Source organism: Paenibacillus sp. sgz302115, assembly GCF_056120445.1.
The window spans coordinates 173,015-230,685 of record NZ_JBVYOK010000008.1 but is presented as its reverse complement, the minus strand read 5'-3'; the positions used below and the strand labels follow the sequence as shown (position 1 = coordinate 230,685).

The 57,671-nt window shown below is 51.0% G+C and carries 37 protein-coding genes (2 of these 37 running past the window's edge); 6 read left to right on the top strand and 31 right to left on the bottom strand.

Features of this window, described 5'->3' with window-relative positions; all coding sequences use genetic code 11:
* The 6 genes from AC0LWN_RS17465 to AC0LWN_RS17440 form a co-directional block, all read right to left on the bottom strand.
* A protein-coding gene (locus AC0LWN_RS17465) for a carbohydrate ABC transporter permease (RefSeq protein WP_474667435.1) crosses the window boundary here: on the bottom strand, nt 1-541 show its 5' portion. Its footprint begins 407 nt before the window's first position; 541 of the gene's 948 nt are visible here — the first part of the coding sequence; its start codon is at nt 539-541; its stop codon lies off the left edge, out of view.
* 16 nt (nt 542-557) lie between these two features.
* The gene (locus AC0LWN_RS17460) at nt 558-1,532 is read right to left on the bottom strand and encodes an ABC transporter permease (protein WP_474667433.1); all 975 of its coding nucleotides are present in this window, start codon (nt 1,530-1,532) and stop codon (nt 558-560) included.
* A gap of 96 nt (nt 1,533-1,628) precedes the next feature.
* Nucleotides 1,629-3,335: a type 2 periplasmic-binding domain-containing protein gene (locus AC0LWN_RS17455; protein ID WP_474667431.1), complete on the bottom strand. Its 1,707-nt coding sequence runs from the start codon at nt 3,333-3,335 to the stop codon at nt 1,629-1,631.
* Between the two features lie 102 nt (nt 3,336-3,437).
* Nucleotides 3,438-5,177, bottom strand: a complete 1,740-nt coding sequence (locus tag AC0LWN_RS17450) for a sensor histidine kinase (protein WP_474667429.1) — start codon at nt 5,175-5,177, stop codon at nt 3,438-3,440.
* Nucleotides 5,178-5,193: 16 nt separating this feature from the next.
* Nucleotides 5,194-6,756 (bottom strand): response regulator transcription factor, encoded by a 1,563-nt coding sequence (locus tag AC0LWN_RS17445; RefSeq protein WP_474667427.1) that lies wholly within the window; start codon nt 6,754-6,756, stop codon nt 5,194-5,196.
* 108 nt (nt 6,757-6,864) lie between these two features.
* Complete coding sequence (locus tag AC0LWN_RS17440; RefSeq protein ID WP_474667425.1) at nt 6,865-8,679, bottom strand: family 43 glycosylhydrolase; 1,815 nt, start codon at nt 8,677-8,679, stop codon at nt 6,865-6,867.
* Nucleotides 8,680-8,862: 183 nt separating this feature from the next.
* Between AC0LWN_RS17440 and AC0LWN_RS17435 the strand changes: the two genes are divergently transcribed.
* On the top strand, nt 8,863-9,651 hold the full coding sequence (locus AC0LWN_RS17435; protein WP_474667423.1) for a helix-turn-helix transcriptional regulator: 789 nt from the start codon (nt 8,863-8,865) through the stop codon (nt 9,649-9,651).
* A gap of 24 nt (nt 9,652-9,675) precedes the next feature.
* Here the strand turns inward: AC0LWN_RS17435 and AC0LWN_RS17430 are convergent, their stop codons facing one another.
* Complete coding sequence (locus AC0LWN_RS17430) at nt 9,676-11,652, bottom strand: glycoside hydrolase family 31 protein (protein WP_474667421.1); 1,977 nt, start codon at nt 11,650-11,652, stop codon at nt 9,676-9,678.
* 128 nt (nt 11,653-11,780) lie between these two features.
* Between AC0LWN_RS17430 and AC0LWN_RS17425 the strand changes: the two genes are divergently transcribed.
* Nucleotides 11,781-12,659, top strand: a complete 879-nt coding sequence (locus AC0LWN_RS17425) for an AraC family transcriptional regulator (RefSeq protein ID WP_474667419.1) — start codon at nt 11,781-11,783, stop codon at nt 12,657-12,659.
* Between the two features lie 23 nt (nt 12,660-12,682).
* Here the strand turns inward: AC0LWN_RS17425 and AC0LWN_RS17420 are convergent, their stop codons facing one another.
* From AC0LWN_RS17420 to AC0LWN_RS17360, 13 genes are all read right to left on the bottom strand, one after another.
* On the bottom strand, nt 12,683-14,206 hold the full coding sequence (locus AC0LWN_RS17420; protein WP_474667417.1) for a glycoside hydrolase family 43 protein: 1,524 nt from the start codon (nt 14,204-14,206) through the stop codon (nt 12,683-12,685).
* A gap of 19 nt (nt 14,207-14,225) precedes the next feature.
* The gene (locus AC0LWN_RS17415; RefSeq protein ID WP_474667415.1) at nt 14,226-15,662 is read right to left on the bottom strand and encodes a glycoside hydrolase family 43 protein; all 1,437 of its coding nucleotides are present in this window, start codon (nt 15,660-15,662) and stop codon (nt 14,226-14,228) included.
* Between the two features lie 45 nt (nt 15,663-15,707).
* Entirely contained in the window at nt 15,708-16,727 is a 1,020-nt protein-coding gene (locus AC0LWN_RS17410; RefSeq protein ID WP_474667494.1) for an endo-1,4-beta-xylanase, read from the bottom strand.
* Nucleotides 16,728-16,824: 97 nt separating this feature from the next.
* Entirely contained in the window at nt 16,825-18,342 is a 1,518-nt protein-coding gene (locus AC0LWN_RS17405; protein ID WP_474667413.1) for a response regulator transcription factor, read from the bottom strand.
* Complete coding sequence (locus AC0LWN_RS17400) at nt 18,335-20,143, bottom strand: sensor histidine kinase (RefSeq protein ID WP_474667411.1); 1,809 nt, start codon at nt 20,141-20,143, stop codon at nt 18,335-18,337. Before AC0LWN_RS17400 ends, AC0LWN_RS17405 begins: the two co-directional genes overlap by 8 nt.
* A gap of 24 nt (nt 20,144-20,167) precedes the next feature.
* A complete protein-coding gene (locus tag AC0LWN_RS17395) occupies nt 20,168-21,691 on the bottom strand; it encodes a response regulator transcription factor (protein WP_474667409.1) in 1,524 nt (507 codons plus the stop codon).
* Between the two features lie 127 nt (nt 21,692-21,818).
* Nucleotides 21,819-22,730, bottom strand: a complete 912-nt coding sequence (locus AC0LWN_RS17390; RefSeq protein ID WP_474667407.1) for a carbohydrate ABC transporter permease — start codon at nt 22,728-22,730, stop codon at nt 21,819-21,821.
* A gap of 14 nt (nt 22,731-22,744) precedes the next feature.
* A complete protein-coding gene (locus AC0LWN_RS17385; protein WP_474667405.1) occupies nt 22,745-23,731 on the bottom strand; it encodes an ABC transporter permease in 987 nt (328 codons plus the stop codon).
* A 99-nt stretch (nt 23,732-23,830) separates the two neighbouring features.
* Nucleotides 23,831-25,516 (bottom strand): type 2 periplasmic-binding domain-containing protein, encoded by a 1,686-nt coding sequence (locus AC0LWN_RS17380; RefSeq protein WP_474667403.1) that lies wholly within the window; start codon nt 25,514-25,516, stop codon nt 23,831-23,833.
* Nucleotides 25,517-25,926: 410 nt separating this feature from the next.
* Entirely contained in the window at nt 25,927-28,173 is a 2,247-nt protein-coding gene (locus AC0LWN_RS17375) for a glycoside hydrolase family 95 protein (RefSeq protein ID WP_474667401.1), read from the bottom strand.
* Between the two features lie 56 nt (nt 28,174-28,229).
* Nucleotides 28,230-29,249: a zinc-binding alcohol dehydrogenase family protein gene (locus AC0LWN_RS17370; RefSeq protein ID WP_474667399.1), complete on the bottom strand. Its 1,020-nt coding sequence runs from the start codon at nt 29,247-29,249 to the stop codon at nt 28,230-28,232.
* Nucleotides 29,249-30,208, bottom strand: a complete 960-nt coding sequence (locus AC0LWN_RS17365) for an aldo/keto reductase (protein WP_474667397.1) — start codon at nt 30,206-30,208, stop codon at nt 29,249-29,251. Before AC0LWN_RS17365 ends, AC0LWN_RS17370 begins: the two co-directional genes overlap by 1 nt.
* Before the next feature lie 20 nt (nt 30,209-30,228).
* Nucleotides 30,229-31,065, bottom strand: coding sequence for an amidohydrolase family protein (locus AC0LWN_RS17360; protein ID WP_474667395.1), 837 nt, complete (start codon nt 31,063-31,065; stop codon nt 30,229-30,231).
* Between the two features lie 131 nt (nt 31,066-31,196).
* Between AC0LWN_RS17360 and AC0LWN_RS17355 the strand changes: the two genes are divergently transcribed.
* A complete protein-coding gene (locus AC0LWN_RS17355) occupies nt 31,197-32,066 on the top strand; it encodes a helix-turn-helix domain-containing protein (protein ID WP_474667393.1) in 870 nt (289 codons plus the stop codon).
* Nucleotides 32,067-32,100: 34 nt separating this feature from the next.
* Here AC0LWN_RS17355 and AC0LWN_RS17350 read toward each other — a convergent pair whose 3' ends face one another.
* On the bottom strand, nt 32,101-34,524 hold the full coding sequence (locus AC0LWN_RS17350; RefSeq protein WP_474667391.1) for a glycoside hydrolase family 31 protein: 2,424 nt from the start codon (nt 34,522-34,524) through the stop codon (nt 32,101-32,103).
* A 118-nt stretch (nt 34,525-34,642) separates the two neighbouring features.
* On the opposite strand from AC0LWN_RS17350, the gene AC0LWN_RS17345 reads away from it, so the two are divergent.
* Complete coding sequence (locus AC0LWN_RS17345) at nt 34,643-35,539, top strand: AraC family transcriptional regulator (RefSeq protein WP_474667389.1); 897 nt, start codon at nt 34,643-34,645, stop codon at nt 35,537-35,539.
* A 101-nt stretch (nt 35,540-35,640) separates the two neighbouring features.
* Here AC0LWN_RS17345 and AC0LWN_RS17340 read toward each other — a convergent pair whose 3' ends face one another.
* Entirely contained in the window at nt 35,641-37,068 is a 1,428-nt protein-coding gene (locus AC0LWN_RS17340; RefSeq protein ID WP_474667387.1) for a family 43 glycosylhydrolase, read from the bottom strand.
* A 285-nt stretch (nt 37,069-37,353) separates the two neighbouring features.
* On the opposite strand from AC0LWN_RS17340, the gene AC0LWN_RS17335 reads away from it, so the two are divergent.
* Nucleotides 37,354-38,466 carry a family 8 glycosyl hydrolase gene (locus AC0LWN_RS17335; RefSeq protein WP_474667385.1) on the top strand — a complete coding sequence of 371 codons (1,113 nt, stop codon included), beginning with the start codon at nt 37,354-37,356 and terminating at the stop codon, nt 38,464-38,466.
* A 171-nt stretch (nt 38,467-38,637) separates the two neighbouring features.
* On the opposite strand, the gene AC0LWN_RS17330 is transcribed toward AC0LWN_RS17335, so the two are convergent.
* From AC0LWN_RS17330 to AC0LWN_RS17310, 5 genes are all read right to left on the bottom strand, one after another.
* Nucleotides 38,638-40,272 carry a response regulator transcription factor gene (locus tag AC0LWN_RS17330; protein ID WP_474667383.1) on the bottom strand — a complete coding sequence of 545 codons (1,635 nt, stop codon included), beginning with the start codon at nt 40,270-40,272 and terminating at the stop codon, nt 38,638-38,640.
* On the bottom strand, nt 40,244-42,010 hold the full coding sequence (locus AC0LWN_RS17325; protein WP_474667381.1) for a sensor histidine kinase: 1,767 nt from the start codon (nt 42,008-42,010) through the stop codon (nt 40,244-40,246). The genes AC0LWN_RS17330 and AC0LWN_RS17325 overlap by 29 nt, the downstream gene beginning before the upstream one ends.
* 84 nt (nt 42,011-42,094) lie before the next feature.
* A complete protein-coding gene (locus AC0LWN_RS17320) occupies nt 42,095-42,973 on the bottom strand; it encodes a carbohydrate ABC transporter permease (protein WP_474667492.1) in 879 nt (292 codons plus the stop codon).
* A gap of 55 nt (nt 42,974-43,028) precedes the next feature.
* Nucleotides 43,029-43,928: an ABC transporter permease gene (locus AC0LWN_RS17315; protein ID WP_474667379.1), complete on the bottom strand. Its 900-nt coding sequence runs from the start codon at nt 43,926-43,928 to the stop codon at nt 43,029-43,031.
* Nucleotides 43,929-43,995: 67 nt separating this feature from the next.
* Entirely contained in the window at nt 43,996-45,723 is a 1,728-nt protein-coding gene (locus tag AC0LWN_RS17310; RefSeq protein ID WP_474667377.1) for an extracellular solute-binding protein, read from the bottom strand.
* Nucleotides 45,724-46,161: 438 nt separating this feature from the next.
* Here AC0LWN_RS17310 and AC0LWN_RS17305 point away from each other — a divergent pair, with 438 nt between their 5' ends.
* Entirely contained in the window at nt 46,162-53,112 is a 6,951-nt protein-coding gene (locus tag AC0LWN_RS17305; protein ID WP_474667375.1) for a glycosyl hydrolase, read from the top strand.
* Between the two features lie 115 nt (nt 53,113-53,227).
* Here the strand turns inward: AC0LWN_RS17305 and AC0LWN_RS17300 are convergent, their stop codons facing one another.
* The 4 genes from AC0LWN_RS17300 to AC0LWN_RS17285 all read right to left on the bottom strand — a co-directional run.
* The gene (locus tag AC0LWN_RS17300; protein ID WP_474667373.1) at nt 53,228-53,971 is read right to left on the bottom strand and encodes a response regulator transcription factor; all 744 of its coding nucleotides are present in this window, start codon (nt 53,969-53,971) and stop codon (nt 53,228-53,230) included.
* Nucleotides 53,968-55,713: a sensor histidine kinase gene (locus AC0LWN_RS17295; RefSeq protein ID WP_474667371.1), complete on the bottom strand. Its 1,746-nt coding sequence runs from the start codon at nt 55,711-55,713 to the stop codon at nt 53,968-53,970. The genes AC0LWN_RS17300 and AC0LWN_RS17295 overlap by 4 nt, the downstream gene beginning before the upstream one ends.
* 104 nt (nt 55,714-55,817) lie before the next feature.
* Nucleotides 55,818-57,419, bottom strand: a complete 1,602-nt coding sequence (locus AC0LWN_RS17290; protein ID WP_474667369.1) for an extracellular solute-binding protein — start codon at nt 57,417-57,419, stop codon at nt 55,818-55,820.
* 63 nt (nt 57,420-57,482) lie between these two features.
* Nucleotides 57,483-57,671, bottom strand: partial view of a carbohydrate ABC transporter permease gene (locus tag AC0LWN_RS17285; RefSeq protein ID WP_474667367.1) — the 3' portion only. It continues 693 nt past the right edge of the window; 189 of the gene's 882 nt are visible here — the last part of the coding sequence; its start codon lies beyond the right edge, outside the window; its stop codon occupies nt 57,483-57,485.

Below are 57,671 nucleotides of genomic sequence, written 5' to 3'. Positions count from 1 at the left end.
CCGGAAGATTTTCAATAAAGGAACGAATAATGATCAGGTTGAATACGCCAATCATTCCCGGAAGAATGTATACCCAGAAGCTGCCCACCAGCCCCATATCCCTCATCAGCAAATAGTTGGGAATCAGGCCGCCGTTAAAGTACATCGTCATGATAAAGGCAATCGTGATAAATTTGCGCAGCACGTAGTCCTGTCTGCTAAGCGTATAGGCCAGCATGGCCGAGCAGAAGACGGTGACTACCGTCCCGATGGCGGTCCGCAGAACTGAAATGAATGTCGCATGAAAAATCGTCGCTTCCCTGAAAATGTAGTTGTAATTCGCGAGCGTCCACTCTCTCGGAAGCAGATATATCCCGCCTTTTATCGAATCTTGTGCGTTATTAAGAGAAACCGCAAGTACATTCACAAACGGATAGAGTGTAATCACCATCAGAACGATCATGAAGATGTAATTGCAAATGACAAACAAGCGGTCGCCGGTGGAAGAGCTTATTTTATACTTGCTATTGAATTTTTTCTTTTTGGCCGCTACGGTTTCCATGCCTGCTCCTCCTTTTCTAGTACAGCCTGGCTTCGCCCATGCGTTTCGCGGCATTGTTCGCAAAGAACAACAGGATGAAGCTGACCACAGTCTTGAACATGCCCGCTGCTATGGAAAGAGAGAAATTGCTCTGGGCAATCCCGTATTTCAACACGAAGATATCAATGTTCTCGGAATAGTCCACATTCATGCCGTTGCCGAGCAAGTACTGGGGCTCAAATCCCGATTCCAGCAGATATCCGATATTCATAATCAGCAGTACAATCACAACAGATTTAATGCCAGGCAGCGTCACATAGATCATCTTCTTGAAGCGGTTCGCGCCGTCGATCTCTGCAGCTTCATACTGCGTGGGGTCAATGGTTGTCATGGCTGCCAAATACACAATCGTATTCCAGCCGATATCCTTCCAGACGGAGCTGGCTCCGAATATCGTCCAGAAGTATTCAGGAATGCCCAAGAACAATATTTCATTGCCGCGATCAATAAATCCCAGCCCCACCAGCAGCTGATTGATCGTTCCATCCGGTGACAAGGTCGTTTGAATAATGCTTGCTGCGACTACCCAGGAGATAAAGTGCGGCAAATAGCTGACGGTTTGTACCACACGTTTGAAGGCGATATTTCGAATTTCATTGAGCAGCAAAGCGAGTGTAATCGCTGTAACAAAACCAAAAATCAGATTGATTGAGCTCATAGCCAGCGTATTGCGAAGCACCCGGAGAAACCGGTCATCCCCGAACAAAAATTTGAAATGCTCAAACCCGATCCAGGTCTGCTCCATAAATTTCCTGGCTGGCTTATAATCCTGAAATGCAATGCTCCAGCCCCATAACGGCAAATATTTAAATACAATCAGCCATATTAAAAAAGGGACGGACATCATAGCCAACGCTCGCTGCTGTACCAGCTTTCTGAAGAATCGTTTGATCCGATTCGGATCTTTATTCACCGTTGACTGGGATATGGTCAAAACGGTATTTTCTTCCATATGCATTCTCTCCTTCCAACCCAGGCGGGTAAAGCGAAAATCAGGAAAAGGCCAGCCTCCAGCCGGGTACAGCCTGGCCTTTCCCGTGATCTCTATTTACTGGTTCGCCAGTTCAACCTTGGCCTTCACTTGTTCCGTGGTCCATTTCTCATAACCGGCGGTATCCAGCTTGCTGAATTCCTTGATATATTGGTCCCAGATCGAATCGAACTTATCCGGGGTTGCCAGGACCAGCTTCGGAAAATACTTCTTGGTAATTTCATCCTTGCTGGCTTCCCAGAGCTGTTCCGGCGAGTTCTGCTCCTTGGTAAAACCCCAGGCCGGGAAGTATGGACGGGGAACAGGTTCAGCATACAACTGGCTGTAGGTTTTCACCCCATATTTATCCAGAATGGCTTTGTCCTTCTCCGTCAGCGTCATTTGGAAGACCTCAGGCTGGCTGGCGACGTTGCGGGCATTCCCGTTAGCCAGTGTGGAGGTGGCGTTGTACATCGGCCAGTTCCAGCTATAATACTTGAAGCCGTATTTCTCTCTGAACGGTTCATCAATCTTGTCGATCTGCTCCTGGGTACGATAGTAGCGTCCCTGTTCATTCACTTCATAGGTTTCGCCTTTGATTCCCCATGAGAGCAGCGTCTGATTCTCTTCCGTCAGCATATTGTCGAAGTATTGGATAATCCGAACCGGGTCCTTGGCGCTGACCGTGATTCCGATCCCGCGGTTGGTAACCAGTCCGCCCGGAGGGTCGAGATAAGCATCCGGGGTATTTTCATCAAAGGTAATCGGCAGCGGGAAGTACTTATATCCGTCCAGTGAAGGATCTTTTCTTGCCGCATCCTTCAGCACATTAAGTGCATTATCAACCTGCCAACGGTAATCAAAGAACCCGAGTACCTTGTGGGAGGTTAATTTGGCAATATACTGGTCATAGTTGTCAACAAAGGACGCTTTGTCGAACAGACCGTTTGCATTAAGATCATTGAGCACCTTCAGCCACTTCTTGGTAGCGTCCGTACCGGCATATGTCTTGGCTTCCCAGGTCTTGGTATCCACAGTAACGTTGCCGTCATTCGGGTAGCCCATAAGATGCATAGGCGGATTGGAGGTCGCAAAGAATCTCCAGTCATGCGTCAGGGAGATCAAGCCGGTCAGATTTTCATCCTTATGCTTCTCCCGGTAATTCTTAATCAGCTCGACATATTGATCCAAGGTCTTGATCTTGGGATATCCGGCTTCCTCCAGCACACGGCGCTGCACCCAGAAGGCCGCTCCCGCTTCCGGCTCCGGAATAAAATCGTTCACTTGCGCGGCAATCGGCAGGAAATAAATCTTGCCGTCCTTGGACCGCATCTGATTCAGCGATTTCCCATATACGCGCTTGATATTCGGACCGTATTGTTCAATCAAATCATCGAGTGGTATAAAAGCTCCGGCATTCAATACTTCTTCTATCGCTGCATCCGGGATCAGCACATCAGGATAATCGTTGGCGGCAATCATCGTTCCAATCTTCGTATTCAAGTCACCCACGACGAACTCCAGCTTGAAATTCACGCCGGTCTGATCCTCCAGGAGCTTGCCGATGGTTGTTTCATTGGTATTGCCATCCTTCGAGCCGGCGACCCCGTTGAAAATTTTAAAGGTTACTTTCTCCTGCTTGGTTTCCGTTCCCGCAGCCTCAGTGCCTTTAGGCTCTGTTCCCGTGTTCTCCTTGGTGTTTTTGGTTCCAGAGCAAGCGGTAACCACGGATAACGATAAAATTGCTGTAAGACAGAGAAGCCAAATCTTTTTGGTTTTGCCCATTGCATTTACTCCCCCTTTTACATTTATGGTGTGTTGCCTTTTCAGTATAAAAGCGTTTTCAATTCATCGTTACCCATGAAATTATGGTTTCTCCTTTGAAAACTATGGCTTCGACGGAATTTTCAGCTCGATCAGCGTTCCTTCACCGGGTTTGCTATGCACATGGAAGGAAATCCGGCCTCCATACAGCATTTTGGCCCTGTAAATTACATTCTGTATCCCGATTCGGTCACCGATTATCTCTTCCATATCAAGGTAAGTATACAGTTTCTCGACCTGCTCCCCGCTCATGCCAAGCCCGTTGTCCCTGACCGAAAAAACAACAAATTCCTCCTCCAGCCCGATCCGTATCTCAATCCCTCCGCCCTTTTTCAGCGGTTCAATCCCATGAATGCTGGCATTCTCCACAAAGGGAAGGAAGACCATCTTAGGGATTACGCAGGCATAGGCTTCGGGCTTCACATCTATATGGTAATTCAGCTTATCTTCAAAACGGTATTTCTGGATATCCAGAAAACACAGAATAAAGCCCAATTCCTCCTCCACGGTTACCCATTCCTTATTCCAGGTCAGTGAGCTGCGCAGAATCATTGCCATGCTTTGAATCATTTTGGCCGTCTCATTCTCATGCTTGAGCAGGCTCCGCATCCGTATCGTTTCCAGCGCATTGAACAGGAAGTGGGGATTAATCTGGCTTTGCAGCGCATTCAGCTGCGCCTTCCTTCGCTCCAGCTCAAGTGACTTTTTCTGGATTGCTGTAATATACACATCGTTAATCAAGGTCTTGATCTGCATAATCATACTGTTAAACTCCAGTGTCAGTTGACCGATCTCGTCGCGGGTCTCCCCATGCATGATCATCTGAAAATTTTGTGCTTTGACTTTTTTCATATGCTTCAGGATTTGGATAATCCGTACGTTAATGGATCGGGTAATAATCAGTATGATTACTGTGGGGATAACCATCATCATGCAGGCGGACCACAGGATGAAATGGCGGGACTTCAGCACCTCCTTGATGATCTCATTCTCATTGATGGTACCCACGATCCTCCAGCCATGAAGATACCCAATGCTGCCGTATTCTTTTTCAAATTGAATGACCTTATCCGATTTCAGGGAGCTATACAGCTGTTTGGTATTTGCCTGCCAGTCGATTGTACGGTTAGTTGTATATTCAATCCGATCCCCGGGACCCAGCAGGTACATATCCCCCTGCACATTCAGATTCGCGAAAATTTCAATGATATTAATAGTTTTAAAATCAATCTTCACCAGCTTCTCTCTAACCATACGGTCTGCAAAGTAATCCATTCTCCGAAGCAGTGAAAAAGACTGGAACCTGCCTTCCGTGTCTTCTATACGAACGAATACAGGCTGCGAGGACGCATCCTTCAAAAGCTTATACCAGGCTTCTTCACGGACCTCACCCGATAAAATTCCGATATTTCCCGAATTCAGCAGTGTGGGATTGTCTACATAGATGGTTTTGTTCTGCAGCGATGAGGAGAAAGGGGAGTAATTATTCAAGATGGATCTTAAATACATATCATAGGCTTCCACATAGTCTTCCGTCTGAGCGAAATCCTTGTTGAGCACTTCATTGGTTTTGTAATCCGCATAGAAAAAGGAGGACAGCCCTACAGCCTGATCAACCATTAACCGGAACTCATTCTTGATTTGCTCCACAGCACGGTCAATATCCTTGATTCTTTGTTCCCTCACATTCCCGGTGATAATATTGTAAAAAATGGCATTGGTCAAAATAATAGGCGCAAAGACACCGATGAAATACACCAGAAACATTTTGTTCCTGAGCCTTATGTTATTTAACAGATTCATAGAATCTCTCCTCGCGTTAACGGTTGCTGATGCGGCCTCTATATTCTGTGGGAGTCATCCTTTCGAGCTTTTCAAATTGGGTTACGAAATAATCAGCATTTTTGAAGCCTACCTGCTCCGCAATTTCATAGATCCGCAAGTCGGTCACTCTCAGCAGCTTCTTGGCTTCAGTAATGCGCAGCTTCAGCAAATAGTCGTTGAAATACATCCCGTAATTTTTTCTGAACACTTGCCCCAGATAAGCGGAATTCATATAGAACTGATTAGCAATACTCTTCAGATTGAGATTTTCGTGAAAATTTTTATCCACATAGGACTTGATTTTATAAATTCCGCCGCCTCCATAGCTTTGATATAACCTTTGAATCAAATCAGCGGACTCCCGTGCAAAGGTTTCGAACAACGTCCGAAGCTCCCCCCATGTGATGTTATGATCCTGCCAGTTCATAATAGGGATAAGACTCGCCAACCGCTTCTCATTGCCTTCCAGGCTTCGGATCGTATTCAGCACATTGTGGACACATTGAATGGTGACTGCTTTTATGGCTTCCTGTGAGACAACCTTCTCTTGAAACTCCGCAAACAGCCGGTCGATAGCCGATATTAGCCCATACTCGTTGTTCTCTTCAATCGCCTCGATAATTGTCCGGTACACCTCGTCACTGATATGGACGTATTTGAGATCCATGCCGGCAATATCCGAATATAACAATATGGACTGGGTGTGTCTGAGATATTTATATTGCACAGTCTCCTTGGCACTGGTATAAGAATGCTTCAATAACCTTAAGGAGTTTACCGCCAGGCCAGCATAGGCCTGAATGTTTAATGAAAAGCGCTTATCGAGCTGGCGCAGACAATCTACTATAAAGCTGCGGATATCTCCATCATGCTCCTTTAAATAGAGATCAGGCACGATAAAGCCGAATGCCCGGCGGTGCTCGTACACAATCGAAGTCTCAGCACAAAGCAGCTGAATGGCTTGCTGAATCCCTTCTTTCAAGTCTGCCTTGACAGGCATGGGCCGGTCTCCCCAGGGGAACACATTATTGACTTCCAGCAGCACATAAGTAAACGCCTTGGCCCCCGCCCATTGCTTTTCCCATACTTCAAGAAGGCCGTTCTTGGGTTCACCACGGATGAGGGCTTCGACCAGCTTCTCTCCCTCATGAATACTGAGCCGGTCCTTTAGCTGCTTCTGCGCAGAAAACTTGTCACGAAATTTATGAAGCGCTTTCAAAATCTCATTCTCATTAATCGGCTTAAGCACATAATCGAGTACGCCATACCGAACCGCCTGCTGCGCGTAACGAAAATCATTGTAGCCGCTGATGATGATAAATCCAGTGTCAAGCTGCTCCTCCGTCACGGCCTGAATCAGCCCGATTCCGTCCAGACTCGGCATGCGGATATCAGTGATGACCAGATGCGGCCTCTTCTTGCGGATTAAGTCCAGCGCGTCTTCTCCATTGTCCGCCTCATCTACAACCTGAAAGCCGCTGCTCTCCCAATCAATCATTTCAATTAATCCCTTACGGACAAACAATTCATCATCGACAATAATGATTCCGTACATCATGATTCACTCCCTTTCATCTTAACAAAGGAAACCCCCGGCCTATGTGAACGGTCAAGGGTTCCAACTGCTATTTCTATGATTGAAGATTCGATTACGCTAATCTGCGGTTTAACCTACGGTCACTTCTATGAATACCTTTTTCAGCTCCTGGTTCAGATCCTTATCCTCTGTCAAATCCAGAACCGGAACACCATCAATATCAAAATGCACGCGGCGCAAACCGGAGCTTCTCGGTCCGTCAATTCCCGGTCTTGCGTGGTAGGCGTTCCAAATGATCCCATCCTCGTCCGTCACATAGGAGTTGTGGCCCGGCCCATATTCCCCCGGCACACTTCTGGAGGTCAGCAGCGGATAATTCCCTTTGGTCCAACTGCTGATATCCAGCAAATCCGCGCCCTTCTCGGCTGTCAAAAGACCCACGACATAGGTTGCATCCACCGCCGCGCTGGCAAAGGTCAAGAATAATTTGTCACCCGAATAGAGGGCGAACGGCCCTTCATCCACAAAGGTGTGATTATTGGCCCAGCCATAATCGGGCTTGGTCAGCAGCACCGGATCACTCGTCAGTCTCCACGGCTCTTGCGGGTCGATTGTCGCGATATAAATCCAGGCTCCAAGATCGACAGGCAGGAACTCGCGCTCCGACCATGCGGCGTAATGCTCTCCGTTCCATTGAATGATGGTCATATCGAGAGAAATGGTCTTGCCTGCTTCACACAGATACGTACCGTCTTTCTTCACTACACGCATGGGCATCGACCAATCGGCGGCACATACCGGATTTCCGCCTTCCCTCAGCTTCATGACATGCGACTCTTCACACAGAAATTCACCCGGTGTTGCTGCATGAAAAATATACAGCTCCTCCTCAATGATATGAAATTCCGGCGCCCACAATAGCCCGCCAATCTGCTCATAAGTATTCGAATCCAGGATCAATACTTCCTCGGCATTTACCAGTCCGGGGATCGTATCGGCTTCCCGCATATATAACGTGTGATTCTGGTCTGCATCGTTGGTGGCAATGAAATAATACTTCTCTTTCCATTTCGCAATACAAGGGTCCGCCCGGTGCAGCGCCATCGGAAACGGGTAATGCTCCTGATGGACTTCACCGGAAATTCTGTAGGTTCCCGCCTTGTTCCAATTGATCTCGTCCGTATTCCAATTCACCCTTTTCACGGATTGGGTGCCGTCGCTGTACAGAGCCGTAGCCCGGATGGCTGTCAAATCCTCTTCCGATGCCGCTGCCACGCGGTCCGGGACTTCAATCGCAATGTTAGTCGGAACTGTAAGCTTACAATAGAGCCTGTGGAATATTTCCTTCTGTACCTGGATGAAGTTACGCGGCAGTATCCCTTCAATATCAGCAAGCACTGTATCCAGGGCAGGAGGCTGGGCCGATTCCGGTGCCGAGATATCCTTCAAGCTCATAATATCGGTAATAAAATTCTGATAACCGTTCCCCAGCTCATCGTTCCAGCGGATCAGGTAGCTTTTCCGGTCAGCATCATACTCACAGGAGACATCGCTTACAAAGGTATCTGCCTTAAGATCCAGCAGTCCAATTTCGTTGTATTGCAGCAAATTGGCGGAAGAGAACAGCAGCACCTTTCCCTTGCTCTGTGCATCGGCTTCGCCCTCTGCCTCTGTACGAACAGCGATCACTCCGAAATTCCCCTCGGCAGTGTGGAACAAGTACGGGTTCTTCAAGCTTTTGGCCCGGAGTGAACCATCCTCATTCACTGTCGCCTTGGCGAATAAAACCCCTGAATTATGGTTCAATTCCTGAAAAAAAAGCCCGTCCTTGCTGTAAGCCAAATGCATGCTGTACGCCAGCTTCGGAGCATATACCATGTCCTCCTGCGGCAGCCGGGTATAGCAAAGGATATAATTCCGCTCTTCGTTTGGTTGTGGTATCATGAAACAAATGACCCTCCTTCATATTGATGATTTCTAATAACCAGAAACTCATAAATCAATGATAGAATCCAGAAATCTTCCCAAATACCCTTTATTTACAGTATAAATTATAGAGAGCTACTGAATTCCAAACAATGATATTTCCTGTCCATTAGTTGATGTATCCGAAGAAAGGAGGAGCCCATGCCCACAATTCACTACGTAGAATATGATGCTGCTCATCCAAGCGATTTTGTGTACAGCATACCCGAAGGACTGGATGCCTGGCTTCTGGTGCTCACACAAACTGCGGCGTTGTTTGAAGTTAACGGAGACTTGAAGGAGTATCCCGCACACTCTGTTGTTCTCTATCCGCCTAAGCACAACATTTATTACCGCGCTTGTTCCAATAAATACGTTAACGATTGGGTCCGGTTCGATGCGGACGAATCCTATATTACAGAAAATGCTTTGCCTTTTGGTGTTCCATTCTCGCTGCCGGACCCCGGCTATTGCCATCAGTTGTTTCAATTGTTGACCCTGGAGAATACTTTTCAGAATGACTATCGGGAGCTTTCCATCGACTACCTGTTCAGAATCATCTTTAACAAGCTGTGCGAAGCGTCCCAAGACAAGCTGATTCCGCAATATTACAATCTTCTGGACTTGCGCAAGACTCTGTACAATAACCCGGGTCATCCTTGGACTGTTTCATCCATGGCCGAGTATCTGCACATAAGCGCAGGTTATCTGCAGACCATATATAAATCAACCTTCGGTATTTCCTGCATGGAGGATGTCATTCATTGCCGGATTCGGCTGGCCAAAGAAAAGCTTGGCTTTGGCCCGTACAAAATTGCCGAAATCGCTGCGCTCTGCGGCTATGCGAATGTGGAGCATTTCTGCCGGCAGTTTCGGCAGCTTACCGGCTGTTCCCCCCGGGCCTACCGTGACAAGCTTGCCTCCAAAGAACCGAGAACTCCGGCAGATTAATAACTTGAGAGCGCCTCTTCAGGTTCAGCTTTCACCAAGGACTGGCAGCGCCGCATCATCGCGCAAGAACAGAGGAATCTGCTGTAGCGGCGCATCCGACACAATGACCTGGCCGCCTGCATATTTTTCACGGGTATAGACATGGGTCCACTGTGACCCGGACGGTAAATATACCTTGCGCTGTCTTTCACCCTCGAACAGCACCGGGGCGACCAGAAGCTCGGGACCGAACATATACTGGTCGTCCACCTCCCAGGCGTCCGGGTCCTGAGGGAAATCATAGAATAAAGGACGCATGGGCGGTGTTCCCTTCTCATGGGCCGCCTTCATCAGCCGGGAAATATAGGGCTTCAGACGTTCCCTAATCTGCATGAATTCCTTGAATATAGCATATGCCTCTTCCCCGTAGCTCCAGACCTCATTATCCGAGCCGCTTCCACAAACGCCTCCTCCCTTCGTTCCGGCAGGCTTAACAAAAGGCTGACGATCCCCGTGGAGCCGGAACACCGGAGAGAAGGCGCCGTATTGGAACCAGCGCACCATCAGCTCACGGAACGAAGGGTCTCCCGGATTGCCGCCGTGAAAGCCGCCGATATCCGTTGTCCACCAAGGAATTCCCGCCATGGCCATATTCAGGCCGGCCCTCACCTGAATGCCCAGGACCTTGAAGCTGGAGTGGATATCTCCAGACCATACCAGAGCGCCGTAGCGCTGGCTTCCCGCCCAGGCGGAACGCACCAGATTGATGATGCCCGATTGTCCCTCGGCAGACATTCCATCGTAAAAGGTCTGGCTGAACTTCACCGGATAGATATTTCCGATTTGCTTGCTGGAGCCGATATGATAACGGTAAATATCATGGTCGTAGACGCTTAGCTCAGGCTCCGCCTCATCGAGCCAGAATACCCGGATGCCTTTGTCATAATAGTTCTGTTTAATCAGTCCCCATAGAAACTGACGGGCTTCGGGGTTGGTTGCATCAAAAATAGCATTTTGTCCAAGAAACTGGAACTGTGTGCGTACACCGCGATCAGAGCGGAGCAGATATCCCTTTTCCAGCATCTCCTGATAGTTTTCGCTCTCCGTCTGCACAGTCGGCCATATAGAGACCATCAGCTCGATGCCCATTTTCTTCAGCTCCTGCACCATAGCCTCAGGGTCAGGCCAGTAGTCGGGGTCAAATCTCCAGTCCCCCTGATTCGTCCAGTGGAAGAAATCAATGACGATGACATCAATAGGCAGATTCCGGCGTTTATACTCTCTGGCCACCTCCAGCAATTCCTCCTGGGTACGGTAGCGAAGCTTGCATTGCCAGAAGCCCATGCCATAGTCCGGCATCATCGGCACCGTCCCGGTAGCCTTGGCATAGGCTTCCTCAATTTCGGCAGGGGTATCACCGGCTGTGATCCAGTAGTCCAGTTGCTTGGCTGAAGGGGCCGTCCATTCCGTAACATTCAGGCTGAAATGCGCCTGCCCGATTGCCGGATTATGCCACAGAAAGCCGTAACCGGCACTGGACAGCACAAACGGAACACTGATCTGGCTGTTGCGGTGGGTCAGCTCCAGGGAGCAGCCTTTCAAATTCAGAAATTGATGCTGGTATTGCCCCATGCCATACAGCTTCTCGGAAGGGTCCGCTTCCAGCCGGAGCTTCACGGAGAAATCGCTGCCGCCGGGAATGGCCTGAAGCTCTCTTCCGCCATATTTTAATTGATAGGTATCTTCCGTTTCGTTAAGCAACAGCTTGCCATGCTGGTTATAAAAGAAAATCTGCCCCTTGTCCGTGATTTCCGCCCGGATATTCCCATTTACGATCTTCGCACTTTCCTTGGTGATGGTGATTTCACATGGGGTCTGCGGTGCAGGCAAAAGCGCCCAATCCTCACCGCTGATTGCCGAATAGGAAGCGCGGATACGCAGTGAATGCTCGCCCCAAGGCTCGATCCAGACTCTCTCATGGTCATACTCTCTAATCAGTCTGCCATTCTCTTCACGAAACATAGCGTGATACCTCCAACAGTTCTATAATAAGGTTGCAACCAAATTATAAAGAGTGCAGAACCGCCGTACTATACATAAAAATACGCATCTATCATACGATATTACGTTTTATTGGAGGGGTTATGACGATGGGAGCTTTCGAGGACCAGCCTTATACGTGGAAAAAAGAGCATACGGAAATTCCAGAGGATTTGTTTCCAATCAATGTATTTCATATCTACTTTCCTGACCGCTCCATAATTCCGCCCCACTGGCATGACCATCTCGAATGGATCCTCATTACCAAAGGCAGCTTCCGGGTCCAGGTCGGCCCCAATTCGCGAGAATTGGCAGAGGGAGAGCTAGCTTTTGTCGGCCAGCCCCAGATTCATGCAGCCTATCCCACAGAGGATGGCAGTGAGCTGTATGCAATCGTCTTCAACGAGGCACTGCTGAACGGAATGAGGGATCATACGGAAATTCAGCACATCCGGCCGCTGCTGGCCGGTGAAATCCGGCTGCCCGAATTCTATTCCGCAGATGAACCGGCGACCAAACCAATCCGGGATTGCCTTGAACGCATCGTTCACAGCTATCAGCACAAAAGCTTCGGCTATGAACTATGCATCAAAGGCGACCTATTCTCCTCCCTGGGCCTTGCCTTTCCCTTAGCAGAGTTCAATTCTTCAAGCTCAAAGGCAGAACGCCGGGAGACGGGAATTCAGCCGGTGCTGATTCATCTCAGCAACCATTTCCATCAACCGCTGACGGTGGAGGAGGCTGCCCGGATATGCTGTGTCACACCCAATTACTTCTGTCATTTATTCAAAAAAAACACAGGGAAAACCTTGATCGAATATGTGAATATGCTCCGGGTACATGAAGCCTGCAGACTGCTGCAGCTTCGCCGACATTCCATCCAGGAGGTTGCCTATAGGGTCGGCTTTTCCAACCTGACGTATTTCGGAAGAATATTCAAACGAATCACCGCCATGACTCCGAGCGATTACGTTACCCATTTTTCCTGACCGAAGCCGATCTGTAGAAATCCTCAGGCTTCCTGATTCTGCCTATGATAATGGAAATAATCGAAATCGGCATAGCCGCCGGACAGCCTGGTCGCATAATTGAACAGGCCAATCCGGTACCCCATAAAATGATCCAGCGTATATTTCATGTGCAGCGTCCGGCCAATCGTCTTCCAATCGTTTCCGTCCACCGAGTAGAAGAAATTTGCCTGATCCAGACTATTCTCAAAATTGAAATCAATTCTAAAATAAACCCGGTCATCGGTGATTTCTACACTCTCCACTGTCTCCTCGCAGCCATAGCCGTCATTGACACACATGACCACGCTGAACTGGCCTTGCTCCCCGGCGGCGATCCCAACAGTGCCAAATCCGTTTTGCAGCGCCACCATGCCCGCCCGGTCTCCGGGCTGCATGCCGGAGAGGTCCAGCACCGTCTCCGCGCTGCAGGCTGGACCTTCCGTTCGCTGCGTTAGCGTATTGCGCGCCTGCAGGATACTGTCCGCCGCTTGCCCGGTACGCAGCCGCAAATGCCCCGGCCGCTCCGTGACAGACCATAACCCGTTGTCGGGATTATGGTTCCACTGCCAGTTCAGCGCCAGCCGATTGCCCGCATAGTCGAACTCATCGCTAATGACCAGCGGCTTCCGGTCGGCGGCAGGAAGCTTCGTCGCAAAAACTTGCGGCACCGTGCCGTTCTCCCCGATGACCGGCCAATCGTTCTCCCAGCTTACGGGAAGCACGCAGGGAATCCGCCCGACAGCATCATGATCCTGGAACAGCACCGCGTACCAATCGCCACCCGGAGTATCAACAATGCCGCCTTGTGCGACACCATTATTATGGTAGCCCAGAGCATCATCCAGAATAATCCTCCGCTCATAGGGACCCAGAAGCTCGCGTGAACGGTAGCATAGCTGGCGTCTTCGCTGATTGCCGGTTCTCGGCCATTCAATAAAGAATAAATAGTAATAGCCATTCAGCTTATATGCATGACAGCCTTCGATCCGCAGCCCGATCTCTTCCCGTTCGCCTTCAAGCAGCAGCTGGTCGGTTCCGCCAGGCTTCACCTTCGTTAGATCCTCCATCAGCTCCCTGATTCGGATATCGCCGTTCCCGTAGATCACATAGGCGCGGTTATCGTCATCCAGCAGCAGCCCCGGATCATGATGAAGCCCCGGAATGACTGAACGCTCCCATGTCCCATGCTCAATATCCTGTGTCCGGTAGATATAGAACTGATCCATGTCATTGGATGAGAAGATGACGTAGTAGAACCCGTCCCTGTAACGGAGGGATGCCGCCCAGGAGCCTTTGCCGTAAATGCCTTTACCGTCCAGCAGCCGGTGGGCCTCGTTATCCTCAAAGGTATCATATACATAATTAACGATTTCCCAATCGTTCAGATTAACCGATTTCATAATCGGACAGCCCGGCATGGAATGCATGCTGGTGCTGACCATATAGAACACAGTCCCAACCCGGATAACGTCAACATCCGGGACATCTGCCCACATAATAGGATTGGTAATGATGGCGTTATTCAATGTATTGCCCTCCTTGGAATTAGCTCCGCCGCTCTGTAAATTGCCAGGTTTCCAGCTTGAACAGGCCGGTCCCGCTCTCGCCCGCAAACACCAGATACAGGTGATGGACTCCTTCCGCTCCCTTGACCTCCGTCTTCAGCTCCACCCATTCCTCCGGCCCTTTCGCCGCGGGCACAGACAGCTTGCCAACCAATACACCATCCGGTTCATCCAGATGCAGTTCAAGGGTTCCGCCGCCTTCAAGGCCCATAACCGAAGCGCTGAACGCTTCCGCTCCCTGGCTTCCGAAGTCTACCCCGGATACCCCGATCCAGTCGCCATTGTCAATATCCGTTACAATCCATTCTCCGCTGGCTGCCTTGAATTCCGTCGTTACCCCCGCACTCCACCCCATTGTCGCCGCCTGTACGCGTTCATATGGGTTCAAGGATTTGATCTGCTGCACCCCCTTGTAGTCGGCTTCAATATCCTGAATGGTGCCATCCTCATTATGGGAGAGGCGGTTGAGATGGGTGGAACGATAGCCGTTCGCAATGCCCTGTGCCTTGGACAAGGTCTGTGCGTGATATGCGATGTACCATTCGTCGTGGAATTGAAAAATCGCATGATGGTTGTTGCCGGATACTCCGAAGAAATGTCCCGGATTCTTCAAAATCGTCTCATGATATGTCCAGGGACCCATTGGCTTGTCGCTCGTCATATACGCGATCTCTCCTGCAGGAGGACTGCCTTCGGGACGTTCCCCGTCATAGAAGTTCGAGCAGTAGGTGTAGTAGTAGACACCGCTGCGCTTATGTATCCCGGCATCCTCGAACATGAAGGGGGCTGGAAGAACCTCAGCAGTACCAACTACGCTGGTCATATCATCCCCCAGCATCATAACCCGTGCCGTGCCAGGCTCGGCGAACTGTCCTTCCGGGACTCCGCCTCCGAAATAAATGTAGCCTTTGCCGTCGTCATCGACCAGAACCGCCGGGTCGAACAGCCAGGTTACATCCTCGACTCCCGGAGTGGAACGCAGAATCAGCGCCTCCCCGATAGGGTCAATCCACGGCCCCACCGGACTGTCACTCGACAGCACACCGATGCCGCTGGCATTATTGGCGAAGTACAGGAAGAACCTGTCCTTGCCGTCAATCACTTTGTGGACTGCCGCAGGCGCCCATGATTGGGTAGCCCACTTGGCTGCCCCTTCCGGTCCGGCCACCGCGATCTCGCCGTGATCGGTCCAGTTGACCAGATCACCCGAGGAAATCACCGCAATCTTATTGATGCTGCTGTAGGTGTTCTCCTTCACCGTGCCGTTCCCGTCGTATTCCAGCGCATCATTGGTCATGTACAGATAGACCCTGTCCCCGAATACCAGTGCATAAGGATCAGCTCCGTATCTGTGTGCAACCAGCGGATTGCCGCTTGGCGGGACCTTTCCAACGGCCTGTTTCAGTTGATTTGTCATTTGATTCCCTCCATTATTGTCATGCATTTCAAATTTCAGTGAATGTTATAATTTCGAAGCTGCCAGCGTCACAAGCCGTCCAAACGAAGCTTTGGGCTGCCTGTGCTCGTCAAACAGAAACGGCCAGTTTTTGCGTCCGCGCACCGGGAACCCGTCCAGCCAGGTGTAGTCATCGGCCACCCCCCAGAAGGTTACAGAATCAATGGCCCCTCTGTATTCCAGCAACAGGGCAAAAATCTCGGCATAACGTTCCTCTTGCAGCTTCAGCATCTCCTGTGTTGGCGCTTTCAAATCCGTTCGCTTATCCTCAAACCGGAACATCGAGAGGTCCAGCTCGGTAATGTGGATTCTGACGCCAAGAGAAGCGTACAGCTCAAGCGCACTGCGGATTTCGTCAATGGACGGACCATAGATATTCCAGTGGGCCTGCATGCCTATGCCGTGAATCGGCGTATTTTGATCGAGCAGGCTGCGGACCAGCTTATAGATTTTGTCGCGCTTGACAGGATCGGTCTCGTTATAGTCGTTGTAGAACAGCAAGGCATCCGGGTCGGCCCGATGAGCCATTTCAAAAGCCTGCTGGATATAATCCTCCCCGATGATTTCCAGCCACTTGGTATCCCGCAGGTATTGATCGGATTTATCCTCAATGGCTTCATTGACCACATCCCAGGCATAGGCCTTCCCCCGGTATCTTCCCATGACCGTGTTAATGTGGGTTTCCAGACGGCCGAGCAGCTGCTCTCTGGTGCAAGGCTCGCCCGCCGTATTGCGGAACATCCAGTCCCCCGTCTGATTGTGCCAGAGAAGCGTATGACCCCGGACTGCAATGTTATGGGCTTCTGCGAACGCAAAGATGCTATCGGCAGAATCAAAGGTATAGATTCCTTCTTGCGGCTGGACTTCTTCCGGCTTCATTACATTTTCGGCGGTAATGCTGTTGAAATGCTTGGCAATGAAAGAAGCTTGAGCAGATACAACATCCATGCTAACCGCTGCGCCAATTTTGAAGGCGTCCCGGAACACTTCATGCAATGCGGGTAGCCCGCTGCTTGCCTGAGTCATCATCTAAAACCTCCTAATTTGAATAATTCAGACAGTTCAAGTCTATGATATCGCTTTTGTATGCGTTTTCCATTACCAGATTAAAGAAGTATACCCGTCATCCTTCAGATCGAGCCTGGTTGCGGTAAGCGACAGGTTTCAGCGCAGTCCGTTTCTCGAACTCTTTTAAAAAATGGTGGTAATGCAAATAACCCACATGATCCGCAATGCTCCGAACGGTGTCGTTTGTTTCGATCAGCCGCCTTTTGGCTGCTTCTATACGCAAATTATGAATATGCTCGAGAATGCTGATTCCATGCTTCTTGATGAAAGCCTGGCCCAGATATACCGGATTGATATAGAAGTGCTCCGCAATCTCTTTTACCGTCAACGGCCTCGAATAATTATCCTTCAAAAAATACTCCACCCGTATAAGCGGATGCTCAGAGCTGCGGCCCTTATGCTGCCTAATATACTCCATACAGGAATTCAACACGATCTGAAGAGTGTCTTCCAGCGCTGCGAGCGACTTTGGCTCTGTTTTAAAAAATTCAAAAGATTCGCCCCACTGCTCAGCCGTCCCTCCGAACTCCTGCACCAGCTCTATACTTTTCAGCATGATATCAATACTGGTCATCCGAACAACCTCAGGGGCAGTCCTATCCTGTTTGAACCTCCTGAACATTTCCTTTAATTTCTCACTAGCTTTCTGGTCTTGCAATCTTTCTACTGCACTCATCAGCTCCTCTGTCAGACCTGCGGAAGGAAGATTATAGCTAAGCTCGCTCCGGGCATCCGTCGCGGTATCAATGGGCCCGTCCCCCTCCGAATAGAACAAGTGACGAGCAGCGGCCCCAGCCGCCACCACATAGGAGACGGGCAGCTCCCGAAGAGACTGCACACTCGGACCTATACTCACAGACCCTTTCAAACTGTTCTTTGACAAAGCGGCATATACCCGATTAGCCAGCTCCGCCGTTCGTGCTGAGCTCTCCACGACAAGCCCCGCCTGATCGCCGGGTAAATCAATGAACAAGGCGCCCACCGAGCCGGCGAGCTCCCGGCAGATTCCGGTGATGTTGCTTTTGGGGCCATTCACATGCAGATATGTCCACCCCGATACCGCCTCGTCCAGACGATCCATTTGTTCGGCAATCTCCTCTTCCGGCTCCGCCCACTGCCCTTCAAGCATACGGGCGATTGCAACGGGAAGAAGCCGGTCCGCCAGCATGTTCTGCTGCATGTTCATCTTGATCCGTGTTTCCAGCTCGTCCGCAACAGCAGTAAGCGCCTTCTCCCATTCTGCTTCAACGGCAGGCTTCAGCAAATAGTGTCTCACACCGTAACGGAGTGCTGTCCGTGCGTATTCGAACTCGCCGTAACCGCTGAGAACAATGAAGATGGGCTGCTTCATATCCATCTGGCGTACGCGCTTGATTAGCTCAAGGCCATCAATGCCGGGCATGCGGATATCTGTAATTACAAGGTCCGGCGAACACTCAGCAACCGTGCTTAACGCCTCCTCCCCGTTCTCGCATGCTCCGCAGATTTCAAAGCCCAGCTCCTCCCAATCGGTCAACGTTCTTAATCCCTCTAATGCAATCGTTTCATCGTCAGCCAAAACCACTTTATACATGTGAATCCTCCAATTGTGGAGCCATTGTCAGATCTATGGGGATTTGAATTGTGATGGACGTCCGTTCATACTCGGTGCTCTCAATGGTAAACCCGGCTCTGCCGTCGTAATACATCATCAGGCGCCGATAGACATTCCGCAGCCCGATATTATTACCGGAATCTTGCTCCGATTGCAGGTGAGACTTGATCCATTCCAGCTTCTCCTTCTCGATTCCCTTACCGTTGTCAGTCACAGCAATTATTAGAACTGCGTCATTCATGAAAGCAGACACGTGAATCTTCCTTGCACCTTTGACCGACTGTAGACCGTGCTTGCAGGAATTCTCCACCAATGCCTGGATGCTCATTTTCGGAATCCGGCAATTCAGTACGGCGGGGTCGATATCAATGTCGTAATTGAACCGGCTCTGAAAGCGGAATTTTTCAATCTGCAGATACATTTCAATAAAAGATACTTCTTCCTCGACAGTAATCAAATCGTCCTTCCAGCTCAGCAGCCTGCGCAGGATAAGGGCCAGATTGCGGATTACATCGGTGACCTCTTCATACTTGTATTTCTTGCAAATGACCAATATGGCGTTCAACGTATTAAAGAGGAAATGCGGGTCCACCTGACTTTCCAGATAGTTCAATTCGGCTCGCACCCGCTCAAGCTCCAGGTCCTTTTTCTGAATTTCCAGCTTATACACATCATTGATCAAATTGCGAATTTTCTCTGTCATCAGATTGAAGCTGCGGATCAAACCGCCGATCTCATCCTTCCCCTCATACATATCAATGCTCTCGAACTGTTCATATTTGACAAGTTTCATATGTTTGTAGAGCACTCTGACCCTCAGATTATAAGATTGTATGATCACAATCATCAATACAGTAGGGATAATTATCGTCATAAGGGCAAAAATCAGTGAAACCCGAAGCGCGCGGCTCATTTCATGATTGATCTCCCTGCCCTCCGGAGTTCCGATCAGCCTCCAGCCCTCCGTATATCCTGCATTCCCCAACGTACGGACGATTTGCTTGGACGGCTGGCTATCATCCGTATCAACGTTTAACAAGACGTTTTTATCCAGTGAGAGATAGGAATGATCCGATTCCAGCACAATGCGGTTCTGCTCATCCAGAAGCTTGAACCGCAAATAGTCGCGCTCTTTCTGGAACAGCTCCTGCACATTGTTGAGCCGCAGATCAATTCGCAGATATTTATGGTAGGGCTGTCCTGTAAAGTTATCCAATTTGCGGATAAGACTGACAAACACCTCCTGCTGAGGCGGATTGAGCGGGTTGATTCCCTGATATGAAGTTAACAGTACCTTATCCGTGCCACTGGAAATTTTGCGGTACCATTCACTCTTCTTGTCGCTGTCTGACAATACAAAGTAACTGCCCCCGCTCTGGATCGTCGGATTCGTAGTATACACACCCATCCAGTAAATATAGGAATGCAGATTGCTGTATTGCCTCAGCTTATCTCTCAGAACATTGTTGTAGGCATCATAATACGCCTCGTTATCGGGATACGCATAATCCATGATTTCATTATAGGTACGGTCTGCAGCAACCGTATTGCTTATCGCCACACATTCATTCACGATTTGCATGAGATCGTAGACCACCCGATCTACAGAAATCTCAAGATTCCCTCTTTCACGTGCATCCACATTACGGCTGATCTGAACATAGAAGAGAGCGTTAATGCTGAGTATAGGGACAAGCACGCACAGCAGATAGATAAACAAAAATTTGAATTTGAGCGGGATATCATTGACGATGGCAGATGGTTTGCGTGTACCCTTCATGCCGCTCCCCTCCTCCCCCTTGAATTAGCCCTTCTTATACACCGAGGGCGAGACGCCATTTAGCGCTTTGAACTTGGCAGCGAACAAATCAGCGTCCGAATATCCCACACGCCCCGAGATATCCGAAATGCACATATCCGTCCGGCGCAGCAGCTTCTTGGCTTCCTCAATGCGGTACTCATGGAGAAATTCATTAAAGGAGATGCCGTAACGTTTCCTGATTCGTTGTCCCAGGTAGGCAGCATTCACATGCAAATGCTTCGCAATGTCCTGCAGCTTCAGCTTCTCCTGATAATGCGCCCGGACATAGCCAATCGCCGCCGTAACAAGCAGGTCCTCCTGATTGTTATCCGCTGAGGCGAACCATGCTGCAACTTCGTGCAGATCCTCCTCCGTCTGCCGCTCAAGCAGCGGCAAGCAGCAGGCGGTTGCCCGGGGCGGAAACCATTTATCCGCCCAAATTGCCGAGTCTCCTCCTCTTGCGTCTATTTCACGGAGCAGCTCAGCTTTGATATTACCCAAGAAAGCGTCGATCCATGCACTTGAAGTACTATCCGCCGAGAAAATTTTAAATACCTCACTCAGTTGGGAGCTTAATTGGTCAAGTCTCCCTTCGGTCACCGATTGAAGCAGCGATTTCTTCAGTCCTGCCGGAAGCATCATCATCTGATCCCTAGCCTGCTTCTGAAAGAAACCAATTTCGTGGTTGTTCAGATCGGGACGGCATTCAGCAGCCAGCGCTTCATGATACGCCGCATTTAGAAATGCTGTGCCGTGATGCTCAAGGCTAGCGGAGAAAAATACCTGTCCACTGTATTGAGTCTGCACTTCATTGATCCAGCTTGCCAGCAGCCTCGGGTCAAGCTCCGGGCCTTCCTGCGGGGAAACCAGCAAGTAGCCAATCTTATGGCTTCCGGCCATAAAAGGATACACGGTTATATTGTGGAACGTTTCTTCGGCATTCATGGAATAAACCCGGCTTCGCAAATACGGGCTGTCGAGTGAATCCCCTTGGACCAGTACACAGCATATCCGGGAGTCAGGATGTATATTCAGCGACTCAAGTGCAGCCTTCACTTCCTCCGCAGTATTCTCACGCATTAGAAGACGGGATACGGTTTCGGCCTGCATATAGGCGGAAGCCCTTTCCTGTCTTGAAGCAAGCTTGCGCTCAGCATATATTTGTTCGGATACGGTTTGCAGCGCCTCTGTCAGTTCTCTTTCATCCAAAGGCTTGGTTAAATAGTTCGACACGCCATATCTAAGAGCTTCCTTGGCATACGCAAAGTCAGCATAACCACTAATGATGATGAATTTCGGTTGGAAATCGCTTTCAGAAAATTTTCCAATGAGTCCAAGGCCATCAATTACAGGCATACGTACATCGGTTATGACCAAATCAGGCCGTGTGCTATGAATAAGCTGCAGCGCATCTTCACCATCCAGAGCCTCGCCGCACACCTCAAAATCCAGCTCCCCCCAGTCCACCAGGAATCGCAGCCCTTCAAGCATCAGCGGCTCATCGTCAGCAAACAGTACCTTAAGCATTGGCTTCACCATCTTTATTTCTAAATTTTGATTCCGGCAAGCTCACAGTTGTTGAACAGGAGAAACCGCTTCGGCCACTGCCGAAACGGTTTTTTACATTTTATCCATTATAATATTAATAACCCAATTATTCTTTAACACTTCCTAAATTCAATCCTACCACGAAATACTTCTGCAAGAAAGGGTATACGAACAAAATAGGTACTGCAGTTACGATAGTGATGGCTGCACGGATGGAAGCCGGTGTCACCATTGCCTGCACCTGATTGTTTTGACCACCTGCCAGCAAAGAAGGATCATTGTTTGTGCTCATGGTTGAATTCATCAGCTTCATCATTTCATATTGCAATGTGCTTAGATTGATGTCTGAAGAAGCATAAATGAACGTATCAAACCAGGCATTCCACGCGCCTACGGCGATAAACAAGGCTACGGTTGCTACCACGGGAGTACACAGCGGGAAGATGATTTTCCAGAAGATCCTGAACTCTCCCGCCCCGTCGATCTTTGCAGACTCCGTGAGACCGGCTGGAAGAGACCTTATATACGTCCGCATAATAATCAGGTTGAATGCGCTGACCAAGCTTGGAAGGATATAGACCATGAAGTTATGAAGCAGGCCCAGTTCTTTTATAAGGAAGTAGTTCGGAATCAGGCCGGCATTGAAATACATGGTCAGGATGAACAGTAAGCTAATTTTTTTACGCAAAATGAATTGCGGCTGCGCCAGTGTATACGCCAGCATTGTAGTCAGAAATACGCCGAACACCGTCGAGAGCACTGTACGGGACACGGAGATAAAAGCGGCATGGTAAATCGTCCCTGAAATAAAGACTGCTTTATAGTTCTCCATAGTCCAAGCACGGGGCCATAAATATATTCCACCGGCAAGAGTGTCACTGCCGTCATTTAAAGAAACAGCCAGCGTGTGGAGGAATGGATAGAGTGTGATGGCAACCACAAAGAGCATGAAAAGCGTGTTGATCGTATTAAATACAATCGGCTCAATCCGGCTTGAACTTTTCGTCACAGCTTTCATATGGGCTTCCTCCTTTATATTAACCGCTCTTCGCCGAGGCGTTTTGCGATATAATTTGCGATAAATACGAGTACGACACTGACGACGGTTTTGAAGATCCCTGCCGCCGTAGCCAGAGAGTAGTTCCCCATAGAGATACCATACTTCAGTACAAAGATATCAATGGTTTGCGACCAGTCCACAGTAAGCCCGTTGCCCAGCAAGTATTGAAGTTCAAAACCGGCATCCAGAATATGCCCGATGTTCATAATCAACAAAATAACGAATGTGGCCTTAATCCCCGGCAGAGTAACATAGCGCATCTTCTGAAAACGCTTGGCGCCGTCCATAGACGCTGCCTCATACAGAGCAGGATCAATCGAGGTAATGGCCGCCAGATAAATGATGGTTCCCCAACCCACCTCTTTCCACACGTTCGAGGCCCCGACAATGCCCCAGAAATATTTGCCTTCACTGAGCCACATAATCGGTTCTTTAATTAAGTGAAGCTTCATTAAGACTACATTGACAATCCCGTCATCAATCGACAGTGAAGTGGCAACGATGCCCGCTGCAATAACCCAGGACAAGAAGTGCGGCAAATAAGAAATCGACTGAACGATACGTTTGAAAAACTTGACTTTAATCTCATTTAGCAGCAGAGCCAAGCCAATTGCCGTAACCGTACCAAGCACAAGGTTAATAAAGCTCATGGCAAGCGTATTGCGCAGCACCATCATAAAAGTCTCATCTGAAAATAGAAATTTGAACTGCTGCAGGCCAACCCATTCCTGCTTTGCGAAGGAAAGCGCCGGACGGTAGTTCTGAAAGGCCATCAGCCAGCCCCAAATGGGTGCATAGTTGAAGATAAGCAAATAAATAGCAATCGGTACGGACATAAAAAGAAGCTGTTTCTGCATTTTTAGCGTCTTCCAGCTAAGGCTCACACCGATTTCCGGATCGACTCTGCGTTTTCGGGTCTTCTGTGTTTTGACCTGTTTGTCCAGTACGGTATCAGACATGTAGTATTCCCCTCCTGTAAGATCATTCTCTCCACACTATCCGGATTAATGAAGAGCGGGAAATACGATTTCCCGCTCTGTCTCCGGCTTTGAATTACACTACTTCACGCTCCAGTTTTTGATGCGCTGCTGGATTCCTTCATTAATCCGGTCTTCATATGCCTTGACATCCAGCTTGTGTATCTGGTTGACATAATCCGTCCAGACCCCTTCAAAATCAGCCGGGCTGGCCATAATGGCCTTCGGCAAATATTTAATCTGCAGGTCATTCAGCTTGGACTGCGCAAGCTGGGCCGGCGAACCGTCCTTAAGAACGATGGAGTAAGCAGGGAAGTAGATATTATTTTCTTTAGGTTCCTTGAAGAACTCAGACCAGGATTTCTTGTTATACGCCTTCAAGATTTTCTGATCGTAAGGCTTCAGACTGTCGAAGAATTCCTGCGGCTGAGTTCCCGGATCTGCTGAGTTCCCGTCGCTGTAGGTCCCTTGAATTTTCGGCATATATCCATGCATGGTTGTGATCTTGTTAGCGACCTGCCAGCTTGTTTTATCAGCGTTCGCCCGTTGTTCCGGGGTCCGGTAGAACGTACCGTCTGGCTTCACCTCATAGTCTTCGCCTTTGATTCCCCATTGGATCGTTTTCTGCCAATCTTCCGTAATCATCTGATCCCAGAATTTGATAATCCGTACAGGGTCCTTGGCATTGATCGAAATCCCGAATCCGCGGTTGGTGCCGACCGCTCCACGGTCACGATACCATTCTTGCGCGCCCGGATAGAGCAGCGGGAAGCCGATATACGTATTTTGAATTTTGCCTTGGGAGATCAGGGACGTTTCGCCATCCTGGAAGTTCCAGTGCTGGTCAAACATACCGATGACCTTGCCGCTTGCGACCTTAGCCAGGTACTGGTCATAGTTCTGTACGAAGGCTTCTTTGTCCATCAGGCCTTGAGCGTTAATCTCATTGAGCTTCTTGTAATAGGTCTTGGCAATATCCTTATCAGCGAAAATTTGCGCTTTGTTGTTGTCTACAATAACAGCCCCGTCATTAGGGTGGCCCGATAAGTGCTCAGGAGCATTCTGCAGCGGGAACACACGCCAGTCGAAGTTGAGAGATTCAAATCCGATCATATCCGGGTGCTTGGCTTTATATTTTGCGATGATATCGAAGTACTCGTCCAGGGTCTTGGGAGTCGGATATCCCATTTCCTCAAGCACAGCCTTTTGAAGCCAGAAGCCTGGTCCCTGATAAGTCGGTTCAGTAATTTTACCTTGATATACGCCATAGCTTGGCAGAACGTAAATGTGGCCGTCGTTCTCGTCCTTAATCTGATTCCAGACCGCACCATAATGCTTTTTCAGGTTAGGAGCATACTTCTCAATCAAATCCTCAAGCGGAATGTAAGCTTTGGCATTGATTAATTTGTCATCGCCCGACAAAATGTCCGGGTAGTCTCCTCCGGCAATCATTACCCCCAGCTTTTGCTGCAGGTCGCCCACCAGAAATTCCATATTGAAGCTGACGCCGGTCTTGTCTTTAATCAGTTTGAGAATCTTGTTGTCCCCTGTAGGCTGCTGCCCGGGACCCCCCATAAATACCGAGAATGTTACCGGTGAATTATCGTCACCGTTTGCCGCCGGACTAGCGGTTCCTCCATTGGTTGCTTTGCCGTTTGTGCTGTTGGTACTGCTTGTGTTGTTCGAGCTGCAGCCGGTCAGTGCCAGTGCCAACGCTAATACACCTGCTGCTGCTGCCTGGGCGGAACGTTTTACCGTTTTATGCATTTGTTATGCCTCCCCTTTTTGGCTAGTTGCTTGTGTTTCTAAGATCACCTGGTGACATCTTTAATTATACTTTCCGAGAATACGCTTACAATTCATAAAGTATAGTTCTACACCCCACAAAATAAGATACAAGAAAACGCTTGCTTTCTGTCCGTGTACGATTTGCTGCTGTTCTAGGATTTCATATACCAGGTTACATTAAATGAATGTAAGTGAGAATTCAAGAAAAGAGTTGCTGCGGGGAGTCTTGAGGTAATGCAGAAAATCTCAAAGAAACATTGATTGTACAGCGAAATAGAGTTGCCCGCGGTGAATCCGCCGCCCGGCAGAATAGGGCTGGCGTTAAGACGCCAACCCCTGCCAGTACAATCTTATTGAACGGACAAACTGGACACCCTCCTGTGCATTCTTTAACGGGTGAACGTATAGGAGCTTCCGCCTTCTCCATTGAACGAAACGGAATCAAGGCCGGGACCTTCAAGCCGGCAAGGACCGGAAACCGTGCAAGTCACAACCGCTTCCGTAACAAGTCCCTCCGCCCAGGTGAAATCAAGGGTATACCCGCCCCTCGCCCGCAGGCCCTTGACGCTTCCTTCGCTCCAGCTTTGCGGCAGCGCGGGCAGCAGCTTAATTCCCTCGGTGTGGCTCTGGAGCAGCATCTCGGCAATCCCCGCCGTTCCTCCAAAATTCCCGTCGATCTGGAACGGGGGATGGTTGTCGAACAGGTTGGGCAGCGTAGAATGCTCCAATAGAGCGCGGACGTTCGCATAGGCCTTGCTCTCATCCTTCAATCTGGCCCAAAAGTTAATGATCCAGGCCCGGCTCCAGCCGGTGTGGCCGCCGCCGCTGGCCAGTCTGCGTTCCAGCGTCGTCCGGGCGGCTTCAGCCAGCTCCGGCGTATGCTCCACGGTAAAGGCGTCACCGGGATACAGCGCAAACAGATGGGAGATATGGCGATGCCCTGGCTCCACCTCTTCATAATCCTCCATCCATTCCTGAATCTGGCCGTATTTCCCGATTTGCGGCTTTGGCAGCCGCGCCAGAGCGGAGGTGAGTTCCTCGCGGAACGCCTCATCCCTGCCGATAATCTCCGCACTGCGGATGCAGGCTCCAAACAACGCTTCAATAATCTGAAAATCCATCGAAGCCCCGGCGCAAAGCACTCCCGACTCGCCGCCCGGCAGCTTATAGGTGTTCTCAGGGGAGACGGACGGGCAGGTAATCAGCTTGCCTTCAGCGTCTTCCACCAAATAATCAAGCAGGAATCTGGCCGCCTCCTTCATCGTCTCATACGCCTGCGTCAGAAAATAACGGTCCTGGCTGAACCGATAATGCTCCCAGAGATGCAGGCATAGCCAGGCGGCGCCCAGTGGCCAGAAGGAAGCCGGCAGATAGGTATCCTGCGGAGCCGTGTCTGCCCAGATATCCGTATTGTGATGCGCCGTAAACCCTCCGCAGCCGTACATGACCCTGGCCGTGACCCGCCCCGGCTCCCGCATCCGCTCGATCAAATCGAACAGCGGCTCATGGCATTCGGCCAGATTGCAGATTTCGGCAGGCCAGTAATTCATTTGCGCATTGATATTAATCGTGAATTTGCTGTCCCAGGCCGGGGTGAAGCTGTCATTCCAGATGCCCTGCAGATTTGCGGGCAAAGAGCCTTGACGGCTGGAAGAGATAAGCAGATAGCGTCCATACTGGAAATAGGTCACTATCAGGCCGTTGTCCTCCTCACCCTTCTGGAACCGCTTCAACCGTTCGTCGGTCGGCAGCGCGCTCTGGTCCGGGTTCTCCGGCAGCGTCAGTGTAACCCGTCCATACAGTCCACGGTAATCTGCGATATGCCGGGCCAGCAGCTCTTCATAGGGAAGCTGGCTCAGCTCTTCCAGCCGCCTTTTGGCGTAAAGCTCCGGATCGGGATGGCGGAACGAGGTTCCTGCGGCAAGCAGCAGCGTAACCGAGCTTGCCCCATCCACAAGCAAATACTCGCCGATGGTGCGGCAGATGCCGTCTTCCGTGACTGCCTTCAAGACAGCAGCAAAGGTGCTGCCTCCCTCACCGCCGCAACTGCCGCCCATAGCCAATCCGCTGTTCTGCCATTTCCCTGTTTTCTCCAGGTATCTCCAGTTGTGGCGGTTGAACCTCGCTTTTAAGGAAATACCGTTCTTATTATCAGTGGAAATTCGAATGGCTATGGCCTGATCCGGGTAGCTGGCAAACATCTCACGGGTATACCAAGCCTCACCGATCCGGTAGCTGATCCGGGAAACGCCACGCTCCAAATCAAGCTCTCTTCTGTAGTCTTCGGCAGGCTGTCCGTGACCGCCAAATGACAGCAGCAGTTCTCCCAGCGGCAAATAGTGCCGCTGCGCTTCGGGCAGTCCCGCCATCGACATTGCAGCCAGTTCCTCTGCCTCCCGCAGCCTTCCCTCCAGAATCAGCTTGCGAATCTTGGGCAAATGAGGCAGAGCATCTTCGTTGTTGCGGTCGCGCGGGCCTCCATACCATACAGAATCCTCATTGAGTTGCAGCTTCTCCTCGACTGTACCGCCAAAAATCATGGCGCCGAGCCGCCCGTTTCCAATCGGCAAAGCCTCGTTCCATTCCCGCGCCGGTTGGCTATACCATAACCGCCGCTTGTGTTCCATGCTTGTCATGATTGCTACGCTCCTTCAATCAGCATAATATGAACATCCCGATAACGGTACAGTGATTAGTCAAGCTCCACCAGTGCCTTGATTACCTTAGTTTCAGGCTTGAGCCAGTTTTCGAACTGACCGATCATGTCCTTGAACGCACTGCGATGGGAAATGTAGCTGCCGACATCAATGTAACCGTCCCTGATGGCATCAAGCACACGTTCAAAGTCCTCCCGGGTGGCATTTCTGCTGCCCTGCACCGTCATTTCACGCGCATGAAAATCGGGATCGTTGAAGGTGATCGTGCCTTTCACCAATCCGACATAGGTCAACGTTCCCCCATGGCCAACAAGCCCAAACGCACCTTCCATGGATGAGATGCTGCCGGTGGAGTCGATGACATATGGCAGGAAGTTGCCCCCTGTAAGCCTGGACAACTGCTCCTTCGGCTCCCGAAGCGCACTCACCGTATGCTCAGCCTGTGCCCAGACCTTGCAAAAATCCAGACGTTCGTCGTTTACGTCCATAGCGATCACCTGCGCACCGGCGTATCTGGCCATCGCCATCACGCCCAGCCCTATCGGTCCGGCACCGATAACCAGTACTTGATCACCCGCGCCAAGACCCGAACGCCGGACGGCGTGCGCACCAATGGCCAGCGGCTCCAGCATCGCCGACTGATCCAGCGTCAGCCCCTCCGTCTTCAATAGATTCCGGACGGGCAGGGCCACCCGCTCCCGCATTCCGCCGTCCAAATGGACGCCGAACACCCTCATCCTCTGACAGCAGTTTGTTTTGCCGCTCAGGCAAGCCCGGCACTCGCCGCAATGCAAATATGGAATGACGCTGACCTGGTCGCCGACCCGCAGCCCCTCCGGATTGTCGCCGACTTGCTCAATCGTCCCGGACAGCTCATGCCCAAGCACGCGCGGGTAGGTGAAATAAGGCTGGTTGCCCCGGTACGCATGCAGATCGGTACCGCAAATACCGATCCGGCAAATCCTTATAATCGCTTCTCCGGCCTGGAGCTCCGGCTCAGGCAGATCCTCCCTGTACACGAATTTCCCGATTTCCTCACAGATAATTCCCTTCATTATAATTGCTCCCCCCTCTGATCTCGCCCTTCGTTCCACTCCGTCCGGCCGCTCGGCCACGTTGCACCGTTAATCGGCTTCAGGATTTCCAGCACTTCCTCCAGCAATTGTTCGTCCATCGGCTCTTCCGTCCACAATATATTGTTGCGGATATTTGCCGGTGTCGCCGTGCTAACCAATGTTGTCGGAATCAGTTCATTTGCTGTGGAGAACTGGACCGCCAGCTTCGCAATTTCCTCTCCCTTGTCCCGGCAATATTCGGCGGCGCGCTCACACGCAGCCTGGATGTCCCTGCTCGCCGGATGCCAGTCAGGCACCTTGCGGTTGCTGAGCAGGCCCATAGAAATAGGCGACGCATTTATCAGTCCGGTTCCCTGCCGCTCCAGCAGCGGAAGGAGGCGAAGCAGCGTGGTGTCGTTCAGGGAATAATGGCAGTACGACAGGATTACATCCAGAGTTGTACGGGACAACACCGTTTCGAAGATATTCAGAGGCAGGCCAGTGACACCGAAGAAGCGGATTTTCCCGGATTGCTTCAATTCCTCAAGAGCCGGAATCCCTTCCTCCATTACCTGCTCTACCGAACCGAATTCAATGTCGTGCAGCAGCAAAATATCCAGATAGTCCGTTCCCAGCCGGCGCATGCTTTCTTCCGCGCTGCGGATCACCCGTTCTTTGGAGAAATCAAACTCATCCTGACCGTAACGTCCCGCCTTCGTGCTTAGAATATACCGGTCCCGCGGAACCGTCTGCAGCGACTCACCCAGCACCGTCTCCGCCTTCGTCAACCCATAATACGGAGATACGTCAATCAGATTAATCCCCATGTCGATGGCGGTATGTACCGCGCGGATTCCCTCTTCCTTCGGAACATCCCGAAATACGCCTCCAAGCGAAGACGCACCGTAACTTAGCACAGAGACATCCAGCCCCGTATTTCCCAGCTTTCTGTATTTCATCGCATTGAACCTCCATTATTTTATGATTTTAACTTGTAAAATCTCGCCGCATTCGCTCCGAAGATTGGCTCCATCTCTTGCGGCGACAGCCTCTCCTGCAGCGCCTGCCGCAAGATCTCAACCACCTCATCATAGGTTGCGGCCATGAGGCATACGGGCCAATCGCTTCCGAACATTAGCCTTTCGGCTCCAAACAGGTCCAGCGCTCCATGAATATAAGCAGTGAAATCCTCTTGCGTCCAGCCATGGGGATCAGCCTCCGTCACCATCCCGGAAAGCTTGCAGAAAATACCCGGGTGCTGCGCAATTTCCGCCATATGGCTTCTCCAAGGCTCTAATCTGTCCGAAGCAATCGGCGGCTTCGCCAAATGGTCGATGACGCCCCTTAGTCTCGGAACCCGTTGCAGCAGCTCTACAAGCTGCGGAAGCTGATCCGCCAGAACAAGCAGGTCAACGGGAAGGTCCTCTTCCGCAAAATATGAAAGCGCTTCTAAATATGGGGTAGATAAAAGGATGCCGGGATCATCCATCTCCTGTATCATCACGCGAATCCCGGTGAATTTCGGATGCCCGCGGAACCGCAGGTATTGCGCTTTGAATGACGGGTTCTCAAGGTCCAGCCAACCGATCACGCCAGCTATGAAATCGGCTTGTTCGCTTAATCCAAGAATATATTCGGTCTCCTCCACTGTGGGCGCAGCCTGCACCAGAATCGTGCGGCTGATCCCGTGTTTTTGCAGATGCGGTTCAAGATCAGAGGGCAGATAATCCCGATACAGCACCGGAATTTCGGGAGTAATCCATCCGTAATCGTTCCTATTTATCTTCCAAAAATGCTGATGAGCGTCCATACGCATCAGACCACCTCCATTCCATCTTATTTTAAACATCCGATAAAAGAATAAAAATAGCTTAAACAAACAAATTTATACCTCTTTTTGATATGATGACTGTAAGAATCCGTAGGTTCAACCAAGGAGGCGTCGCAATGAAACCGATCCGAAAATATTTTGACAATGAGTTGCCGTTTTCTCTGCTTCTGGACTACAGGGAAACGAAAAGTCCGCAGCGCGAGCTCCCCGACCATCAGCATGACTGGTACGAGTTCATATACGTCTACCGGGGAAAAGGGACATTTTTTATCGACCAGACGTTTTACGAGATGCGCCAGGGCGACGTCATCGTCGTTCCCGGAAATACGGTACACCGGGGATTTCCCGACAAAGAGGAGCCGGTGACGTCTTCCGCCGTTTTTTTTAGCCCGGCTCTTGTTCATAACCATGCATTCAGCGAGGCTTACGCCTACCTGAAGCTGTTTGATGCAGCCAAGAAGAACAAGCAGTACAAATACACCCTGTCTCCTGAACACGCCAAAATATTGCAAAATGATATTGATGCCATCCACGGCGAATGGGAGCAGAGACGTCCGGACGGCAACCATGCGATGTCGCTGCTGCTCCATCTCGCGCTGCTTCACTTAAACCGGTACTGCTTGCCGCAGGCAGCCGAACCGCACGCCCCAAACGCCTTGGTGCCGGACTGGTTCCATGAAGCGCTCGCCTATATCAACGACCATCTGAATCATCCGCTGGAGCTCGGCGCACTGGCGAAACGGGCGGCCGTATCTCCGGCCCATTTCAGCCGTGTATTCAAGCAGCGGCTGGGCATGAATGCGAGCGATTATATTTCGACCAAACGGATTTTTGCGGCCAAGGATGGCTTGCTACAATCCAATGACAAAATCGAGCATATTGCCATGGCCTGCGGCTTTGAAAGCATGCCCCATTTTTACCGCACATTTAAAAAATATACGAATATGACACCGGCTGCCTACCGGAAAAGCAACCGGCCGCACTGAGGTTCAGGGAAGCAGAGTCTTTCCCAAGCCGAGGTCAGCCGATTTCGTCTTCACTGACAGCTACGGGATCACCCTGATAAGAAACGATGCACCGGCCAGCACGGCCGGCGATTTCTACAGCAAATGCTCTGGCAGCCAGCATACCGGTGTAACTCCCGCTCCGCTTTCCTATCGTCAACGTACGGTCTGCTTCGCACCACTTCATCTCAATCGTGGAGTAAGCCCCGTTCTCATAGTTATAATTATCCCCTTCATCTTCATAAAGTGTGAACAGCGCATCCTTGCCGGAATATATTTTCAAGCCAATTACCGCTTCCGGCTGCTCATCCACGTATTGGACGTCCGGGCCAACCGGAACAATCGAGCCGGCACGGACAAAGAGAGGAAGCGTCTCCAAATCGGCTTTGGCCTCAATCGTCAAGCCGCCCTCAATCCGTTCATCGGTCCAGTAATCGTACCATTCACCGGCTGGCAGGTAGACGCTGCGCAGCTTGTCGATACCTTGAAGCTCGCGGGAGCCGGGACCATAATACATTGCAGTTGTGACGGGCGCAACCAGGAAGACCGGGCCGAACATGAACTGATCGTCAATATTATGGACGCGCATATCCTCCCGGTAATCGAAGGCCAGTGCGCGAAGCATCGTATAGCTATGATGTGCGACGGCTCCTGCCAGAGAATAGATATAAGGCATCAGCCTGTACCGGAGCTTCAGATATTTCACCAGCGTATCATACATCAGCTCACCCTCTTCGCCGAATCTCCACACCTCTCTTGGCGTATCTGTTCCATGGGAACGGAACATGGGCAGAAAGGCTCCTAATTGGAACCAGCGGACATACAGCTCGCGATACCCGAAATCGGCAACCCCTTCGTCATAATCCCCGTTCCAGAACCATTGCTCCTTGTGCTTGCGTACGAAGAAAGCGCCGATATCCAGTGTCCAGTAAGGGGAACCCGTTAAGCAGAAGTTAAGTCCGTCCGCAATCTGCTTTTTAAGCGTCTCCCAATTGGCTGCTATATCTCCTGACCATGTAATCGTGCCGTAACGGTGCTGCCCGGCAAAAGCGGAACGCGTCAGATTTACGACCCGTTTGCCTGTGGCCGCCGCGCGCTGGCCTTCATAGATGCCCTTGGAATGCAGCAGCGAATAGGCATTGATAAGCCCCGGATCGAGATAACGCTTGGATTCTGCCGTGTTAATCAGCATGCGCTGCTCCGGTTCCGGCTTCACCGCTCCCTTCCAATCAGCCTCGAACGGCTCGGTGCAGTCACACCACCAGGCGTCAATCCCGTGGGAGAACAGTCCTCTGTCGGCCTGATTCCAGTACAACTCCCGTGCTTCCTCCCGGAAGGCGTCATATGTGGCCTGATTGCCGAGCAGGAAGCCGTGCTTGCTCATTTCCTGGTGGTTATCACCGCCGGCCCCCATAATCGGCCATATGGATACCATGAGCTTGGCATTCATTGCATGCAAGCTGTGCATCATTTGCGAGGGGTCCGGGAATCGTTCGGGATCAAACGTCTTTTGTCCCCACAAATTCCCCGTCCACGACTGCCAATCCAGAACGATGCAATCGAGAGGAAGCGAGCGGTCACGATACTCTTGCACCGTGGCAATCAATTCCTCCTGGGAAATGTATCGTTCCTTGGATTGCACATACCCGTAGGACCACTTCGGAAGCATTGACGCTTCCCCCGTCAGGTGCCTAATCCCGGCTATAATCTGATCAAACTCCGGGCCGTAAATCACATAATAATCCATTTCTTCATCCGCGTCCGTCCAGAGATATGAACCGAATGCATCATCATGAAAGGTCATGTACGAATAGGAGTCTACCACAATCCCGTAGCCGCGCGTAGATACAAGAACCGGGACAACTGCTTTCATATTTTGCTGGTACAAATATTGATGGCGGCCCCGGAGATTCATCATTCCCTCTTCATGTGAGCCAAGTCCATACAGGGCTTCGCCCTCCTGCCATTCGAATTCCAGCTTCGTATGATAGGCTTGTCTGTCGAGCTTGCGGTTTATTCCTTCCGCTCTTGCACGCAGACCATCCGCCCCCTGACCGGTTTCAACCTTATCCGCCGAAGCATCGAAGACCGTATGGTATACATCCGTTCGCTCCAGCGTTTTGCCGCCTCTGGACGGTTCCTTTGTCAGCAGCTTGCCAGCCGCATCCCAATAACTGAATGCACAGGTCATTTTATCTACCCGAACCGTTAGGAGCGCTGTCGAAATTTCCAGATGATCAGGCTGGTCTGCAACCGTCCATTGAACAGCCCCTGCCTCCGGGCGGCTGACCACCACAAGACTCTGTTTTCCGCTTAGCTCCGAATCCAGGGTATAACGAATTCGGGCAATCCCCGGCGTGCAAAAAGCAATATGCATGATTCCTTCTGTTGTCTCCAGTCTGATACCATCCGAACCGGAGTACACACCCTTCAATTTCACATGTTCTCCCTGCCTTTCATCATGATTTCGCTATAGTATAATGATATTATTATTGATGTCGGATGATCTATCATATATTTGCGGATTATCAACACAATATTACGATCTATAGGAGGACATGATGTACGAACACCGTTACCGGGAGGTCAAGCTGCACGGCCAGCCCGAATTTCCGCTTCATATCTATCAAGTGGAGCATCAGGCCAGCGTGCATACCATCCTGCCTGTGCATTGGCATAATGAAATGGAGATTATCTATCTTGCCAGAGGGACTGCCGTCTTCAATATCGAAAACCGTGAGTTCGCCATTCAAGCAGGAGAAGCATTGATCATTCATCCGGGAGAACTCCATTCGGGGATTGGTACTGCCTGTGACGGCACTTGCTATTATTCCATCGTGTTCAAATTATCTTGGCTGTCTTCGCTGCAATCGGATCGAATTCAGGAGTTATTCATGGAGCCGCTCCTGCAAGGGACGGCCAGACTGCCAACCCTATTATCTGCTGCGAACGAGGCCCACTCCCGACTGCTCGAAGGTGTGCGGGAGCTTCTGATCCGCTACGAGCGCCAATCCACCGCTTATGAAATGAGCTTGAAAGCTCTCCTGCTGTTGTTCATTGCGGATATTTACCATTACGGATTGATGGAAACCAATCATACGCCGGGAACTCGCCACGGGCGTGAATACAACCGGCAAATCAAGCAAGTGCTGGCTTTTATGGAGACACATTCAAGTGAGAAGCTGGATCTGGATCAGCTTGCCTCCGTGGTATCGCTTAGCCGCTCCCATTTCTGCAAATTTTTCAAAACCCAGACCGGAATGCGTCCGATGGAGTATTTGAACTATATTCGCATTAACAAAGCAGCCAATTTGCTCCGCAGTGGATCGTACAATGTATTGGAAGCCGCGCTGGAGTCAGGCTATCAGCATATCAGCTACTTTTCCAAATGGTTCAAATTTTATATGAATATGACGCCTTCGGACTACAAGGCCCGTTATTCTTCCGGTCTTTAGCCAGCGGACACGATGCATTAATATCCCTTATGATATGTTAAAAAAAAGACAGCACCGTGGAATACTCCGGGTGCTGCTTTTCTTTGATCAAGGCGTTTCGGTTATTCCAAAGTAAATGAGGCCAGACTGGCGCCTCCGTTGCCGGTATAGGTAAAATACAATGCTTGTACGCCGTCTGGAATGGCCACTTCAGTAGCATATTCCTTCCAGACATTCGTAAAGCCTACCGGTATCCGTCCAAGAGCCGGCCCGTCCCACGACGTTTTGACTACAAACTCGCCCTGGCAATATCCGCGCACCTTGATTGTGACTTTGCTGACTCCCTCGCACGCGAAATATTTAAACCCGGCGGTAGCCGAATCCGTCATATTGGCAATATAGCCAATCTCCTCGTCGCCGTCCCTGCCGTCCTGGGTAATCTTCGGAAACCGGCTGTCCATCCATGCTCCCATAGGTCCGAAGCCTCCGGTGTATATTTCCTGATCTTTGCAGAACAACTGGCAGGCCAGGTATGCCGGATATTCTCCACGGCCTTCGAGCGGCCCTCCGTTCGGACCGCAGGATGTAATCTCTACCTGTGGAATAGTGCCATCCTCACGGAATTCAATCCGCTCAATACAGCCCTGCCGGCAGAATGCCGTCCCATTGGTATGCCGGTGATAAAAAATATACCATTCGCCTTTGATTTGGACGATGCTGCCATGGTTATTGCCGCCATAATACATCGGCTTGTCCGCTGGCTTGTACGTATTGATATGAAGATCGCAATTGCTTACAATGACTCCCTGGTACGTAAAGCCTCTGGTTGGATGCTGGCTGGTCGCATAACACAGCTCATGCATGGAGATTGAGGAATAGATAAGGTAATAGGTATCTCCCCTTTTACGGATGGAAGGAGCCTCAAAGAACTCATAGCCTTCGAATCCGCTCCCCTTGCTGTAAGGCTGGCTCGGTGCAACAAACACAGGCTCCTCGACAATCGTCAGCATATCCGGGCCAAGCACCGTCGCCATTGCGCCGTGTCTGGATTGGTCACCGATGGCACAGAATCCGGTGTACAGGTAGGTGTTCTCTCCTTCAGTCAGCACGCCTGGGTCAAACTGCGGCTCGTCGCCTTCCCTCTCCCCCAGGCGTGTTCCATCTGCATATTTTACATAGCCGTAGAACTCATACTTTCCTCCCGGCTTGTCGCAGACAGCTACCGAAACAACGGACACCTTGTCAAGCACATAATAGAGATAATACCGCCCGTCCGGTCCCACCGTTACATCGGGAGCATACAGGCACATGCTTCCTTCAGGATTAAGCGGGTCGTCCGTAGTTTGGTAGATTACCCCTTCATACTGCCAATCCGCCAGATTATCCTCCGGTGCCGACCAGCAGACATAGTCATTCAAGCAAAAAGCGTGTCCGTTAAAACGGTCATGCGAGCCATACACATACACTCTGCCTTCAAAAACATACGGCTCTCCGTCCGGGATATATTCCCAGGACGGGAGATACGGATTGAATCCTTGTTTTTTTGCCATCGTAATTTTCATCCTTGTCATTAATAAATTTTGTCTATTTATGCGTCCACAATCACTTACATGGAGCAATCGGCATCATCCAGGTAAGCACTTCGCGGCTTGGTCCCTTACAGTATAGTGAAGCGGCTCGACCGAAGTCCATGACATATAGACATGTAACATTGATCTATTCTTAGATTATGGGCCCGGCCCGAATCATCTATAGATTTTAAGGAAAACGCTTTAATTTCTATACCCCGGGTTATGTTATACTCTGGGCAAAACCCTATCTACTGGAGGATTGTTATGGAATACAGAAACCTGTTCCTGGAGAACGGAATGTCCGAAGAGGCGATCCGGCAAAGGCTTGACGACACCTGGAACGAATTGTTCTACGGCGCGCCCGATGTGCGAATCTACCACCCTATGGGTGACGATAAGGGGTACATCGTGGATACCGGCAATACAGATGTGCGTACTGAGGGTATGTCCTACGGGATGATGATGGCTGTTCAAATGGACAAGAAGGAAGAATTCGACCGGCTCTGGAAGTTCGCCAAGGTATACATGCAGCATTCGGAAGGCCGTTACAAGGATTATTTTGCCTGGCACTGCAAGCTGGACGGGACAAGGCTGTCGCCAGGTCCGGCACCGGACGGGGAAGAATTTTTCGCAATGGCGCTGTTCTTTGCCGCGAAGCGCTGGGGCGACGGCGCCGAACCGTTCAACTATTCCGAGCAGGCCAGAATCATTCTCCGCGCTTGTGTACACAAGGGGGAAGACGGTGAAGGCGATCCGATGTGGGACCCGGCGACCAAGCTGATTAAGTTCATTCCTGAAACCCCCTTCAGCGATCCCTCCTACCATCTGCCGCATTTCTATGAATTGTTTGCCCTGGAGGCGGATGAACAGGACAGAGCCTTCTGGAAAGAAGCCGCAACCCGAAGCAGAGCCTATCTGCACAAGGCTTGCCATCCGGAAACCGGCCTTTCCCCCGAATACGCCAACTATGATGGAACCCCGGCCGAACCCCAGCCGCATGGAGATTTCCGCCACTTCTTCAGCGATGCCTACCGGGTCGCAGCCAACATCGGGCTGGACTATGAATGGTTCGGCTGCGACCCTTGGCAGGTGGGGCAGTCCAACCGGATTCAGGCCTTCTTCCGGGACATTGATGTCGCCGATTACCGGCGCTACACCATTGACGGCCAGCCTTTTGAGGAGCCGTCCCTGCATCCGGTCGGCCTTCTGGCAACGCTGGCCATGGCCTCGCTCGCTGCCGATGGGCCGGATGCCGGCCATTTCGTCAGGCTGTTCTGGAATACGCCGCTGCGCACCGGGGCCCGCCGGTATTACGACAACTGCTTATACTTCTTCAGCTTGCTGGCCCTAAGCGGAAACTACCGGATTTATTCATAAATCAAGTGGAAACGGCTACGCCGTCCTTAAAAGGACGGTATCCGTTTCAGCGAGAAATAGAAGGATAATTTATAGCGTGAAGCATATAAATTCTTATATTTGGACACCACAAATCGCTCCTTTGGATAAGGTGGAGGCACTGCCATCCATCCCCAGAGGAGCGATTTTCTTTTAACTGCTTTGCGCATCGGTCCGGTATTCCTGCGGTGTGATTCCGGTCCATTTTTTAAAAAACCGGGTGAACGATTGCGGCGTAACATATCCGATTAACGAGCCGACCTCCGCCACCTTCAGTTCCTCTCTTTTCAGCAGTGCTTTAGCCTGGCGGATTCGCATCTCTTCAATATACTCTGACAGATTGATGCCCCGTTCCTGCTTGAACAGACGGGACAGATAGGAGGGATTGAAGTGGATCACATCTGCCAATCGGACCAGCGATAGATCTTGAGTGATATTCTCTTCAATATAGGAGCATACCTTGTCGATAGCGCCGGCCGCTCGCTTTTGCTCCCCGCTTTTCCTGACGGAAAAGAGAAATTTTGCCGTGTCCTTCAAGAAGTCAAAGGCTTCTTCCCACGAACGGTGCTCCTCCAATTGCGTTAGACCGTGCGCACCTATCTGTTCATCGGGTTCCCATCTGTTGATATAAGACATGAGCATCAGTGCAAGGGTGAAATACAGCTCCGTCAGGTAAGGGCTGCCCCTCTCCGATTCATGACCGGCCGGCTCGACCATCTCGTCAAAAAGCCTGCAAAACTCATGTTTTCTTCCCGCCTCCAAATGTGCGGTCAAGGTCTCGGACTTGTCGCGCAAAGACCGGTCACGGACGGAATCAGGCATTACCGCCTCCGCCGGAAGCACCTTCTGCACCATCCGGTTTCCATCACCCACCCGGTAATGCTGGAATTGTCTTGTCTTGTCGTAAAAAAAGGGGAGCGAGGTCCACGCGGACTCTTCTACGCTCAGTGTAACGGCAACCATTATATTCAGTGACTCCAGACATGCTTGCTGAATCAGCTCAAACGTCCCTTCCAGAAACATGACCATTTGCTCAAAGGCGTCCGTCTTTTCCGCGTATTTTTGCCAGTCGGGCTGTATTAGCCAGATCAGGTCGCCGTACCGGTCAATTACCCCGAGACTGACTGTCCTCTCCTTCAGCAGCTTTTCCGACAGAAACTTAACCGCAAGCGCCGTCTCCTGTCGATCAGCATACGATTGGGAGGACTCCGGATAAGACAAGCTGCCGAGTGCTATCAAAACGGGCATAGACGCATCCAGCGGTATGCGCAATTGCCTGAAATCCTCCTCCACATCCTGCCCGAATTTGACACTATGGATAAGATGGCGGAAATAGTCCCCTTGGGCTAATGTCTCAAGCGTATCCAGCTGCTCTTTCGATTGGCGGATCAAATGGTTCACCCGCATCGTGTCATCCAATTCCTTCAAAGCACGCTTCACGGCCTCAATCAGCTTCGGATACCCCTCGTTTTTAAGCACATATTGAACGCCCGGAGCTTGAATCGCCTGATAGACATAATTAAAGTCACTGTGGCCTGTCAAAAAAACCATTTTACACTGGGGCCAGCTCCGGCGGATGTTCTCCATCAGCTCCAGCCCATCAATTCCGGGCATACAAATATCGGACAAGACAATATCCACTCTCGTCCGACCCAGCAGGCTCAGTGCTTCTTGACCGGAGTACGCTTTATAAATATCCAGATCGAGGTCCATTTTGCCAAAAATAACTGCCAGGCCATCCGTGATAATTTCTTCATCGTCAACGATAAGCATCCTGTACACCAGCATCGTCACCTCCAGCCAAAAGAAGGATGGTTACCTTAAGTCCGCCGAGCTCGCTCCGGTCAGCCTTAAGGCCGCTTTTCTCCCCGAATGTAATGCGAATCCGCCGGTGAATGTTCACCATTCCCGTCGTCTCGGCCTGCTCCTGATATACGTCAAAGGTCTTCTTCATTTGCTTCAAGGCTTCATCCGTCAACCGGTCGCCGTTGTCTTCAACGATGATGCGGATTTCGGGCCCCTCCTGTTCAAAGCGGACGACGATCAGGCCATTCATGACTTTTTTCTCAAGACTATGCTTGAACGCGTTTTCAATTATGGGCTGAACAATCAATCGGGGGACGAGCACCGTGCTAAGCTCTTCCGACAGCGGAGCAAACTGGACCTGAATCCGTCTGGAGAAACGCATAGCCTGAATTTCTGTATACATTCTCGCATGATGAATCTCCTGTTCCATAGTCACCAAATCGGAAGCATTTCGGGTCACAAATTGAAAATACTCGCCGAGAAGCGTCGTAAGCTGTTCGATCCGTTCCGTGTCGCCAGTCTTTGCCATTGTATTGAGAATAAAGAAGCTGTTATACAAAAAATGCGGGTTGATTTGCGATTGAAGCTGCTTGAGCTCTGCTCTTTGCGCCATAATTTTCTGTTTGTATACCTGGTCGATCAAGGAGTGTAAATTCTCCACCATCTGATTGAAGCGGCTGTACAAATAACGGAACTCATCATTGGACTTATGCGCGATATGAATATCCAGATCGCCTTGCTCCATTCTTCTGAAGCTCTTCACCAGTGTCAGCATGGGCTTATGAATATACTTGTAGGTGGACAGCCCAAAAGCAATGATGATGGCAAGTGCGGCCACAGCAAACACCCAGGCCCACGTATAAAACTTGTTTAAAGGGGTCTTAATGACCCTCTCCGGTATAATACGATAAATGGTCAAACCCAAATCTGAAGAGCCTGCCTGGACAATATAATACTGATCCCCGGCTATCTTCAGCCTGTCGCCCGGTGGAACCGAACGAAGCTGCCGGTTGTACACAGACTGGTCAACCTGCGCTAGCCTCCCGGTCACGCTGGACAAGGCAACACTGGCGCTATCCGACAGCAGCAGCGTGCCGCTGCCGGGATACGTATTGAATTGTCCAAGCGCCACTTGAAGCTTCTGGAGATCCAGCTCGATCTCCACTGTGAACAATGGCTCTGCTCCCTTTATTCCCCTCTGCTTCATGGCCCCAAGGAACAGCCCGCCGTTCCACTCAATAACCTGGGAACCGCGTTCTCCGAAGACGGAGCGGATTTCATGGAAACGTTCGGACTCAAATTCCCGTACGCCGCCCAAGGCCGAAATCGTTCTGCCGATAGACAAGATATGGATTCTTACATCCTTAATGTACGTACTGCTGTTTTGAACGGTGTACAGCCGGTTCATCAGCGAATTCTGGTTCTCTGTGCGCTCAATCGTTGCCAGCGTCTCCCAGGTCAGTGCCAGCTTGTTCAGGTATTCGTCCTCCAGAAGGCTGTACTGCAGCAATTTCATGCGCTCGATCTCATTTTCCATATCGTTCAGATAGAATGCGGTTTGAGCATTGGCAGACCTCATAATGTCCGCGCTTGCCGTCTGCACAATCCAATTGTACAGATAAACTGCAAATAACAGGATAGGCAGCATAATCAGAAGGAAGGTCACAATCAATCGTAGAAATATCGTGTTCCGCAGCGAAAAATCCTTTTGGAAAAACAATAGCAGTGCCTCCAAGAGTATTTTCTCTCAATTATATCCCGAATTCGCGGAGACAGACAGGTTCAATTTGAACCTGTCCCGCGGTCACCCTTTCACGCTGCCAAGTACAATGCCTTTCACGAAATATTTCTGCAAAAACGGATAAGCCAGGATAATCGGAAGCGAACCGAGAAAGATCTGGGATGATTTTAACGTCCGGTCCGAAATAAGCGCCAGGTTGAGCATCGCGTCCCGCGACATGTTCGACAGATTTTGCTGGATTACAATCGTCTGAATATAGCTTTGCAGCGGATAATTGGACGGATTTCCCATAAGCAGCAATCCATCGAACCAGCTGTTCCAGTGCTCGACCATCGAAAACAAGGCAAGCGTAGCGAGCGCGGGCTTCGAAATCGGCACAAAGATAGACCACACCGTCCTCCAGTGGCCTGCTCCGTCTATGAGGGCCGCTTCTTCAAGCTCCTTCGGAATCTCCCGGAAGAAGTTAAGCAGCAGGACGACGCTGAACACAGGAACCGCGCCGGGCAGGACAAGCGCCCAGATCGAATCGAGCAAACCGTACTCTTTTATAGTCGTATACCAGGGGATAAGCCCTCCGTTGAACAGCATCGTAACAAAAAACGCCCAGGCATACACGCTCCGAAACCGGAGGGTATGCGCTTCCTTTGATAACGGGTAAGCGACCATAATGGTCAAGAGCAGATTAAGCGGGGTTCCGATGCCGATCCGCGTCAGGGAAACGATCATAGACTGCCAAAATTCATTGCGGCTCATCGTATACTTATAGGAGGCCAGCGTGAATTCTACAGGCCATAGTCTTACGTATCCCGCCGAAGCTGCCGCGCTTGAACTGAATGAAACGGCTATGATATGAATCAAAGGCAAAATGCACAGCAATGAAACCAGGATCAGAAATACGGCATTAACCACCGAAACCCAGTCAAGGCGTTTTCTTTTCCGGATAGGAGTTAGTTTTGCCTGATTGGGCGCCAACCGTTGCTCCAAGGTTCTCCCTCCTCTAAAAGATCCGATATTTTGCGAACCGGTAGGCCAGCAAATACGAACTTGAAATCAAAGTAAGTGATATCACCGATTTAAAGAAACCGACTGCGGTTGCCACCCCGTACTGCGCATCCAGCAGACCGATCCGGTACACAAACGTGTCCAAGATATCGCCGCTCTCGTATACCTGCGGACTATATAAATTGAACACCTGATCGAACCCGGCATTCAGTAATTGCCCCAGGCTGAGCACCGACAGAAGCACAATTACCATGCGTATCCCCGGAATGGTGATATGCCAGGTTTTACGCCAACGGCTGGCGCCGTCGATGGTAGCCGCTTCATATAACCCGGGATCTATTCCGGTGATTGCTGCCAGGTACACAATCGTCCCGTAGCCAAAGTTCTTCCAAATATCCGAAACGATCAGCGTGAAGGGAAACCAGTCATTGTCACCGAGGAAAAAAATCTTGGAAGCTCCGAACCATCCGAGAACTTCATTTACAATTCCCCCGGAAGGCGAAAGAATATCAATCAATATGCCGCCAAGCACGACCCAGGATAAAAAATACGGTAAATAGATCGCTGTTTGAACGGACCGTTTGATTACATTGTTCTTGAGCTCGTTCAAAAGCACGGCGAACACGATTGGAATAATCAGACCCAGAATAAGCTTGAGACTCGAAATAAACAGCGTATTCCACAGCACTTGTGTGAAATTCGGCAAATTCATCACATATTCAAAGTTATCCCAGCCGACCCATTTCTGGTCACCGAACAAGCCCTTGGCAGGAATAAACTTCTGGAAGGCAATCATGACCCCGGCCATCGGAATGTACGAAAATAAGAAGATCAGCACCAGTCCCGGCAAAAGCATCAAATGAAGCGGCAATTCCTTTAGCAGTTTCGCTCTCATCTTTATCCTCCAAATGCAAGCAAGATGGAATGGAGGAAGAACAAGTGATTTCTTCCTCCAAGTGGGATCATTTCTTAGTCGATGCGTACCATTCGTTGACCTCTTGCGTAATTTGATCTCCGCCCAGCTTCTGCCAATCCTTCACAAACTGGTCGAATTTTTCGATGGGCTCTCCTAAAATGATCTTGACGAACATCTCGTTCTGCTGCTTTTCAAGCGTTGTTTTGCGCTCCACCATTGTCGGAGTCGGAGCACCGACGAATTTCTCGAGCAGGAACTGGTCGTTCTTAATGTACTGGTCGGCTATGCCCATGGACCCTTGCTCTCCATAAATCCGCTCCCAGCCCCACAGCGCGAAGCCTTCCGTCGAGCCTGACGCATAAGACTCAAGCTTTTCCTGAATCGTCTTTGCCTCTCCCGTCAGCTTGGAAAAATCACCGGCCTTGCGGGCAGCGTCAATCTCCCGGAAAGCGTCTACATTTTTCGTAACCGGATATGGCGTAACCGGCGATAGCTGCCATACGCTTTCCGCTTCCGGCGGTGCAAAGTACTTGCCGAATTCAGCAGTCTCGCCCCAGTTCTTCTCCAAATGCATATTGAACAATTTGATTACCGCTTCCGGGTGGGCAGCACCCTTTTTGACAGCGAAGAAACGGGTAGTGCTGAATTTAAGCGGCACCTTAGGAGTTTCCCCCGATTCCGAGACTATCGGAAATGCCTGCCACTGCGCATTAGGATCATTGTTGCGGTTGAGCTGGAGCGGCCAGATGGAGTTCCATTGCTCGCCATACTCCATCCCGATCTTCCCTGCGGAGATCAGCTCGGAGACCTTGCCTCCGTCCTTAACCCCGAATTCCTGGTCGAGCTGTCCTTTCTTGGCCATATCCTGCAGCACCTGGAGCGCCTTTTTCACTTCAGGCTGAATACTGCCATACACGAGTTTGCCTGAGCCATCGTCAAGCCAAATATTCGGATAGGCATTGTATCCGGCCATAAAGCCTTCAAGCCCCATCGCTCCGCCCCATAAATCTTTGGTAATTCCAAGACCGAACGTATCCTTCTTGCCGTTCCCATCCGGGTCCTTCTCCACAAAGGCTTCAGATATGGCAAGGACGTCTGCCATCGTTTTGGGCGGCTGCAGACCCAGCTTCTTCAGCCAATCGGTACGAATCCAGATGTACATCGACCGCTCAATTGAAGATTCCAGGCTCGGAATCGCCATCAGCTTCCCGTCGAAGGTGGCCGCATCAAAAACACTTTTCCCTTCTCCCGAGAGCACTTTTTTGGTGAATGGGGAAGCGTACTTTTCATACAGCTCCGTCATATCCTCAATCTGGTCCGAATCCGCCAGCTGTTTGAGCTGCGTGGCATTGACCGGGGTTACATCCGGCAAATCGCCGGAAGCCAGCGTAACGTTTATTTTCTGCAGGTATTGGTCGGAGGTAGGACTGCCCTTTACGATCCACTTATATTTGATCTTGATCCCGAGCTGATCCTCATACAATTTAGTCCAGCGGTTGTTGTCTATGGTTTCGTCCTTCAGGACTCCAAGCACATTATTCTCCACGACATCGCTCAGGTCCCGGACGAACGTTACTTCAATCGGCGGATCGTATTTCCCGAGCGGACTCTCGTCTGCGGCTGAGCTTATCTCCGGATTATCCGTTGAAGCCGCCTCCTTGTTTCCGCTCTCGGACCCGCCTCCTCCCGAGCAAGCGGACAGCAGCAGGGAAGCCAGCAGCAAAACTGAAGTTCTCTTAAGCCATACTGAACCTTTCTTTGTTTCCGTTCTCATGTGCAACCCCCAATTCAATTGTAGTTGTCTTATTGATTACGCTTTCATTATGGGGGAGCCAACAGGTATTAACAACGCTCACATCTTTACTTCACTTCTCCCGTGTTGACAACATACTTAGATTATGCTGAACCATATATTAGATTTTATAAGGCACTCATGAATCTGGGCTTGCCTACATCCCTGCTTCAAGAAATTATTGTTTTTTAGTTTGTTTTTATTCATAAAAACAAATTGAGTTATATAAATAACAATACAGCCCCTATTTCATTGAAATTCGACCTGCTAAAATATCAATTAAACCGCTTTCATAATATTTTCCTTAAGGTTATCTAAAAAAATAACACTAATGGAATGATAACAAAATGATAACAATTTAGGGAATCGTTGTGATGGCGATCGCATTATTACATTTCATCAAAGAATTAGGAGGTCAACATGAAGAAGGTTCGCAAACTAGTGTGTTCAGCCCTGACGGCCGTTATGCTGATGTCGGGCGTCTCACCGGCGCTGGCGGAGACCGGTGCAACGCTGCCCCAGGTGCAAACTCAGAAGGTCGCGGCAGCCTTTACGGATTCTGCCAACCATTGGGCCGCTTCCGGCATTGCCAAATGGACGGCGAACGGCATCATCAGCGGCTACGGGGACGGGAGCTTCCGTCCGAACCAGAGCATTACCCGGGCCGAATTTGTAACCGTCATCAATAAGCTGTTCGGCCTGTCCGTCAAGGCGGACAGCAATTTCTCCGATGTTCCGGCTTCGGCCTGGTACAGCGACCAACTTGCGATTGCCAAGCACGCCGGATACTACGAGGGCTTCTCGGGGAACCGCGCGCTGGCCGATACGGCTATTACCCGGCAGGATGCAGCTACGCTGCTGGCCCGGATTTTTGAAGTGAACGGCAGCAAGACGCAAACCGCCTCAAGTGCCGCCTTCACCGATGCAGGGAACATCAGCGACTACGCCAAAGAGGCTATTGCAGCACTTTCCGGGGTAGTCACCGGATACAGCGACGGCAGCTTTAGACCAAAGGGCAGTATTACGCGGTCAGAGACAGTAACGTTGATTGATAGAATTGTAAGCGCTTATTATCCAGGTGCAGGAGAACAGACCGGCGGAATGGTCAGCGGCAATGCGGTTATTCCACATGCCGGTACTGTGCTGAAGAGCAGCACAATCAGCGGAAATCTGTACTTGACGGCAGGCATCGGCGACGGGGAAGTTACGCTGGATGGTGTAACTGTCAAGGGCAAGACTCTCGTTGCCGGCGGCGGTGAGCATTCGGTTATTCTAAAAGATACCGTTCTGAATGAGGTTGACGTTCACCGGAAGGACGGACGGGTCCGGGTGCTGGCTTCCGGCTCTACGCATATTTCCTCCGTCAACATCAACAGCAACTCCAAGCTGGAGCTTGGCAAGGGAGCTGTCATCGACCGGGTCGTGCTGAATGCCCCGGCTGAGGTGATTGTTCCGGACGGCGGGAAGATCGGGAATCTGGTCATTAACGAAGCTGCCCCGGGTACGGTCATTACCGGCTACGGCGATATCGGCTCCTTAACCGTCAAGGCCACAGGTGTTACCGTCAACGGCAAGGCGCTGGCCGTAGGAACTGTCACGGAGGCTTCCCCATCGCCATCCGCTTCGGCCACGCCGACCGTAACCTCAGCTTCCGGCGGATCGGGAGCAACGGCCACACCGTCCGCAACCGCCACACCGGCAGCGACGGCCACAGCAATGACCACGCCAACACCGACTCCGACGGCTACACCGGAAACGGGCATTAATCTGGTGGATTCGGAGGCCACTTCGGCCACCCGCTCGCTTTTTGCTTATCTGGAGAACACCCGGGGCAAGGAGATCATCTTCGGACACCAGAATGACACGACAGAAGGGCTCTCCATCACAGCCAAGGACGGCACCCAGTCCGATGTGAAGAATGCAGTCGGCGATCTGCCGGGCATGTTCGGATGGGATACGTTGGCCCTCGAGGGAAAAGATAGACCGGGCGTCAGCCAGGATGCCATAGAGCAGAACCGCGATAATCTGATCGCCGTGATGAAGACGGCGTACGAGCAGGGCGGCGTGCTGACCTTGAGCGCCCATATGCCTAACTTCGTGACCGGTGGTGACTTCAACGACACCAAGGGCAAGGTGGTCTCGCATATCCTGCCGGGCGGGGACAAGAATGAAGCGTACAACCAGTATCTCAATATGATCGCGGATTTCGCCAATAACCTGAAGGATGATTCCGGCAAGGCGATTCCGGTCATCTTCCGTCCTTTCCATGAGCAGAACGGGGCCTGGTTCTGGTGGGGTGCGCCTTACCGGACCAAAGAGCAGTACATGGAACTGTTCCGATATACCGTGGAATATCTGCGCGATATAAAGGGCGTCCACAACTTCCTGTATGCTTACTCGCCGAACAGCTCGTTCAACAACTCAGAAGCCACTTACCTGGAATCCTATCCGGGGGATGAATTTGTGGATATTCTCGGTTTTGACGACTACTACGACGGCAGTGCGGAAGGCTGGTTCAATGGCGCGATTCAGGATGCCAAGCTGGTCTCCAAGCTCGCCGATGCCAAGGGCAAGGTCGCAGCCTTGACGGAATTCGGCTACTCCAATCTGCGTCCTGAGGGAACGAAGGACCTGAGTTACTACACCAAGCTGCTGGATGCACTGAAATCCGATCCGGATTCAGCCAAAATGGCCTACATGCTAACCTGGGCCAACTACTCCACAGACAACTTCTTCGTTCCGTACAAGAACGGCTTGGACGGCCTTGGGGACCACGCGCTGCTGCCGGATTTTGTGAAATACTATGAAGACCCGTCTTCCTCCTTCCTGGGCGAAGTCAAGGATGACGGCATCTACTCGATTCAAGTCGATGCTGCGAAGGAAAAGCCATACCTGCACATCGCCACACCGGTTAACAACGAGACCGTGCTGACGGAAGGTACTGCAACCATCCGGGTGCGGGTGACGAGCCAGGATACCGAAAAGGTCGTCTATCTCGTCGGGAATGATGCCACAGAGCATCCAATGACGGCGGACAGCTCGGGCTTCTACTATACAGCAGCCTGGACACCGGGAGCGTCATTGTCCGGGCTAGGAACCACAGTCACAGTGAAAGCTTACGCGAAGAACGGAAGCCTGCTGAATCAGACGATTCAAGTCTATGTCAGCGATACGCTGCCCAATTCGAATACACTGGTCGTTGATACGTTCGAGGACTACAAGGGCAACAACGAACTGCTGGACAATGCCTACAGTGCGGGCGGAGATCTCAGCACAATTTCTCTGGACGCGGAGCACAAGAACAGCGGCCAGTACGGCCTGAAGTTCGTCTACAATGTGGATACCCAGGGGTATACGGGCCAATCGAAAAATACGGACAACGCGGATTGGTCTGAAGCGAACCAGCTGAAGTTCTGGTACCAGCCGGACGGCAGCGGCCAGAAGCTGGTATTCCAGATCAAGATGAGCGGAATCACCTTTGAAGCTTATCCGTCCCTGACTGGTACGACGGCGGCTGAGATTTCAATTCCGTTCAGCGAGTTCAAACCGGCCCCTTGGGATACCGCCAACGCGGGACGCGTCATTACCCAGCAGTATCTGAAGGACGTTCAGACCTTCTCCATCTTTGTCAACAAGAATGAGGGAACGGCAAGCAGCTCCGGCACCCTGTACTTCGATGACATTCAAGCATTCAACGATGGAACGGGCGGCGTACCGGACGGCATACCTGCGCAGCCGGGTCTGCTGTACGGCTTTGAGCAGAATGAGGAAGGCTGGACCGTAGAATCGAATCATGCGGACGCGGCTGCAGCGGCCGTTACTGCAGAAGCCCACACCGAAGGCAGCAAGGCACTCAGTACCGTCTTCTCACTGGCCGGCAGCGACTTTGAGCTGGCGAAGTCCGTGTCGCTGGATCTGAGCGCCGTAGATATGCTGAGCGCGAAGGTCAAGCTCTCCACCGGAACAGCCAAGGCCCGGCTGTACATCAAGACCGGCTCCGGCTTGGCATGGACGGACAGCGGTACATTAGATGTGGATTCCACCAAATTTACCACGCTGTCGCTACCGTTGACCAGGATTGCCAATCTGAGCCAGGTGAAGGCTATAGGGATTAAATTTGAAAGCTTCAGCGGATCGGGCAGCGCTACAGCCTATCTGGACGAGGTGCGGATTGCGAACAGCGGCACCAAGCCGGACAGCCCGCATACAACCAAATTCGAGGCAGAGAGCGGAACGCTGAACGGTGTTACCAAATCGACGGAAGGCAGTGGTTATTCAGGCACCGGCTTTGTTACGGGCTTTGACGCAGCAGGAGACAGCCTTCAGATTCCGGTGAATCTGGACAAAGCCGGAACCTACATGCTGGCGATTCACTACAGAACCATCGGCGGCAGCAAGGTGAACACCGTCAAGCTCAACGGGGCGGAAATCGCCAACTATACCTTTGCTGAGGCCGGCGTGTGGAAGGACGCTGTGCTCGGGCAATATGACTTCAAAGCCGGAGCCAACACAGTGGAAATTGTATCCAGTTGGGGCTGGATGGATATCGACTACATCCAGTTAACCGGGGGTGGCGACTCGGTAACAGCCGTCAACTTGAAGGCGGAAAAAGCGTCGGGGGCGGTTGACGTTCCTGTTACCCTTTACGGCTTCGCCGACAATTCGGCAGAATACCGTTTCCTCGCCCGGAAGGCAGGAGGCGACTGGGCTTATTTGAACGAGTACAGCAAAGCTTATTCCTATACGTGGAAAGCACCGGAGGCGGGCCAGTATGAACTGAAGGTCTACGCCCGCCAAATCGGCTCCGCGTCGGAATTCGATGCCGAGAGCGCGGTGCTGGCCTACAATGCCTTACCTGAGTACAGCGGCAAGCCGCTGGTCAATCCTCTGTTCAGCAGCCATATGATTCTGCAGCGGGACCAGGAGGTAGAACTGCAGGGATGGGCTGATCCGGGCAGTGAGGTAAGCGTGAAGCTGGACGATACGGCCTACACGGGTAACACCAACGCTAATGGGGAATGGAAGATCTCTATCGGCTCCCATCCGACGGGCGAGGCTCACACAATTACTGTGACCGGTTCTGACAAGACGGTTACACTGACGGATATTCTGTTCGGTGATGTGTATCTGGCCTCCGGCCAATCGAATATGGCGTTTCAGGTGTCCCAGGTTATGAACGCCTCGCAGGAAATGAGCCAGGCGACCAACTCGAACATTCGCTTCTTTACTGTTCCGCAGTTGACCAGCCGGTATCCGGTATCATTAATCCAGAGCCAGAAGCAATGGCAGGTGACCTCGCCGTCAACGGTGGGCGAACTGACAGCGGTGGGTTATTTCTTCGCCAAAAAACTGACCGCGGAGACCGGCGTTCCTGTCGGCATCATCTTCTCCGCAGTCGGCGGAACGAAGGCAGAGAACTGGACCAGCTATGAATCGCTTCAGTCAATGCCTTCGCTGGCCCAGGCTGCTGCGGATATCCGCAGCGGAGCGGCCAACGTAGAGACGGCAACTTCACCAACAGCACTATACAACGGAATGATTGCACCGGTCGCTCCCTACAAGCTGAAGGGCGTACTGTGGTATCAGGGCGAAAGCAACTGGGGCGAATACCGGTATTACAAGGCACTGCCGACCTTAATTCAGGATTGGCGCCAGACCTTCGGCAATCCGCAGTTGCCGTTCGCCATCGTCCAGATTTCAGCGTTCGGTACGCTGCAAAGCGCGGATAACCCTGCACAAGATGACAGCAATCCGGGCCTTGCGGTCATCCGCGACGCGCAGCTCCAGACCGTGCTGAACGATCCGCTCACTACGCTGATCACAACGACCGACGTAGGCACGCCGGGTGACATTCACCCGACGAACAAGCAGGATGTCGGCGCTCGGGCCGCCATCGGCGTGCTGGGCAAATTCTACCATTCAACCGGCGAATTCGCCGGACCGGTCTACCGGTCGATGCAGAAGTCGGGCAGCGAGCTGATCCTGTCCTTTGACCACACCGGCTCTGGGCTGATGGCCGGAGCGAAGTCGGGCCTGGATCCGGTCACAGAGGATTCGTCCGGACTGAGAGGATTCGCCATTGCAGGTTCGGATGGTGTGTATCACTGGGCGGATGCGCGAATTGACGGTGACACCGTGGTCGTATCTTCGGTACTGGTCGCTGATCCTGTCTCCGTGAAGTACAACTGGAACGACGCACCGATCGGCAATCTCTACAACAAGGAGGGTCTACTGGCGACACCATTCCGCACGAATCCGGTGTCTTATCTATCGGTGCTCGGCGGAAGCGGGTCCGGGATCCATGCGCCAAGCGAAGCGGTAAACATCAAGGCCGCACCCAAGGCGGGGCAGACCTTCGATCACTGGTACGGAGATACCGTAGCGCTGGTAGATCCGCTTGCCGCTTCCACGGTTCTGACGATGCCGGACGTGCATTACACCGAAGTAGCCGCAGCCTATGTGGCCGGTTCCGGCCAACCAGGGGCGGACAATCAGCTTGAAGCCGAGAGCGGCGTTCTTGCGGGTGATGCAGCTGTCGCCACAACACTCGCCGGATACGCCGGGGACGGTTACGTGGCTTTCCAGCAAGATGGCTCCATCACGCTGAAGTATAACGCCAAGGCTGCGGGCGCATATGATCTGATTCTGGGCTACAGCTCACCTTACGGTGACAAGAAGACCCGTATCACCGTCAACGGCGGCGACAGCGAAGAGTATGACCTGACCGCTTCTGCCGCATTCACAGAGAGAGCATCCATCTCTGTTGATCTGCTGAAAGGTGAGAATACGTTTGTGATCTACAGCGACTGGGGCTGGTACAACATCGACTACATCAAGCTGAATCCCGTTCAGCAAGGAGTGGAACCGCTGACCTACAGCTTCGAGGATGGCACGGCCCAGGGCTTTGCGGTCAATACCGACAGCAACAACCAGTACAACACTGCCCAGGCAACCGCGGCTTCGGTTACAGATGCTGTGTATGCGGAAGGAAAATATGCACTGAAGACAGATTTCAGTCTTGTAGGGGGAGAACAAGGCGGACAATTCCAGCTTCGCCGCCTGGCTCAAGCCGACTGGTCCGGATTCTCCACCGTTACTGCTAAAGTGAAAATGGTAGCTGATGGTGCCTCACTGGACGGGGTACAGGTCTTCCTGTTCGCCCAGAGCGGCGAGAACTGGGGTACCTGGTCTATCTCGGATGCGGGTACTAACCTTAGTCCGGTGGACGATAACGGCTTCATGACGATTACGTTCGATATCAGCGGCATTGCCGACCGTAATTTCCTGCAAGCCTTCGGCTTTCAGGTGATGACACCGGCTGAAACCACCGGTCAGGCGACACTCTATGTCGATCAGATCATGCTGCAGTAGACCAGTCATCCTTCATTCTATAAACCGCAAATAGTAACAAAGCAGCGATCCTCCAATTACCGGAGGATCGCTGCTTTGCGTTTTTGGCCTTGGCGGCTTGTTTCAGTACGTTTCTTTATATACCGTCATCATCGGTGTTGTTCCTCTTCCCTTCACCTTCTTCGCGGTAGACGCCCGGCGTAATGCCCGAGTACTTCTTGAACACCTTGGTGAAATAGTGCTTATTCTCGAAACCAACCTTCTTTCCGATGGAGTTCACGGATAGCTCACGCTGTGATCTGAGCAGCTTCTGGGCTTCCTTGATGCGGTATGCGTTCAAATAACTGACAAACGTGTCACCCGTCACTTTCTTGAACAGGTTGCTGATATAGTTAGGATGAAGATTCATCAATTCGGCAAGATGGTCCAGGGACAGATCGTTCATATAATGGGTTTTGGTATAAGCCAGAATGCGTTTGGCATGCCCTGAGCACTCCGGATCAGCTTCGGAAGGAAGCTCCTGTTCAATATGCGCCAATAAAATGGCAATCTCATTCTTGTCGATCGGCTTCAGCAGATAATCCACCACTCCCGTGCGGAGCGCCTTCCGTACATACTCGAATTCATCGTAGCCTGTAAGGATAATAAAACGGTCGCATAGTCCGCTGTCCCTGGCCTCCTTGATCAGCTCGAATCCATTTTTTTCCGGCATATGAAGATCTGTAACAGTCACATCGGGCATATAGTCTTTCATGAGATCCTCTGCCTCAAAAGCGTTGTTCGCCTTGAATACCTCTGTCCCGAGCGGAGCCGCTTCGCCAATAATCTTGATCAATCCGTTAAGGATAAGCGGCTCATCGTCAACAATCAATACTCTCATAACCGGTCTGTTCCTCCTTTTGCGATGATGATACTCAGGCATGTTCCCCGGTCCGGTCCGCTGTCAATGAGCAGCTGCGAGGAGCCGCCGAAGAATGATTTGATCCGTTCGCTGACATTGAACAGACCCACGCCTCCCTCGTTCTCCGCGACGGCTCTGTTGTCGCCCCCCCTTGCCAACCGGGAGCGTATTGCCATTAGCTTGTCCTCCTGGATGCCTGTTCCGTTGTCCGTAATGGAGATGCGGATTTCATCTTCGGTTTCCCGGACTTGGAGCTTAATATGGACGGGCCTGAGTATAGCGGACGCCCCGTGAACGATGCAGTTCTCGACCAGAGGCTGGAGTATGAATCTTGGACAAGCAATCTGCTCCACATCCATGGCGACGTCAATCTCGTAGGTCATTCTGTGCTGGAGCCGCATCTTATGAATATTCAGATAAAAGATGACCGTTTCGATTTCCCTGGCCAGAACGGTCCGGTCCCCCTCCGAGGACAGGCTGTATCGCATCAGCTTGCCGAACCAGAACGAAATATCCGCTACTTCCTTGTCATTATTGGACTCAGCCAGCATCCGGATAGTCTCAAGGGTATTATAGAGAAAATGCGGTTTTATCTGGGCCTGAAGCACTTTATAAGCCGCTTCTTTATTCCGCAGCTCGGACCGGTGGACGTTGTTGATCAGTTCGTCCATGCGCTTGATCATCGAATTGTAGGTCGAGGTCAGAAATCCGATCTCATCCTGGCGGTTAGGCTTATCGTGCTTGCTGATAAACTGCTTCATATTATCGTCGTCCACATTGCGCATATGTCTTGCAAGGAGCAGAATGCGCTTGGTAATTGTCGATGCGACCGCATAATAAACAAATGACAAGGCCGTCAGAAGTGCGATGATGGTAAAGACCAGGATGATCTCCTTGCGCTTGATTGTGCGAAACACAGCGTCAACCTTACCGGTCACGACGACCCGGGCGTCCAATTCCTCAATATATAGCTGGTTCACAATTGTTTTTTTGTTGATGAAATAGGGCCGGGTATCATTTGAACCGAGTTGCTTCCAGGTTGCCTTGTCAATTCCTGCCGGGGCGGCTTCCGCAGGCGGTACCCCCTGCTTCGGAAGCAGGAAGGCTTGCCAATTGTCTCTTCCCCCGGCCGCCTCGTACAGCTTTCGAATTAGACTGCTGCCGACGCGCAGCTCAAGAAGTCCAATTTTTTCGGTAAAATTAGAGTTGTAAATGTTCTGATAGAACATAAGCGAAGGTGTCGCCGCCCCCGGATCGGATATCATCCAAATTCCTTGACCGGGCTTCAGCCTGCGCGCGACCTCCTGACCCTGCTGATCCAGAGATGAGATATCCAGGAACCGGTCAGTAATCGGAAGCACCCGCTGTTTGGTTTTATAGATCCGAAAGCTCTCAATTTCCGGATTAATAAACAGCGATTGAGTGATAATCGGACTGATATAACGGTTATAGGTGTAAATGCTGTACGAATCGGAATCATACACTCCGTCCAGATAATCTGTGACATACGGGTTATATTGCAGCATACGCTGGATGGAGTCGATTCGGGTCAGGTCCATCTTCATATTGGCATGTGCCTGCTCCAGTATTTTTTGACGGCTTTGGACGAATTGATTGGTCAGGTTGCCGTAGATTTGTGAATAATAGTAGTAACCGAATATGACAACTGGAATAAAAATCAGGATGACATATCCCAAAGTGATTTTACGAACGATGCTCACCGCGACGAATCCTCCTGAATCCCGGATTGATTACTTCTAAACGTACCATGAACAAGCAAAATCCGGTAGAGGAATGGCGCCTCTACCGGTTGTCCTTGGCTTGCTTACTTGAACAAATCCTTCTTCTTCTCATAGACTGTGTTGGCCCAATCTACCAGCTTCTGCAGTCCCATATCCTCTGCTTTCTTAACCATACTGTTGTAATTTGCCACTGCTTCCTCTTCGGAGTTCGCAAGGTAAATTCTCACCTTCTCGTTTTTGACCATCTCGTCAATCTTGGTCTTAATCGTCTTCTCCTCAGAATCGGGCTGTGCCTGGATTAAGCCGATTTGCGGCTTATATACAGTGATGGCTTTTGTTTCCATCAAGGCCTGTGTCTTCTGTAAGCCGGGAACATAGGACAGCATGCCTTCCGTAACCCCGTCGTTGTACAGGTACCACCACTTGATGCCGTTGCTGTTAACGAAATCCGAATCAGAAGGGTTGTATTTCAGATCCGGATGCCCTTCATTGTTCCAGGTCCAATGCTCCCCTTCGACGCCGAACATTGTCAGCTTCTTGCCTTCATCACTTGCCAGATATTGAAGAAATTTGATCGAGGCTTCCGGGTCTTTATTGTTCTTGGTGATGAACGTTCCCGCAAATCCAAGCCCCGAACTTACAACCTTTGCATCTTTCGACAAGGCGCTAGGCAGCATTTTGAACGTGAATGAGCCGCTTCCGCTGCTTTTGATTTTTATGTTGTCCGTATCCGCTGTGGCAACCGTATGGCTGTGGGCAAACGCTTTTCCGTTGGTCGCATACTGGTCATCAATCTGATCGTTCGCCAGCGCGAAATTTTCTGCCAGAATGTATCCGTTGCGGTACAGACTGTTCATAAACTTGAAGAACTCCAGCATTTTGGGCTGTCTAATGGAATAGTCGACTTTTCCATTCTCTTCATACCAGCCATCCAGGAGGACGCCTGTGCCGAACTGTTGGAGGAAATATTGCTCCAGCCAGTCTTTGTCCATGATGAGCGGCACCATATCCGGGTATTTCTTCTTGACCAACCCCAACACTTTCACAAAATCATCCAGCGATTTGATCGGCGGATTGCCCAGCTCTTTCAGGATATCTTCCCGCACGGCAATCCCCGGATGGCCGTCACTGCCGATCGAATATTTGTTCTTCGCCATTTCCTCCTGAGTGGCGAAGGAATTTCGAATCGTGTAGAAGTTGCCGTCGTCCATAGTATGGATCGCAATTCTCGTCTTGTCGATCTTGAAATCCGGCGCATATTTCTCGATCAGCTCATTCCATGGATAGGACAGCTTCGAATCCGACAGCCGGTCTATGTTCGAATAGGTGAAAACAAGGTCCGGGAGGTCGCCGGAAGCGATCATCAGCGGAAGCTGCTTGTCGTCCGTTGCAACTGTAACCTTCAGCTTTATACCTGTTTTCTCGGTGATTTTATCTGCAACGGGTCCTTTCCATTCTTTCACCGGATACCAGGGAGCGTCGATGAACAGCGACAATTCCTTCACTTGTCCTGTGCTCGAATCCCCTTTTGCACCAGTATTATCCTTGCTGCCGGCATTGTCTCCTTGAGCTGCATTGTTCGATTTGCTTCCCTGTCCCCCGCTACCGCAGGCTGACAGGAGCGAGATCATCATGATAGCCGCCAATACTGCCGCAAGCATCTTGTAGCTTCTAGTTTTTTTCAAACAAAACTCCCCCATTGTAATTTAATATATTAAAGCAAGCGCTTTAATATTGAAGCTGCTTGTTTAGCCCTTTACAGAACCAAGCATAATGCCATGCACGAAATACTTCTGCAGGAATGGATACACACAGATGATCGGCACTATGGAGACTACCATCGCCGTTACCTGCAATGAGAAGCTGGTAACGCCTGCCGAAGCACTGTTGGCAGCAGCAATCGCATCCATCGGAGAATTGCTCTTGTTAATGACCTC

What these genes read in the sequence shown, in the direction of transcription:
- AC0LWN_RS17460 (WP_474667433.1), bottom strand. Translation starts at nt 1,532, where the DNA reads ATGGAAGAAAATACCGTTTTGACCATATCCCAGTCAACGGTGAATAAA.
- AC0LWN_RS17455 (WP_474667431.1), bottom strand. Translation starts at nt 3,335, where the DNA reads ATGGGCAAAACCAAAAAGATTTGGCTTCTCTGTCTTACAGCAATTTTA.
- AC0LWN_RS17450 (WP_474667429.1), bottom strand. Translation starts at nt 5,177, where the DNA reads ATGAATCTGTTAAATAACATAAGGCTCAGGAACAAAATGTTTCTGGTG.
- AC0LWN_RS17445 (WP_474667427.1), bottom strand. Translation starts at nt 6,756, where the DNA reads ATGATGTACGGAATCATTATTGTCGATGATGAATTGTTTGTCCGTAAG.
- AC0LWN_RS17440 (WP_474667425.1), bottom strand. Translation starts at nt 8,679, where the DNA reads ATGATACCACAACCAAACGAAGAGCGGAATTATATCCTTTGCTATACC.
- AC0LWN_RS17435 (WP_474667423.1), top strand. Translation starts at nt 8,863, where the DNA reads ATGCCCACAATTCACTACGTAGAATATGATGCTGCTCATCCAAGCGAT.
- AC0LWN_RS17430 (WP_474667421.1), bottom strand. Translation starts at nt 11,652, where the DNA reads ATGTTTCGTGAAGAGAATGGCAGACTGATTAGAGAGTATGACCATGAG.
- AC0LWN_RS17425 (WP_474667419.1), top strand. Translation starts at nt 11,781, where the DNA reads ATGGGAGCTTTCGAGGACCAGCCTTATACGTGGAAAAAAGAGCATACG.
- AC0LWN_RS17415 (WP_474667415.1), bottom strand. Translation starts at nt 15,662, where the DNA reads ATGACAAATCAACTGAAACAGGCCGTTGGAAAGGTCCCGCCAAGCGGC.
- AC0LWN_RS17410 (WP_474667494.1), bottom strand. Translation starts at nt 16,727, where the DNA reads ATGACTCAGGCAAGCAGCGGGCTACCCGCATTGCATGAAGTGTTCCGG.
- AC0LWN_RS17405 (WP_474667413.1), bottom strand. Translation starts at nt 18,342, where the DNA reads ATGTATAAAGTGGTTTTGGCTGACGATGAAACGATTGCATTAGAGGGA.
- AC0LWN_RS17400 (WP_474667411.1), bottom strand. Translation starts at nt 20,143, where the DNA reads ATGAAGGGTACACGCAAACCATCTGCCATCGTCAATGATATCCCGCTC.
- AC0LWN_RS17395 (WP_474667409.1), bottom strand. Translation starts at nt 21,691, where the DNA reads ATGCTTAAGGTACTGTTTGCTGACGATGAGCCGCTGATGCTTGAAGGG.
- AC0LWN_RS17390 (WP_474667407.1), bottom strand. Translation starts at nt 22,730, where the DNA reads ATGAAAGCTGTGACGAAAAGTTCAAGCCGGATTGAGCCGATTGTATTT.
- AC0LWN_RS17385 (WP_474667405.1), bottom strand. Translation starts at nt 23,731, where the DNA reads ATGTCTGATACCGTACTGGACAAACAGGTCAAAACACAGAAGACCCGA.
- AC0LWN_RS17380 (WP_474667403.1), bottom strand. Translation starts at nt 25,516, where the DNA reads ATGCATAAAACGGTAAAACGTTCCGCCCAGGCAGCAGCAGCAGGTGTA.
- AC0LWN_RS17375 (WP_474667401.1), bottom strand. Translation starts at nt 28,173, where the DNA reads ATGACAAGCATGGAACACAAGCGGCGGTTATGGTATAGCCAACCGGCG.
- AC0LWN_RS17370 (WP_474667399.1), bottom strand. Translation starts at nt 29,249, where the DNA reads ATGAAGGGAATTATCTGTGAGGAAATCGGGAAATTCGTGTACAGGGAG.
- AC0LWN_RS17365 (WP_474667397.1), bottom strand. Translation starts at nt 30,208, where the DNA reads ATGAAATACAGAAAGCTGGGAAATACGGGGCTGGATGTCTCTGTGCTA.
- AC0LWN_RS17360 (WP_474667395.1), bottom strand. Translation starts at nt 31,065, where the DNA reads ATGCGTATGGACGCTCATCAGCATTTTTGGAAGATAAATAGGAACGAT.
- AC0LWN_RS17355 (WP_474667393.1), top strand. Translation starts at nt 31,197, where the DNA reads ATGAAACCGATCCGAAAATATTTTGACAATGAGTTGCCGTTTTCTCTG.
- AC0LWN_RS17345 (WP_474667389.1), top strand. Translation starts at nt 34,643, where the DNA reads ATGATGTACGAACACCGTTACCGGGAGGTCAAGCTGCACGGCCAGCCC.
- AC0LWN_RS17340 (WP_474667387.1), bottom strand. Translation starts at nt 37,068, where the DNA reads ATGGCAAAAAAACAAGGATTCAATCCGTATCTCCCGTCCTGGGAATAT.
- AC0LWN_RS17335 (WP_474667385.1), top strand. Translation starts at nt 37,354, where the DNA reads ATGGAATACAGAAACCTGTTCCTGGAGAACGGAATGTCCGAAGAGGCG.
- AC0LWN_RS17330 (WP_474667383.1), bottom strand. Translation starts at nt 40,272, where the DNA reads ATGCTGGTGTACAGGATGCTTATCGTTGACGATGAAGAAATTATCACG.
- AC0LWN_RS17315 (WP_474667379.1), bottom strand. Translation starts at nt 43,928, where the DNA reads ATGAGAGCGAAACTGCTAAAGGAATTGCCGCTTCATTTGATGCTTTTG.
- AC0LWN_RS17310 (WP_474667377.1), bottom strand. Translation starts at nt 45,723, where the DNA reads ATGAGAACGGAAACAAAGAAAGGTTCAGTATGGCTTAAGAGAACTTCA.
- AC0LWN_RS17305 (WP_474667375.1), top strand. Translation starts at nt 46,162, where the DNA reads ATGAAGAAGGTTCGCAAACTAGTGTGTTCAGCCCTGACGGCCGTTATG.
- AC0LWN_RS17300 (WP_474667373.1), bottom strand. Translation starts at nt 53,971, where the DNA reads ATGAGAGTATTGATTGTTGACGATGAGCCGCTTATCCTTAACGGATTG.